Below are 56,757 nucleotides of genomic sequence, written 5' to 3' on the forward strand. Positions count from 1 at the left end.
GCGAGGATCTCGCGGTATGTCACCAGGTCGTTCTCGCGCTTGATGCGCTCGAGGACGGTCGCGACAACAAGCGCCGCTATCGCCGGCAGGAACGCCGCAGCCGCGGCGACGCCGGCGCCCCAGGTGCCCTCCATCCAGTTAAACGCCGGCGACAGTATCAGTGCGAACGCCACCGCCAGCAACGCGAGCATCAGCACGGCCAGCCATAGCATCCGCGTTCCCATGCGCTTGCGATCCCTTTCGACTGCCTCTTCCATAACGGTCACGTCTCCCTTCACGAGCGTGTCTATGGAGGTGCCGAATAGGATGCTCAGCATGAGCAGACTCTGGACGTCCGGATACGTCTTGTCCCGCTCCCAGTTCGAGATCGTCTGACGCGACACGTAGAGTTTCTCGGCGAGCTGTTCTTGGGAGAGCCCCATCGCCTCGCGCCTCGTCTTTGCTCACCGGCACGTCGAGCGTCTCACCGAGGGCGACGAGTATCTCCGCGTCGGGCACCGAGAGCCCGCGTTCCCATTTGGAAACCGTCTGCCTCACCACGTTCAGCTTGAGCGCGAGCTCCTCCTGCGATAGCCCTTTCGATTTCCTGAGGGCCTGGATGTTCTCGTTCAGCATGGCGGATCCTTTCTCTCGCCCGGTTCCTACGTTACCGCAATGCTGCCCGCAGATGGCCCGTTGCCGCAAGCAACGGGTCGTAACATCGGCGGGGACCGTTTGAGTTCACAGGTGATGCAAGCTCCTAATAATTTGACGTCCATTCAATCTACCTGCGGTTTGCAACCATAGGGTGCCTGCAGGTTGCGTAAAATGAAGCCTCAAGTTGGTGGTTTCCGCCATGTGGCTACCGTAGTGTGTAAGTCGCCGGCAGGAAAGCACCGAACGCTGGGATGCCGCGCCCGCGCCGTCGCCGTGAGCCAAGATCACGACGCCCGCGTGCCCGCTTCCAGCCAACGAGAGGACCTACTATGAGCTTCCGTACCAACCTTCAGTATCTGCGCGCCGAGCGCCATATGACCCAGGAGCAGCTCGCCATGCTGCTTGGGGTATCCCGCCAGTCCGTCACCAAGTGGGAGGCCGAGAAGTCCTACCCGGAGATGGATAAGCTCATCAAAATGTGCCAGATTTTCGAGTGCTCGCTCGATGACCTGGTGCAGGGTGACGTGTCGCGCCGCGCGGCCGTGAGCCAGAGCGCCGCGGATGGCGTGCAAAACGATGGGAACGCCGTCGTCCGCGTCGAGGCTCCGCACGGGCGGAACTCGTTGTCCGACATCGGATCCGCCTTTGTGCCCGCGATCCCCGTCGGTCCCAACACGGATGTATGCGGCTATGACGAGCACATGGTCGCATTTGCCCGCAAGGTCGCACTCGGTGTGGCGCTCATCATCCTGGGGGTCGCCGCCGCGGTCTTCACCGATGAGGTCCTGCACTCAGACGGAATCGTCCTCATGGCGTTGTTCGCGCTCGTTGCCGCTGGCTTGGGATTCCTTATTCCATCCGGCATGGAGCACGCGGCTTTTGTGGAAGCCCATCCGTATGTTGCGGACTTTTACACCGCAGAGCAAAAGGCGGCAGAGCGTCGTCGTGCTTCGATCGCGATCGTTTCGGGTATCGCGATCATCCTTCTTGGCATCGCCGTATCGGCGCTGTTTGAGGTGGAGGCGAACGTCCAGGTATATGGCGACACGCTGATGATGGTCCTGGTCGCCGTCGGTGTTGGGGTGATTGTCCACTGGGGCATGCTGTGGGGCCGCATGGATGTCGCGGAGTACAACAAGGAGTGGCTCGAGACGGTCGAATTGAGTGCGGAGGAGCTGTCGCAGCTGGATCCCCAGAGCCGCGAGGCGTATCTGCGCGCGTGCAATCCCAAGTATCGCCGTACAGCGGCGCGCAAGAAGAGGGCTTGCGTCGTGATCATGCTCGCCTCCACCATCATCGCGCTCATCTGGCTGTTCGTCGGTGCTGCCATGGATGCGTCCGAGGGGATCGGCGGCCTGTTCTGGCTCCCGTGGGTCGTCGGTAGCTTGGGCTCCGCTATCGCCCTTATCGTTATCGACGATGACGATGAGAATGATGCGGCTGCATGCGGCGATAGGGAGTAGAGGCGTTCGAAGACATCCGTCTGAATGAAGCGGGCGGCCTCGGGTGTGCCGGGGCCGCCCGCATTTTGCTGGGTGGTGCTGTATTGCCGGCGTGGAGCGGGCCTCAAGCTAGTGCTTGCCGTCAATTTGAAGTCTTCGGCTGCGGGCACCTTTGAGTCCGCATCACGAGCGCAACGCTGGCGCCCAAAGCGCTGATTCTTGACGCGCGTGATGCGGACTTCGGCAGATGCTGCCTCTAGTTCAGCAGCCCCCACACGGCAAAGCCGAGTGCTCCGCCGATGGCGGCTGCGGCGAAGAAGGTCAGCAAGTCGTACGCCAGTCGGTGCTTCGTCGGCCACGCGCGGCGGGGGAGTGCCCGCGGATCGCGCTCGATGTCCGCCTCGCCGTTCATGAAGGCGAGGATCTCGCGGTATGTCACCAGGTCGTTCTCGCGCTTGATGCGCTCGAGGACGGTCGCGACAACAAGCGCCGCTATCGCCGGCAGGAACGCCGCAGCCGCGGCGACGCCGGCGCCCCAGGTGCCCTCCATCCAGTTAAACGCCGGCGACAGTATCAGTGCGAACGCCACCGCCAGCAACGCGAGCATCAGCACGGCCAGCCATAGCATCCGCGTTCCCATGCGCTTGCGATCTCTTTCGACTGCCTCTTCCATAACGGTCACGTCTCCCTTCACGAGCGTGTCTATGGAGGTGCCGAATAGGATGCTCAGCATGAGCAGACTCTGGACGTCCGGATACGTCTTGTCCCGCTCCCAGTTCGAGATCGTCTGACGCGACACGTAGAGTTTCTCGGCGAGCTGTTCTTGGGAGAGCCCCATCGCCTCGCGCCTCGTCTTGATCTGGTTGCTGATGTCCATCGTCACCTCCCGGTCGTGAAGGAGCGTCCCGCGAACACGCCGGGTGCGCTATCGAATCTGTTGTACATCATATGCGGCAAGGCTTGCCGGGCGCTGCAAAAACTGTTTTGCACGGGGTTTACCTGCATGATTGTTGCTGCGATGGCTTAGCGATGTTGTCGAGCAGTCATCCAAGTGTACAGGCCCATGGCGGCGTAGCCGATTGCGGTATAGGCAACCCCATGGAACGCAAGGTCCTGGCTGCCCTCGACCTTGAGGGGAAACAGGACCGCGGGTCCGATTCCGAGCGCCGCGGGTACCCAGAAGAGCGTCCTCGCGGAGTTTGCGGCGAGCAGGCCGAGGGCGATCGCAGTTACGGGGAGCACGAGGTAGATCAGCGCCATCATGGCGATCATACCGGCATCGGATGGGACGAAGCTCACCAGGAGGGCGGGGATTGCCCAGCAGGCGCCAACGATTGCGATCAATGCGATGAGGGACGCGCGTACTGTGACGTTCATGGGGCACCTCCTAACGGGAATCGCCCCCATTCTGGCATACATCTTCAGAATGGGGGCAAAGGGGGATACCATTTCGGGGAACGGGTGCGTACCCGCGCTTTTAACTCAGCATCTTGGCGAGCATGCTGATGCCGACGCCCACCAGTCCGCCGGCGATGGCGCCGATGATGATCTGCACCGCGTTGCGCGTGCCCTTGACCCAAGGGTTCATCTCGCGCTCACGGCGCCCCTCGAGCGTGTCGCGATCGACCTGCTCGCCGCGGCTAAACGCCAACACCTCGCGGTACGTGACGAGGTCGTGCTGCTTCTTCATGCGTTCCATATACACGAACGCCACGAGCATCACGACGAGCGCCACGGCGGCAAACGCCGCGGTGGGCGCGATGTGCATGCCCCAGCCCCATTCGAACTGGAACGCCGCCCACGCGCTCAGCACCAAAAACACGACCGCGCTCACGACCGTGATTGTGGAGAGGGCGTTGTACTTCTTGACCGCTTCGTTCATTACCTGTGCCATGGTTTCCACATCTCCTTTGATGAGGGAGTCCACGGTCACCCCGAACACGTTGGAAAGCAGCAGCAGGCTCTGGACATCCGGATACGTACGGCCGCACTCCCAGTTGCTGATGGTCTGGCGCGACACGTAGATGCGCTCCGCCAGATCGTCTTGGGACAGTTCGAGCTCCGTGCGATGCTCCTTGATGTGCGAGCCCAGCTCCATGCGTTTGCTCCCTAGAGGGTCGGGGTGACCCCTGTCGAGAGCCACCATGTCATTGACGCGAGCATCGTACCATCAAAGGTCTTTATATTTGACCCCCACGGGGCAAAATCGAGCTGTCAAAAGGCTTTATATAAGACATCTAGCTGGGAAAAGAACGGTCCCCAAAGGCGGATGCCTCCGGGGACCGGTTGGTGCGTATAGAGGGGGCGAGCTTGCTTTGGGTTGGTGTTGGCCCCGCCGCTCGGCTCGACTTTGGAGCGGCGGGGCTCAGCTCTGCCTCGGCGCTGGCGAGGCAGAGCGCGGCTTTGCCCCGACGTCGGCAGCGGCCGAGCCCTGTCTTCCCGGCTTAGCCCTCTTCGCCTTTGGGCGTGCCCTTGAACGAGGGCTCTTTCTTTGGCAGCCTTCCCGCGCGTTTGAGGGCGTCTCGCAAGATCCATTCCACCTGACCGTTGGCGCTGCGCATCTCATCGTCCGCCCAGCGTTGGACGGCCTCCCAGATAGCGGGGTCTATACGGAGTGGATACTGCTTGCGTGCCATGACGTGCCTTCTTGTCGAATGTGCAATTTTGCACCCGTCCCCAAATTACTCATTGGTGTTGGGGTTAGTACAGCGAGCCTGCGTTGAGCACCGGGTGCGCCTCGGATTCACCGCAGAGCACCACCATGAGGTTGCTGGCCATCTGCGCCTTGCGCTCGTCGTCGAGCTCGATGGTGCCGCCGGCAGCCATCTCCTTCACGGCCATGTCGACCATGGAGACCGCGCCCTCGACGATCTTCTTGCGTGCGGCGATGACGGCCTCCGCCTGCTGGCGGCGCAGCATCGCCTGGGCGATCTCGGGGGAGTAGGCAAGATGGGTGAGGCGGGCGTCGTCGACCTCCACGCCGGCGGGTGCCAGGCGCATCGCGAGCTCGCGGCGCAGGGCTTCGGAGACCTCTTCCACATTGGCGCGCAGCGTGATGGCGCCGGCGGCATCGGACTCGTCCTCCAGGTGGTCGTAGGCGTACACGCTCGCCACGTGGCGCAGCGCCGTCTCGGCCTGCATGGCGACATAGCTCTGGTAGTCGTCGACGTCGAAGAGCGCCTTGGCGGTATCGGCGACGTGCCACACCACGACGGTTGCGATCTCGATGGGGTTGCCCATTTTGTCGTTGACCTTCAGGCGCTCGCCATTCAGGGTGCGCACGCGGGTGGAGATAGTGGTGGGGTTGCCCTTGGCGGCCTTCTGCGCCGCGGCCTTGGCGGCCTTGGAATCGCTAATCTCGAGCTCGATCATCTCGCCGATCCCGGCCGATCCGCCCATGTTCTTGCTAAAGAACGGGTTGGCCCAGAAGAAGCCCTCGTCGCGGACGGTGCCCACGTACTTGCCGAACAGGATGCACACGCGCGCCTGGCCGGGCTGCAGCGAGAAGAATCCGTTGAGTGGGATGAACCACAGGCAAAACGCGAGGATGCTGAGGCCGAGCCCCCATCCGTAGACTGCGGGCGCGTCGACGCCGTCGGGCGTGCTCGCGAGCCCGATGGTGCTCCAGATAAAGAAGCCGATGATGACGATGAGCGCCACCGCCACGGCGACGAGCATGCCGTAGCCCGACTTGGCCTTGAGTTGCTTTTCCACGCTCATTGTGAGTTCCTTTCATGACTGCGCCGGCGTTTGCGTGACGTCCCCGGCGCCGCGCTCCAGATTGCGATGGGGAGGAGGCGAGTCCCCGAGCAGTCCGTGCGACTGCTGATTGCATTGTGATATCACATTGAAACCATGTCAAGAACGACAATCGCCGTTTGCCGATTGACTCCCATCGCCTCGGGGAACTCCCCACCACTCTGGTAGTTTCTTCCATTCAGTTCACGCGATCTGATGGGAGCCCCCATGAGCGAGCTGCTCGAATCGTTTCTGCGCGTCGGAATGACTGTGTTCGTCTTCGGCCCGCTGGTTGCGTGGGTCGCTCGCCGCGGCGCGCGCGAGCGCCGCGAGGCGACAGACGTCTTCGAGTGCTTCACGGTGCGCATGCCCGCGGGTGGTATGGGCACTGCCTGGGACCGGGCCTGCCTGCCGCTCCTCGCGCCCCTACATCACGCCCGCAGGCCAGCGGTACCGGGTGAGGTCGACTCGGCCGTCGGCGAGAAATTCTACACCCTCGGCTTCGAGCAGCTCACGTTGCGCCTCAGGTCCGCCAAAGGCGAAGCCCGCAGCGAGGCGCCGTCGGCAAACACGATGCGATGGCAGGGGATGACGCCCGGTTGAGGGTTGACGTGCAGGGCATATCCCACGTAACGGGCTCGCCTGGGCTCGCCGACGAGCTTGGCGATCTGCCCGTAGGTGGCGACCATGCCCGCGGGAACCTGTGCGACCATCTCGTAGACGCTCCCGAAGAAGCCCTCGCGGTTCCTATCAGCCATCACAAACCTTTCAGTGCGCGGGTATCGGCGCGCCCGCGAGCAGCGGACGCGCTACGCCTCCAAATACCTCTCGACAAGCTCCTCAAACGCGCCGTCCATGCCCGTGGTCTCGAGCACGCCGTCGCAGTGGGGGCGCACGTCGTCGGTGACGTACTTCTTGAGCGCGCCTGCGCCGCCCATGCCGATCTCCTCGGCGATCTCGACCTCGGAGCGGCCGGTGCAGATGGCGGCGGTGGAGAGCAGGCCGGACACACCGGGACGGGCTTCGGGGTCGAACGTGATCATGCGCTCGGAGTCGGTCTGGCTCTTCTTAATGCGCTTGGCCGTCTCCTCGGCGGTCATCGAAATATTGATGGCGTTGCCGTAGCTCTTGCTCATCTTTCGACCGTCAAGGCCGGGCAGCAGCGGCGGTCGGACAGCAGCGCGTCGACCTCGGGGAACACCTTGCCGTAGCGGTTGTTGAACTTGCGTGCGATGGTGCGGGTGAGCTCGATGTGCGGCAGCTGGTCGCGCCCGACCGGCACCACGTTGCCCTTGCAGAACAAGATGTCGCACGCCTGGTGCACGGGGTAGGTGAGCAAAAGGCCGGTGAGCTCATGGCCGCTGGCCTCCATCTCGGCCTTGACGGTGGGGTTGCGCTGCAGCAGGGCCTCGGAGACGAGCGACAAGAACGGCAGCATGAGCTGGTTTGCCGCGGGCACGGCGGAGTGCGCGTAGATCATGGTCTTGTCGGGGTCGATGCCGCAGGCAAGGTAGTCCATGACCATGTTGTACACGTTGTCCTGGATGTGCTCGGTGGTGTCGCGGTCGGTGATGACCTGGTAGTCGGCGATGAGCACGTTGGTCTTGGCGCCCATGTTCTGCAGCTCAACACGGCCCTTGAGGGTACCGAAGTAGTGGCCCAGGTGCAGACGGCCGGTGGGGCGGTCGCCGGTGAGCATGGTGAACTTCTCGGGGTGCTGCGGCAGGTCGGCGCGGATCTGGTTGCTGCGCTCGAGGCTGACCTCATAGCTGAGCTCGTTGGGCATGCTGTCTCCTTTTGGGTTGAGTGCCTGGCCGGCATTGTCGGTCTTGGTTGAAGATGAAGCTACCAGAGAAACGGCGTCTCTTGCCGGAATCAACGATGGTTTTCGCCGTGTCGTCCCGCAGGGCCGTTTCCCTTCTTGGGAAGGAGCCCCTCGATATGCTCGAGCCGCTCCTCATGGGCCACGTGTGCCGCGCGCTCCTCGGCGGCGAAAGCGGGGTCTTCGGGCGTGACGGTCTCATCTCGCTGTCGACTCCGGTACCACCGCGACGGCGCTCCTGAGCCTGCTCGTCGACAAGCCGGTGACTATCTACACCACCAACGGCTATGCATGTCGGTTTACGGGCGAGCTTGCTGCTAAGGTGGTGGTAATTGGCGGCGACTTCAACCCCGTTACCTGCTCGCTCACCGGTCCTATGGTTGAGAGCGCGCTGCGCGAGCTGTACTTTGACCGGGCGTTTATAGGTGTCAACGCGGTGGACGAGGACCGCGGTATCATGACGCCAGGTTATCCCGAGGCTATCAAAAAACGTATCGTGATGCAGAATTCCCAGGCGAGTTACGTACTCGCCGATAGCTCCAAGTTCCACGTGTTTTCAAATGTAAAGGTGTGCGACCTGGAGGGCTTTACTGTTATTTCCGACAGGCGCGACTCCAAAATCGGCGAACGCGTCAAAATGATCACGGCCTAGGACACTGGGGCATCGCATCTTGTCCTCAAGCCGTTGCCCACGTAACGAAGCGTGGGGCAAACGTGCGCCCCATTCCTGATTTGGGGACTAGCTTAGTTCGTCGGCTATTTGGTGCTCGTAGAAGGCTTCTACTACGGCGTTAAAGTCGCGGGCGAAGTCTTCCATGGTTCCACGCCAGGTGGCTCGGCCGGGCTTTCCTTGGCCCACATAGGCGGTTTGAATGCCGCAGGCGGGGCTGGGGAAATCGCGCTTGGGATCGTTGCCCACCATAAGGACCTCGTGCGGCTCGAGCCCCATGACCTGCAGCTGCTCTAGATAATATGTGGCATCGGGCTTGCAGCGCGTGGCGTTGCCCATGTGCGTTACGAGCTCGAAGGGCGCGTCTGTCAGCTCGCCCCAGCCCATGCGGCACTCGATGGCCCCTTGGGGAAAGCTGGGGTTGGTGAAGAGCGCGCAGCGCAGCCCCGCGTCCTGTACGGCTTGAAGCGCGGCGTGCGCACCCGGCACGGCTTTTGCGTTGATCATGTCATCGTTCTTGTACGGCAGAACTTCGTGATCGTAGTAGGTAAACGCCTCGTAGATAAGTGGGTCCGAGAGGCAAATGCCGCACCGGCGCTCGACCTCGGTCTGGTAAAACTCAAGATTGGTGCGATTGTCCGTGCTGCTGCGGCGATTGGCGTTGAGGTCGACCAGGATGGTGCCGAGGCGCGCCATCGTGCCCCCGCGGCTGCGACGTCCGATATCCGCGAGCATCGACGAGACATCCTTAAAATAGCGAAGGATGAACGCGTTGAGGTTGATGCTAAGAAGCGTCTCGTCCATATCGAAAACGACTGCTTTGAGCACGCGGGCACCTTTCTCGAAAAATCGTTCCAGAATCGTATGTCTGGGATACTTTACCCCAAAGCAGTGTGCCTAGCTGCTCATCGTCAACTCGTGGAGACAGTCGTTCACAAGATTGCGAAAAAGTCTCCATACGAGTAAAAAATCGCAGTTCACGCTTGAAATCGAAGCGATTTCCCCGTAATCTATACGGACGTGATTGCATAAGCGTCACATCAGTATCTGTCGGCTCCCGAGTGTTCCTAAACGTTGTGTGCTTGTCGCACCCATCTGTAGGTCCTAGCAATCGGGGCCCCGTAGTTCGAAAGGGGTCCACCTTTGAGTGAGATTCAGAACTCGTCCATTTTCTCTCTTGACGATGTCAACGAGGAGGAGATGAACAACCTCATCGACGGTACGATTACCGACTTTGATGAGGGCGATCTCGTTAACGGCACTGTCGTTAAGATCGAGCATGACGAGGTGCTCGTTGACATCGGATTCAAGTCCGAGGGCGTTATCCCGGTCCGCGAGCTGTCCATCCGCAAGGACGCTAACCCTGCAGACATCGTTGCACTCGGTGATCCCATCGAGGCTCTGGTTCTCCAGAAGGAGGACAAGGACGGTCGTCTGGTCCTGTCCAAGAAGCGTGCCGAGTACGAGCGTGCTTGGAACCGCATCGAGGAGAAGTTCAACTCCGGCGAGAACGTCGAGGGCGAGGTTATCGAGGTTGTCAAGGGCGGCCTGATCCTCGACATCGGCCTGCGTGGCTTCCTGCCCGCTTCCCTCGTCGACCTCCGTCGCGTCAAGGACCTCACCTCTTACATGGGCACTCGCATCGAGGCTCGCGTCATCGAGATGGACCGCAACCGTAACAACGTCGTCCTCTCCCGTCGCGTCGTGCTCGAGGAGTCCCGTAAGGCCGAGCGCTCCGAGATCCTGTCCAAGCTCAAGTCTGGCATGCGTCTCCAGGGCACCGTTTCCTCCATCGTCGACTTCGGCGCCTTCGTCGACCTCGGCGGTATCGACGGCCTCATCCACATCTCCGAGCTCTCCTGGAACCACGTCAACCATCCTTCCGAGGTTGTCAAGGTCGGCCAGGAGGTCGAGGTCGAGGTTCTCGACGTCGACCTCAACCGCGAGCGCATCTCCCTGGGTCTCAAGCAGACCACCGAGGATCCGTGGCGCGCACTGGTCAAGAAGTACCCCGTCGGCGCTATCGTCGAGGGCACTGTGACCAAGCTTGTCCCGTTCGGCGCTTTCGTCGATCTGGGCGAGGGCATCGAGGGCCTGGTGCACATCTCCGAGATGGCCAACAAGCACGTCGACCAGCCTTCTCAGGTCACCCACGTGGGCGACAAGGTTCAGGTCAAGGTCATGGAGATCGACCTCGACCGTCGTCGTATCTCCCTGTCCATGAAGTCCGCTGCTGAGACTCTGGGCGTCGAGATCGAGGTCACCCCGCTGCCTTCCGAGAAGAAGGACGAGGAGACCGACGCCGAGTAAATCGGTTTGACGATCACTTGTTTTAAGGGATCCGTCCGCAATGGACGGGTCCCTTTTTGCATTTGGCGCCGAAATGCGCATTGCTTTCCGGGCTGTCCATAGGCTATTGGATTGTCGGTGCATGAAAAATGCCGACATCCCGCCTCGGGGAGGAGGCGGGAACGCACCGAGTAGACGGAGGGGTGCGGAGCGCGGTCGCGTCTCGACTGACGACGTTGCCCATCGACGACCCTATTGTACTGTATAGCGTGGTTCTTGGTTTATCGTGTCGAACGCTTGTGTTGTGCCATTGCTTGCGGCAACGGTGTGCTACACTCTTGCACTGCTGAGTGGGCCAGACGGTCGCGCGATGTGCTGCTTGCAGCACGCGTGAGGAAAGTCCGGGCTCCAGAGGGCGGGATGCCGGCTAACGGCCGGGCGGAGTGATCCGACGGAAAGCGCCGCAGAAAAGAAGACTCCCACCTGCGCCGCAAGGCGTAAAGGGAAAAGCTGAAACGGTGGTGTAAGAGACCACCAGCGTCGTGGCAACACGGCGGCTTGGCAAGCCCCATCCGGAGCAAGCGCGAATAGGAACGCTATGGGCCGGCCCGGTCCGCGTTCGGGTAGCGTGCGTGGAGCTGCACGGTAACGTGCAGACAAGATAAATGACCGTTCACGACAGAACCCGGCTTACAGGCCCACTTGGCATTTTTGTTACCCTGACAATCGGTACGGCCTTTGCCGTATTATTGAGGCTGTTTGTTGCCGCGCTTTATTTTGTTGAGGGGCTTTGTTGGACAGCTATTTTACTCTGCAATCGAATATTGAGGCTTCGGGCGAGTTTGTGGACCGCAAGAGCCGGTTTATTGCCCAGCTGGTCCATATTGAGTCCGAGGATGAGGCGAATGCCTTTATCGAGATGGTTTGCAAGCGTCATTACGACGCTCGACACAATGTTCCCGCGTGGATTTTGGTCGATGGGCGCGAGCGCCAGAGCGATGATGGTGAGCCGAGCCGCACGAGTGGTATGCCGACGCTCGAGGTGCTGCGCGGTGCGGGGCTCAAAAATGTTTGCTGCGTGGTGACGCGCTATTTTGGTGGCACGCTGTTGGGTCCTGGTGGCTTGGTGCGCGCCTATACCGCGGCGACGCAGGCGGCGGTGGCCGCGGCTCAGGAGGCCGGGCAGATCGTTGAGATGACGAGCGTCGTGCCGGTTGACGTGCATGTGGCCTATCCGCAGTACGAGCAGGTGCTTCGTTTGGCGCAGGATTCGGGTGCCAAGGTTTCGGATACCGATTACGCGGATGCCGTGACGATTCACTTGGTGTTCAAAGCTGGGGAGCAGGAGCCGTTTTGCGCTAAGATGCGCGAGCTTATGGCGGGGCGTGAGGAGATTGAGGTCGGAGCTCCCAAATTTGCCGAGTTCTAACGGCGACGGCCGGCGTGCTTTTGGATGGATCCTAAGCGCGCCGGCCGTCGTTTTACTGTTGCTGTCGATTACTCGGCGAGCTGCTTTAGCACATCACAGGCGATTTCGACGGCATCGTCGATGCAGCCGGGGCAGCTGCGGAGCGGACCCTTATCCGATCCGATGCCCTTGAGCGTGCCGCAGACGGTCGTCGTGTTCTTCTCGCCAAAACGCTTGGCAATCTCGCGCGACAGCTTGTAGGTCTGGCCTTTGGTCTTGGGGTTCTCCATGCCGTCGCTCATTACAAAGCCCATGATGGCAACAGCGCCCGAGATGGCGCCGCAGGTCTCGGTCATGCCACCCATGCCGGCGCCAAAGCCCTCGGTGAGGGTAAAGGCGGTCTGGGGGTCGAGCCCGACGGCAGGTGCGAGCGTGCAGGCAACGGCCTGTGCGCAGTTAAAGCCACGGGCGTGGTATTCGGCAGCCTGAGCCTGGCAGGCGGCGGTGTCGAGCTGGGTGGTATCGATCTGCTTCATCGTTGTCTCCTTGGTCACGGTGTACCCGCCTATGGTACCCGTGACGGGGCATGTAATCATCGAGAGCTTCATGTATGCCTCATTTTTATCTATCGAGCAAATGCCCAAGGCTTGAGATAAATACCCCTAATCAATTTGTCCCATAACCTACCTTGGGGATGGGTTGAGAGGGGTGCAGGGTAGCGGTATCGTGAACCGAATAAAACTAAAACCCAGGCAAGGGAGCTAGATATGAGCGAGCAGACTATCGGTACTACATGTGTTCAGGGCGGCTATCACCCGGGAGATGCCGAGCCGCGTCAGGTGCCCATCTACCAGTCCACCACGTGGAAGTACGACACGTCCGAGCACATGGGCAAGCTTTTTGACCTGGAGGAGTCGGGCTACTTCTATAGCCGTCTGCAGAACCCCACGTGCGATCTGGTTGCCGCCAAGATCTGCGAGATGGAGGGCGGCACTGCCGCGATGCTCACGAGCTCGGGCATGGCCGCGAATTTCCTTGCGATCTTTAACGTGGCCGGTGCCGGCGATCACGTAGTCGCGAGCTCTGCCATCTATGGCGGCACGTACAACTTGCTCGCCCACACCATGGGCCGTATGGGGCTGACCTGCACGTTCGTTGCCCCCGACTGCACCGATGAGGAGTTGGAGGCAGCCTTCCAACCCAACACTAAGCTCGTCTTTGGCGAGACCATCGCCAACCCCGCCCTTGCCGTGCTCGATATTGAGCGCTTTGCCAGGGCCGCACATGACCACGGTGTGCCGTTGATGGTCGACAACACCTTCCCGACGCCCGTGATGTGCCGTCCCTTTGAGTGGGGCGCCGACATCGTTACGCACTCCACCACCAAGTACATGGATGGACATGCTGCCTACCTGGGCGGCGTGATCGTCGACCACGGCCAGTTTGACTGGATGGCCCATGCGGACAAGTTCCCGGGTCTCACCACGCCTGACGAGAGCTACCATGGCGTGACCTATGCCGAGAAGTTCGGTCGCGAGGGCGCCTTCATTACCAAGGCCACCGCGCAGCTCATGCGCGATCTTGGCCCCATGCAGAACCCGCAGGCGGCGTTCTTCTTGAACAGCTCGCTCGAGAGCCTGCATGTGCGCATGCCGCGTCATTGCGAGAACGGCCTGGCCGTTGCCAAGTTCCTGCAGAGCCATCCCAAGGTGCGCTTCGTGAGCTATCCGGGCCTGGAGGGCGACAAGTACTATGACCTCGCTCAGAAGTACATGCCAAACGGTACCTGCGGCGTTGTGAGCTTTGGCTTTAATGGTGGTCGCGCGGCGGCCGAGACCTTTATGAAGAGCCTCAAGCTCGCCCAGATCGCCACGCATGTGGCCGACGCCCGCACCTGCTGCCTGCATCCCGCTAACGCTACGCACCGCCAGATGAACGATGAGGAGCTCATCGCCTGTGGCATCTCCGCCGACATGGTGCGCCTGTCGTGCGGCCTCGAGGACACGGCCGATCTGATTGCCGACCTTGAGCAGGCACTCGAGCAGTGCTAGGCTAGCTCCGTACAAGGTGCCGATGCTGGCAGAAAGCTTCGGTGGCCTTTCGTTCCGATTCCGTAGGCGGGACCCCAATTGCGACTGTTTACAGGCGATTGGGGCCCCGTTTTTGCGTTGCGCCACTCGAAAGGATGGATATGGAGAAAACTGCAGAGCAGCTGCGCCGCGAGCATATTGCCCTAGAGGGCGACACCCATGGCAAGAACAAATGGGCGATTCTATTTACCGTGCTCATCATGACGTTTATGGTGTGTTTGGATTCGACCGTCGTGACCGTAGCGCTGCCCGTGATGCAAAAGGAGCTGGACGTGGGCCTCGATCGCATTCAGCTGGTGAGCTCGGTGTACCTGCTTGCGACATGCGTGGCTATGTTGCCGTTTGGCCGTCTGGGCGACGTGCGCGGCAAGGTGAATGTGTTCCAGCTGGGCGTCATCGTCTTTTCGGTCGGTTCCCTGCTGTGCGGCCTTTCGGCCTCGCTCGAGGTTCTTATCCTGGCACGCATTGTTCAGGGCGTCGGTTGCGCGGCGGCCATGGCTAACAACATGGGTATCATCACCGAGTCGTTCCCGGCGCGCGAACGAGGCCGTGCTATGGGTATTCTCGCGACCTTTGTGGCCCTCGGCATGATGTGTGGCCCCGTGCTCGGCGGCATGCTGGTGGCAAGCTTTCCTTGGGAGAGCATCTTCCTCATCAACCTGCCCATTGGCGTCATCTCGTTTATCGTGGGGCTCTACACGCTGCCGCATGTTAAGCCGGAGGCCGGCGAGCGCCCCATGTCCCTGATCGAGGCCGCTCGTCGCTGCTTTGCAAATTCGGCCTTCACCATCAACCTTGCCTGCATGCTCATCGTGTTCGTTGGTATTGGCGCATCTGAGTTTATCCTGCCGTTCTATTTTCAGGACGCCCATGGCTTTGGTTCCGACATTTCCGGATTTCTCTTTTTGGCGCTGCCGATGGTGAATGCCTTTATCGGACCGCTTTCGGGTACGGTTTCGGACCGTGTTGGCTGCGAGGGCCCCACGGCGGTCGGCCTGGGCGTGTACGTGTGCGGTCTCTTTGCGGTAAGCACGCTCGACGAGCACTCTTCTATTCCTGTGATCGTGTGCTGCGTTGCGTTTATGTCGTGTGGCACGTCGATTTTCCAGAGCCCCAACAACTCGCTGTATATGGGCTCAGCTCCGCGCGAAGCGCTCGGCTTTGCGGGCAGCCTGGGCAGCCTGGCGCGCTACGCCGGCATGGCACTCGGCATTACGGCGGCGTCGCATATCCTGTATGGGCAGATGAGCGTGGCGATGGGCGAGGCCGTGACCAGTTTTGTTGCAGGCCGTCCGGATGTATTCCTATTCGGCTTTCGCTCGGTGTTCTACGTACTTATGGCTGTGGCCGCTGTGGGCTTTGCGCTTGCCATGGTGCGTTTGGTGACGATGCGCGCCCGCCATTAGCGTGTTGGGAGGCTGTCTGCCACGATTCGCGCCGTCCCAAAAAGACTGGTTTGTGGTGCGATGCGGCTTGTGGGACGGGCGGGGGTCGGTCCGTGGTAGACTATCGAACAACGTTTATTAATCGCGCGGTATCGTTGCCGCGAGAAGGGGTTGCGCCATGCAGGAGCTTGAGGATCGTATTCGCCATGACGGCATCGTAAAGGCCGGTAACGTCCTTAAGGTTGATGCCTTCCTCAACCACCAGTGCGACGTTGAACTGTTCGACCACATGGGCGCCGAGTGGGCCCGTCTGTTCGAGGGTGTCGAGATCAACAAGATCCTGACGATCGAGGCTTCGGGCATTGGCATGGCTTGCATCGCGGCTCAGCATTTTGGCGGCGTGCCGGTGGTCTTTGCCAAGAAGGCGCAGTCCATCAACCTCGACGGCGAGCAGTATGCCACGACCATCTACTCCTTTACCAAGCAGAAGGAGTACCCGGTCATTGTGGGTAAGCGCTTCCTGTCCGAGGGCGACAAGGTCCTGATCATCGACGACTTCCTGGCCAACGGCTGCGCGCTTGAGGGCCTTATTAAGATCTGCGAGGCTGCGGGCGCCGAAGTTGCCGGCATCGGTATTGCCGTGGAGAAGGGCTTCCAGGGCGGCGGCGATAAGCTCCGTAAGCGCGGCTTCCGCGTTGAGAGCCTGGCACGTATCGCCGATATGGACTGCGAGAACGGCGAGATCACCTTCGCCTAAGCGCGCAACACAAGCGATTGGTATGCGATGTGACAAAGGGACTGTCCCTTTGTCACATTTTTTGTATGAGGGGAGGTGTTGATATGGACGAGAACAAGATGGGATGGCGCGAGTATGCGCGCTATGCCGAGATGTCGGCTGAGGAGTTGGCGCGCGATTGCGAGGTGCAGGTGTTTCGCGCGACTGGTCCGGGCGGACAAGGCGTCAACACGACGGACTCGGCGGTGCGCATGAAACATATCCCTTCGGGAATTACCGTGACGGCGCGCGAGAGCCGCAGTCAGTTCCAAAACCGTAGCAGCTGCCTGCGTAAGCTGCGCGCTGAGCTTGAGCGTCGCGGGCGTCCACCGCGCCGACGCGTAAAGACCAAGGTGCCTCAGCGCTCTCGCCAGCGCAGGCTCAATGACAAGCACTTCAACGCCATTAAAAAGGCCAACCGTCGCAAGCCGGGCAGCGACGAATAGCTTCCTCATAAGTTGCGGTGAAATAGGGACTGTTTTGCGGCTTTAACTGCATAAACAGTCCCTATTTCACCGCAACTTATGGGGGGTTAGCGGGTTGGGTGCCAGACTTCGAGAGCGGCGGGAAGGACGTCGACCTCGATGTGCGAGGCGACAACGGGCTCGCCGTCGGCTTGGATGGGGTAGTCGGGCTCCTCAAAGGTGAGTGCGGCATGGCGGCAGCGGCGCATACGAACTGCTGGCAACTTGGTATGGTGGCCGTCCTTGGCCGAAAGGAACATAGGCAGGGCAACCGCGCGAGGGACGGGGCCGCAGGCGTAGCAGACGTCGAGTACGCCGTCGCAGGGGTCGGCATCGGGGCAGATGCGATAGCCCGAGCCATACGTGGGGCCCAGCTGAATCGCCATAACGATCGCCCTCACGCGCTCGGCGGGCGCGCCGTCAAAGCTGACTGTCATGGGGTAGTTGCGATAGCGCAGGCCAAACTGCTCAAGTCCCGAGAGGGTGTAGAGCGGAGCGCCCGTCAGGCCAGTCTTTTTGCGCAGTTCGGTGGTGCCAAGGCCGATGGCGGCATCGATGCCGACCGAAAGCGTCTGGTCGTAGTACTCAACGGTAGCCTCGCCGCTGCCGCATGCGGGGTTCCATGAGCGAATCCGCCCGATGTCCTGACGCTGCAGCTCACAGGTGAGCAGCGCGCCAAAATTCTTGCCGGAGAAATCTTCGATGCCGAGCGTTTGGGCAAAATCGTTGCCGGAGCCCACGGGCAGGACGGCAAGAGCGGGGCGGGCGTCCTCCTTTTGCGTCATAAGCCCGTTGACGACCTCGTGGATCACGCCGTCGCCGCCAAGGGCGATAACGGTGCGATAGCCCTGAGCCTGGGCGGCCAGCTCCTTGGCGTGTCCCATACGTTCGGTTAGCACCAGGTCAAACTGGGATGCGCGTGCGGTCATGTCCAAAAAGCGTTGCAGGCGCTCGGCAACTTCGCGCGCCGCACCCGACTGGGCGGCTGGGTTGGCGATGATGAGCGTGCGACCAAAATCAGTTGCGTGCATGGGGCGACTCCCGGCGTATGACGTTACGGTGCGGTCGCGCTCAGGTCGAATTGCCCCTGATTGTGGCTGCACGGCGATTATTTCATCTACTCTATCAGGTCGTTGTGGCGCTCGATAGCATCCGCTACCGTACCGCCCTCATCCACAATAAGCGAACGGCGCTTGGGCGAGATGATGCGCTGGGCGGGGTACACGCCGCGGTGGCCGCCGGCGAGATAGCTGATAAAGGCCACGATGACAAAGAACCCGGCTGCCGTGCCGTGGAACAGGTCGATGGCCATCATACAGGTGGTGATAGGCACGTTAAGGCCGGCGCAGAACACGCCGAGCATGCCCAGCGCTGCTAGAAAGCTGGGATCGATTCCGACGAGGCAACCGATCCAGCCGCCGAGCGCCGCACCGATACCAAACAGGGGCGTGACCTCGCCGCCTTGGAAGCCGGCGCCCAGGGTGAGCGCTGTGACGACCAACTTGATGACTGCGTCCGCCAGGGTGGTGTTGCCGGCAAATCCGGCGCCGGAAAGCCACGTGGAAAGGCCGGCGTAGTCCCAGGCGTCGAGGAGGACATAGGCGGCCAAAACCACGAGTGCGCCTATGAGTGCGCGAACGAGGTAATTGGTGATAAAACGACCGTAGAGGCTCTTGACGGTTCGAACCGACCAGGCAAAGAGGCGTGCCGTCAGACCGAAGATGATGGCGCTGATAACAACGATGACAACCGTCCGTGGTGTCATGTTGGGAACGCTGGCGATGACATTCGCTTCGTACTCGGTACCCAGGGCGAGTGATGTAAAGTAGCCGGTAAACGAGGCGACCAGGCAGTAGATGCCCGCGGTGTAGTCGATTTTGCCGATAAAGCACATCTCCATGCCAAAGAACGCGCCGGCAAGGGGCGAACCGAATACGGCGCCAAAGGCCGACGAGATGCCGGCGAGCATGAGGTCGTGGTGGTCATGCTTTTTGAGGTGGGCGAGGCTCGAGATGTTGCTGGCGATGGTGCCGCCAATCTGCACCGCGGCTCCCTCGCGACCGGCCGATCCGCCCGTTAGGTGCGTGAGCGTGGAGCAGACGAAGGTGAGGACGGCCATGCGCATATGGATGAGGCGTGTGCCCAGAGCGGAGTCGATGACCAGGTTGTTACCGCGTTTGGCGGCAAGACCGTGGTTTTTGTACATCCATGCGGTGGCAACGCCCACAACGGGAAGCAGCGCGTAAATCCACGCATGGTGCTCGCGATAATCGGTCGCGATATTCAGCGAGGCCAAAAACGCCCAAGCGGCAACGCCCATGGCGAGCGAGACGATGACGACGAGTGCGAGCAACTTGGCGCTCGCGAGTAGGTTGCGAGCGTTGCGGCGCGTGTCGGCAGCCAAGAGATGCTCAGAGCGGGTGAGCTGATGCCTGCCTGCCGTGATGACGTCGTTCAGGGAGAAAAAACCGCCTTCGTCGAGCGGCTGGGAATGATCCTGCGCTTCGTTTGCGCTTTCGGGTTTGTCGTTATGAGCCATACGTTCCTCTTTTAGGTTGCAACGCAAGCATTATAAAACGCGGTAAACGCGACGAGCCGGTGGGTTGGTTTCCATTCTGTTTCGCGGCCTGCAACCGACAGGTGTATTTGCGGGTGCAGGCCGAGTCGCGGTCGTGCGTCGGGGGATTATACTGAGACAAGCATAAAGAATCGGCGCCCCTGTTGTGCGCCGTGGCATTAAGAGGTGCATATGGCAGAGAAACTCATTCCGCTGGAGGACGCGCAGTCGATTGTTCTGTCGCACGTTGCTCCGACCGATCTCGTCGAGATTCCCGTGTGGCAGGCCGCCGGTCTTCCCTTGGCCGAGGACGCGGTGGCCGATATCGACATCTCGCCGTTTGCCAACAGCGCCATGGACGGGTATGCCGTGCGCGCAGCCGATCTTGCTGCGGCCGCCGGTGACACTCCGGTGACGCTCTCCGTCGTAGGACACGAGGCCGCGGGCCATGTCTTTGAGGGCACAATCGGCGCGGGCGAGACCGTCCGCATCATGACGGGCGCGCCGGTGCCCGAAGGTGCCGATGCCGTGGTGAAGTACGAGATCGTCGACGTACTCGATGGCGATGGCAACGAGGGCTCGCACGTTCGCTTCTCGGCGCCTGCCAAGGTAGGGGAGAACGTTCGCTCTGCCGCCGAGGAGGCCCATGCCGGCGATGTTGTGATGCATGCCGGCGAGGTCGTGGCTCCGGCGGGCGCCGGCTTGCTGGCAAGCGCCGGATACGCGAGCGTGAAGGTACACGCTGCCCCACGTGTGGGCATCATCTCGCTGGGCACGGAACTGGTCGCACCGAGTAAGGTACCGGCGCGCGGTCAGATTCGCGATTCCAACTCCTCGGCGCTGATGGCCGAGGCGCTCGATGCCGGCGCCGAGCCCGTGTTCTACGGTATTGCGCCCGACGATGAGCAGGCGATTGGCGAGCTGGTGCATCGCGCCACGCGAGAGTGCGATTTTGTCATTACGAGCGGCGGCGCCTCGGCGGGCGATTACGACTACGTGACGGCGCTCGTCCGGCGCGAGGGCGTGGTGCTGTTCGATCGCATCTCGATGCGTCCGGGCAAGGCCATCACGTTTGGCTTGCTCGGGGGCAAGCCCTACCTAGGGCTTTCAGGCAATCCGGCCGCGGCGTATGTGGGCTTTGAGATGCTCGCCCGTCCGGCGATTCGCAAGATGCGCGGCTTTGCCGAGGGCGTGCGTCCCGTGCAGCAGGCGACGCTCACGCACGGCGTGAAAAAGCGCCAGGACCGACGCTTCTTCGATCGCGCCACGGTTTTGCGCGACCCCGAGACCAGTGAGCTGTTGGTGACCGAGGCCAAGACGCAGAATTCGGCGCTGCTCGGCACGATGCAGCGGTCCAACTGCCTGCTGCGTATTGACGAAGGACCGTGCGAGCTCAAGGCGGGCGACGTCGTGGATGTCGTGCGTGTCGACCTGCCCGAGGGCACGGTGTTGTAGGAGGAAGACTATGGAGTTGAAGATTTCGATCGTGACGTGCTCGGATACGCGCGATCTTGCTCAGGACGAGGCTGGAGCCGCACTCGAGGAACTTATCGAGGCGCAGGGCTGGACGGTCGCCTCGCATGTGGTCGTGCGCGACGACGCCAGCGAGATCGGTGATGCCATTGTGGAAGCCGCCGATGAGTGCCACGCCAATGTCGTGCTCACCTGTGGCGGCACGGGACTTTCGATGCGCGACGTGACGCCCGAGGCGACGCGTGCCGTCTGCGACCGCGATGTGCCGGGTATTGCAGAGGCAATCCGTGCGTACTCCATGACCAAGACGCGCCGCGCTATGCTCTCGCGCGCCGTGTGCATGCAGCGTGGGCATACGCTTGTCATCAACTTTCCGGGATCCACGAAAGCGGCCCGCGAAAGCTGGGAGGCCGTGAGCGATCAGCTGGAGCATGCGGCCCAAATGACGGCGGGCGGCGGACATACCAAATAAGCGGTTTACCTGCGGCGGGGCGACCTGAACGGCTGCTCCGCCTTTGTTTTCCGCCGAAGCGACGCCGAGGTGTACGGCAACTCGAAACTATATTCTCTAGCGAGAATAATTTCTCATTATCTTTATTCGCGCGGAAGTATAATCTAGTAACAGAATAAAGCCTGCGGCGGGGTGCGCGGGCATAGCGTTCGAAAGGGTTGAATATGTTCGATATGGTTTCACGCCGCGGTTTTGTCTCGCTTTCTGCTGCCGCTGCCGCCGGCCTTGGCCTTGCCGGCTGCTCGGGCAACAAGACGTCCGAGCCCGCTGGTTCCGATGCCGGCTCCGTCAAGTCTTCCTCTAAGAAGAAGGCTGTCGAGCTGCAGGTCTTTGCCGCCAACTCGCTCGAGAAGGCCCTGCCCGAGGTTCAGGAGTTCTACACCGAGCAGACCGGCACCACGTTTGCCGACACGCAGTTTAAGGCGTCTGGCGACCTCGTCGAGCAGATGCGCGCCGGTGCCACGGTCGACGTGCTCATCACCGCTTCCAAGGGCACCATGGATGACGCTGAGACCGCCGAGCTCGTCGACGCCGGCACCCGTGAGGACATGTTCGTCAACGACCTCGTGATTATTCGCGCCGAGGGCTCCGACACCAAGGTTGAGGCCATCGCCGACGTCGCGAATCTGGACGGCAAGATCGCCATCGGCGACGCCAAGACTGTCCCCGCCGGCAAGTACGCCAACCAGGCCCTGGCCTCCGTGGGCCTCTACACCGGTACCGAGGGCGACGACGGCGAGTATGTGCCCGAGATCGCCGACAAGGTGGCCCTGGCCGACAAGGTCGGCACCGCTGCGTCTTACGTCTCTACAGGCGACTGCGTGGCCGGTTTTGTCTACAGCTCCGATATCTTCCGCTACGACGGCATCGAGGAAGCCTTCGTGTGCCCCGAGGATTCGCACAAACCCATCGTGTACCCGGGTGCCGTTGCCGAGAGCTCCGAGCACGCCGACGAGGCCAAGGCGTTCATCGACTTCTGTCTGACCAACAAGAAGGCTCAGAAGATTTGGGCTAAGTACGGCTTTGAGCTTTCCGAGTAGTGCGGCTTGGCGCGATAATTCCATCGTTTTGTGTTTCACTCCGTCCTTGTATTCGCTTGGAGCTTTTCGTGCTTAATAGATTCCGCATGCTTGTCGCCTGTGCTTTGACCTTCGCGCTTTGCTGGGTGCCGGGATTTGCGTTTGCCGGGGACGCCGAGGACGGGGCCCAGGTTGCTGCGACCGCTCATGGGCTTTCCTATGGAATCGAGGGTTTTGAGCGGTTGGCGAAGGGGACCGCTCGTGCCATGGAGGGCCAGCCTGAGGGCTACCGGTTTCCCGTTGACGAGGATGTGGACCTTGTAGTGGCGCCTGCTGCCGATCGCGTTGTGGCGTGGATATCGCCCAAGGCGGTCGAGAAGTATGGATTGGATCCGCAGGACAACGAGTGCGTATCGGGTCTCAAGGCCCTCGTCTGTGACCTCGACAGCGCAAACTGCATGGGAGGTGCGCGGCTGGGGGACGTGGATCTTCCTTGGTATGTCACGGCGGAAACAACGTTTGATGCCGGCGGGTATACCTATGGCTTTGATGAGCGCGGTGCGGATGGGGACCGCTATGTGGTGATTGCATCAGCCTCGGGTGATGCCAAGGGCGGCGCGCGTTGGCTTGATAGCGCTCAAATGGTAGAGGCGTCGTCTGTCATGTTGCGGGATGAGCAAGGGCCCTTGACCTCTCTGGTCTCCTTTTTGGGCGACATCGACTATCGCCCGTTTTGGGTGTCCATTAAAACGAGCGGCCTTGCCCTGGTGATCTCCCTTGCGCTGGGCCTGTTCGCCGCGTGGAAGACTATGGGTACCTCGAGTCGCATCAAGGGCCTGCTCGACTCGGTCTTTACCATCCCTATGGTGCTGCCGCCCACGGTTTGCGGCTTTCTGCTCCTCATGCTGTTTGGTCGATCGACCGGGGTCGGTCGGTGGCTTATCGCGCATGGCATCTCGATCGTCTTTACGTGGCCCGCGGCGGTGATATCCGCCGTGGTGGTGTCGTTTCCCCTGGTCTACCGCACGGCGCTCGGAGCCTTCGAGAGCCTCGACACGCAGATGCTCGACGCCGCGCGAACCTTGGGATGGTCCGAACGTCGCATCTTTGCCAAGCTCATGATGCCGCTTGGCTGGCCCTCGATTGCCGCCGGCACGGTGCTCGCCTTCGCGCGTGCCATGGGCGAGTTTGGCTGCACCCTGTTCTTTGCGGGCAACTACGCCGGCATTACCCAGACCATCCCCATCGCCATCTACTTTGAGTGGATGGGCGGCAACACGTCGGTGGCGCTCTTTTGGGTCATCGTCGTAATCGTGTTCAGTTTCCTGGTCATCCTGTTCATCAATATGTACACCGCTCATTCGCAAAAGTATCGCGAGCGGGGCCTTTCCCGTGCGGAGCGCAAGCGGATCAAAGATCTTGCCGGACAGGGCGATTCGCTCGACCCGGCGGGCGGCGATGCCTTGCGTATCGATCGCGAGGCGCTGGCCGAGCTCATGCGCGATGATGCCGCTTTGCAGGGAGGTCGATAGGCCATGTCGCTCGTTCTGGATATCAAAAAGCGCTATCCCGGGTTTATGCTCGACATGCAGCTTGAGGCCGGCGAGGATCGTGTGGCGCTGCTCGGTGCCTCGGGTTGCGGCAAGAGCTGTACGCTGCGCTGCATCGCCGGCGTGGAGACGCCCGACGAGGGCAAGATCGTCGTCAACGGCGTGACCTTTTTTGACTCGGCGACGGGCATCAACCTGTCGCCCCAGGAGCGAAAATGCGCCCTGCTGTTCCAAAACTATCAGCTGTTTCCCAACATGACGGTGGCCGATAACGTATGCGCCGGTGTAAAGGATGCGGGCGACGCCGCCGCGCGCAAAAAGCTCGCCGAGCGCTATCTGGGCATTTTCGGTCTGTCCGATTTTGCCGACCGCTATCCCGCGCGACTCTCGGGCGGTCAGCAACAACGTGTGGCGCTTGCCCGCATGGTGGCGGCGCATCCGGGCATTTTTATGTTCGACGAGCCCATGAGCGCACTCGATTCCTATCTTAAGAGCGCCCTCGAACAGAACATGCTCGACCTGTTCGATGTATGCAACCGCACCGTGCTCTACGTGAGCCACGACATCGACGAAGCGTGCCGCCTGTGCCAGCGCATCTGCGTGATGCACGACGGGCATGTTGAGGAGATCGGCTCCGTCGAGGACGTGGTCCGCCGTCCGCAGACGCTGGCGGCACTGCGCCTGACGGGCTGCAAGAACACAAGCCGGGCGCGCAAGATCGGCGACGAAGAAGTTGAGGCCCTCGACTGGGGCATGACCTTTAATGTGGGTCGCGAGGTTCCCGATAATGCAGCGTACCTGGGCATTCGCGCGAGTTACTTCCATGTTGATAACCGTGCCGAGCGGGGCCGCAACAGTTACGACTTGCATGTGGCCCGTGTGAGCGATTCGCGTTTTGAGCGGCTGGTGCTGTTGGACGTGCCGCGTATTGATGCGCCCACGCGTTTGCAGTGGAAGGTGAATAAGGTGAGTGTACCCGTGGAAGAGCTGCCGCAGGCGGGTGAGACTCTGCGCATGCATTTTGATGCAAGCAGGATTCATCTCGTTTGCCGATAATGCGGGGGCGATGCGGTCGAGGAGGTAGTCCTCGACCGCTTTGTTTTCACTTCGCCGTTCGCCGATTTCTACATGACTAAACCTTATCTGTCTGATAATTAATTATCAGACAGTGAGATGCTCACATCTCGACGCTGTCGTACGCATGTCGGCGGTGTTCGTCTGGACGACAACCGTTGATATAGTTACCTTCGACGAGAAAAGGAGGGCGCGCTGATGCCGCAGAAGACATATTCGCGTCGCGTTGCGGCGCGCGCCCTGTATATGGCTCGGAGCCGCATATGAGCAGGTATGTTCACGGCTCCGGGAGAGACGACGCGCAACTAAATAATCGACCGCAAAGCAGGTTCCCCAAAATTCCGGGTTTAGGCGCGGCTGGGTTTTCGCCACCCACCGTGCAGCAATACCGTAGCTATTCATTTTTGGTTCGAGAGGGGAACCACCATGGCTGAAGAATTCGATTTCCATCCGATGTGGGAGAGCCTCGGCATGAATCTTGCCGACCACGACATGCTGCTGGGCGCCGTGGGCCAGATGTACGGCGATATGTTCCTGACGCAGAACAATCGCCCCAAGTCCACGTCCTACCTGGATTTTGTCGCCACCAACATCCACAGCGGCCGAATTAAGGAGATGCTCGACAAGAAGGAGGCCGGCGAGGCCACCAAGATTGTTGGCAGCTTCTGCGTCTACGTGCCCGAGGAGATTGTGCTCGCCTGCGACGGTATCCCCGTGGGTCTGTGCTCGGGTGCCGATTGGGCAACCGATAAGGTCGAGGAGCACCTGCCGCGCAACACCTGCCCGCTCATCAAGAGCTTTGCCGGCTTTAAGCTGGGCGAGGTCTGCCCCTACATTGAGTCGAGCGACTTGGTGGTGGGCGAGAACACCTGCGACGGCAAGAAGAAAGCCTACGAGTTCTTTGCCACGCAAAAGAACATGTACGTCATGGATATTCCCAACGTACACGACGAGTCGACGCTCGTGACCTGGAAGGCCGAGGTCAAGAAGCTCGCCGCCAAGATCGAGGAAGAGTGTGGCGTCAAGATTACGCCCGAGCGTCTGAAGGCTGCCATCCACGCCGTCAATGAGAAGCGCCGCGCCCTGCAGCGCCTCGCTGCGACCCGCGCTGCCGACCCTGCGCCCATCAGCGGTCTCGACAGCCTGCTGACCGTTCAGGCCGCCTTTATGGACGACACACCGCGTCTGACCGGAGCCATCAACGATATGGCGGCTGAGTGCGAGCAGCGTGTCGAGGCCGGCGAGGGCGTGGCACCCAAGGGGACCAAGCGCATCCTGTACACCGGTACGCCCATGGCCGTGCCCAACTGGAAGCTGTTCAACCTTATCGAGAAGGCCGGCGGCGTTGTGGTAGGCGAGGAGTCCTGCACGGGCTCGCGCTACTACAAGGACCTGGTCGACGAGTCCGGCGAGACGGTCGACGAGATGCTCGACGCCATCGCCGAGCGCTACTTTAAGATCAACTGCGCTGTCTTTACGCCCAACGACCAGCGTATGAAGGACATTGTCCAGATGGCCAAGGACCTGCATGCCGACGGTATCGTCGACGTGGCCTTGCAGTTCTGCACGCTCTACGAGATGGAGTCGTTTGCCGTGGAGAAGGCCGCCGAGGAGGCCGGCATTCCGTTTATGCACATCACGACCGACTACGCCGGCGAGGATGCAGGCCAACTGCAAACCAGGATCGAGGCTTTCTTGGAAACCATTTAGGGCTATCCGTCTCGGCGGCTTCCCCAGGCACCCGATCTTGCCGTTCTAACTGTCGCTTGCGTACCAAAGTACGCGGCGCTCCTCTTTCACGGCAACCTCGAGCACCTGGGAAAGCCGTTTCCTTGGTTGGTTAAAAGGTTTGTTAAGGAGCTATATGTCGGAATATATTGAGCAGCCGTTGCCGTCCACGTTTGAGGAGTTCAACGAGCAGCACAAGGCGGCGTTTATTCGCGTCAAGGATTATAAGCAGGCGGGTAATCGCCTGGTCGGCTTTTTGTGCAGCTACACGCCGCTCGAGATTATCGATGCCGCGGGCGCTGCAAGTGTGGCCTTGTGCGGCACATCCGACGAGGTGATTCCCGAGGCCGAGAAGGTGCTGCCGGCAAACCTCTGCCCGCTCATCAAGTCGACCTACGGTTTTGCCTACTCGCAAAAGTGCCCGTTTACGTACTTTAGCGACATGATCATCGGCGAGACCACCTGCGACGGCAAGAAGAAGATGTACGAGCTACTCAACGAGCTCAAGCGCACGCACATTCTGCATCTTCCGCAGGGTCGCGATCGCGCCTACGAGCGCGAAGGCTGGTACGAGGAGTGCCGCCTGCTCAAGGAGGAGCTCGAGGGCTTCTACGGCATCACGATTACCGACGATGACCTGCGTGCTGCCGTCCGTCGTCGCAACCGCTTGCGTGCGGCTCAGCTCAAGATGTTTGCGCTGCAGGCCAACCAGCCGGCGGCCATGAGCGGCGTCGACTTGATGAGCACTATGTTTGCCGGTACGTTCAGCTTTGATATCGAGGCCTATACGCAGCAGCTGGAGCAAAAGGTCGCCAAGCTGCGCGAGGCCTACGACGCGGGCGAGCGCCCGGTTGCGGCGGACGCCAAGCGCATTCTGATCACCGGTTGCCCGGTGGGCGGTGTGATCAACAAGATCGGCCGCACCATCGAGTCCAACGGCGGCGTGGTCGTGTGCATGGACGACTGCTCGGGCGAGCGCACGGCGGCCATGATGATCGACCCGGAGGCTCCCGACATCTTGCGCGCCATCGCCGACCGCTACCTGGACATTAACTGCTCGGTCATGACGCCCAACGACGGTCGTATGGAAAACACGCTGGCCATGTGCGAGAAGTACCATGTCGATGGCGTGGTAGAGAGCGTGCTGCAGGCCTGCCACACCTTTAACGTTGAGAGCGCACGCATGCAGGAGGCCGTCGAGGGTGCGGATATTCCGTACATGAAGATCGAGACCGACTACAGCAACGGCGACATGGGCCAGATCGAGACGCGCATCGCCGCCTTTATCGAGACGCTCTAGCTTCCCCAGGCATGGGATCTTGCTCCTCAAACCGTCGCTTGCGTACCCAAAGTACGCTGCGCTCCTCTTTTGGGGCAATCTCCGGCACCTGAGAAACCTAGAGCTAAGGCGCCTGAACACGCCGTTACCTTTGATGTTTAGATTGGGAGAGAGCCATGATAGGGATCGGGATCGATATCGGGTCTACGGCGGCTAAGGCTGCTGTGGTCGATGGGGAGGGTTCGGTGGCGTGGACGTGCGTGCAGCCAACCGGGTTCTCCTCGGTCGATGCTTCCGAGCGGCTGCGCGAGGCACTGGCAGCGGCCGGCTATGACGTGACGGGCGACGATGTGCGCGTGATCGCGACCGGCTACGGTCGTGTCGCCGTGCCCTATGCACACAAGGTCGTGACCGAGATCTCCTGCCACGGCACCGGTGCCGTGTGCCTGTTTGGCGACCACGGCACCGTGATCGACGTGGGCGGCCAGGACACCAAGGTCATTCAGCTTAAAAGTGGCCGCGTGTCCAAGTTTGCCATGAACGACAAGTGCGCTGCCGGCACGGGGCGCTTTTTGGAGATCATGGCCGATCGCCTGGGCATTTCCCAGCAGCAGATGGCCGATCTGGCGCGTTCCGGCGAGCCCACCAAGATCAGCAGCATGTGCACGGTGTTTGCCGAAAGCGAGGTCATCAGCCTGATCGGTCGCGGTGAGCCGCGCGAGAACATTGCGCGTGGCGTGATCGACAGCGTGGTCTCGCGCGTGGCGACCATGGCCGGGCAGGCCGCGGGCGCCCCGTACTACCTGACCGGTGGCCTGTGCGAGAACGCCTTCGTGGTGGAGCGGTTGGGCGAGCTGCTGGGGTCGCCGGTGACCACCTCGCCCCAGGCTCGCTTTGCCGGTGCCATCGGCGCGGCGATTCGCGCACAGGCGCTCAATTAATGCATCCGCCGCAGGCTCGCATTCATGCGTATACTGGGAGAAAATGATTGACCGATGAGAGGAGGTATCGATGGCTGACGATCAGATTAAGCTCACGTCTATGACGGCCGCGAGCGGTTGAGCCGCTAAGTTGGCTCCCGGAGCCCTCGCCCAGGTCCTGGGCGACTTGCCCAATGTGCATAACGACAACCTGCTCGTGGGGTTCGATACCTCCGACGATGCGAGCGTCTTTCGCGTAGGGGAGAACCTGGGGCTCGTGCAGTCCATCGACTTCTTTCCGCCGATGGTCGACGACCCGTTTCTGTTTGGCCAGATTGCCGCAGCCAACTCGCTGTCGGACATCTACGCCATGGGCGGGCGGCCGAGCCATGCTATGAACCTGCTCTGCATACCCAGTTGTCTGGGCGTTGAAGTTGCCGGTCAGATTCTGGCGGGCGGCGCCGACAAGTGCGTCGAGGCGGGTTGCTCCATCGCGGGCGGCCACACCATCAACGACGACGAGCCCAAGTACGGGCTGTCCGTGAGCGGTTTTGTCGCGCTCGACCGCATGCTCGCCAACAGCGGCGCACGCGCAGGCGATGTTCTGCTGCTGACCAAGGCGATCGGCTCGGGCATCATCACCACGGCCATTAAGGGCGAGCTCATCGAGCAGGACGAGGCCGCAGCCATGTTTGACTCGATGCGCACCCTCAACGAGGCGCCGATTCGTCTGGCCGAGGGGCTTGAGCTTCACGGCTGCACCGACATTACGGGCTTTGGCCTGATCGGGCACGCGTGCGAGATGGCCGAGGGCTCGGGCGTGCAGGTTGAGCTTGCGTCGGGGGCGGTGCCGCTCTTTGACCAGGTGCTCGACATGGCGCGTCTGGGCATTATCCCCGCGGGCTCCTACCGCAACCAGGACTTCTTTGGCCCGCGCGTGACGGCTGACGATGACCTGGAGCCGGGCATGCTCTACGCGCTGTACGATCCGCAGACGTCTGGCGGCCTGCTTATCGCGGCACCTGCTGCCGATGTGGATGAGCTTGCGCGCCGCCTGGATGCCGAGGGGCGCGTTGCCGCCACAATCGGCCGCGTGTGCGAGCCGGTGCCGGGCGGTCCTGCCGTTCGCGTTGTTCGCTAGCCCGCACGTTTATGTAACTGTTTACCGTTCTCTAGAACGGTTCTTTCGAAAGGATTTTGCTATGTCTACCAAAATTGAAGTCAATGCCATGGGCGATGCCTGCCCGCTGCCCGTCGTCAAGACGCTCAAAGCCCTGAAGCAGCTTGAAGGCGAGGGTGCCGTCGTGACCTCGGTCGACAACGAGACCGCCGTCAAGAACATCTCCAAGATGGCGCAGGAGAAGGGCTGTACGGCCTCGGTCGAGAAGGTTTCTGACGCCGAGTGGCACGTGACCGTGGCGGCCTCTGGCGCCGTTGCCGTGGCCGATCCCGAGCAGGACGGTGCCGCTTTCTGCGACGCCAGCGCCGGCAAGGGTAAACTCGTCATTTCCGTCTACACCGACTGCATGGGCCGCGGCGACGACGAGCTGGGCCACAAGCTCATGAAGGCCTTTATCTTTGCCGTGACGCAGCAGGAGGAGCTGCCCGCGACCATGCTGTTCTACAACGGCGGCGCCAAGCTCACCGTCGAGGGTTCGCCGGTGCTCGATGACCTGAAGGGGCTGGCGGAGCAGGGTGTCGAGATTCTCACCTGCGGTACCTGCCTGGACCACTATGGCATTAAAGACCAGCTTGCGGTGGGCGAGGTCACCAACATGTACGTGATCGTGGAGAAGATGGAGCAGGCCGTGCGCGTCGTGCGCCCGTAGCGTATTGGTTGGAGTTGCCATGAGGGAGAAGCGCCCGGCGCTTGTCATCACGTTTCCCACCACGGCGGCCGCCATGGGCTGCGAATCCCTGTGCATTGAGCGCGGCCTTCCCGGGCGAACGATTCCCGTGCCAGGGGAGGTCGCTGCCGGCTGTGGTCTGGCGTGGAAAGCGTTGCCTGCCGATGAGGAGCTGCTGCGCGGCGAACTCGCCGCGGCGGGCGTTCCCACCGAGGGCTATACCGTGATTGATATGTGGGAGGTCGTGCGATGATCTACCTGGATAACGCGGCGACGACCATGCACAAGCCGCAGACGGTGATCGATGCCGTGACGCAGGCGATGTGCTCGCTCGGCAATGCCGGGCGTGGCGCCACGTCGGGTGCCCTCGATGCCGCTCGTACGATTCATGCTTGCCGTGCCAAGCTTGCGCGCTTGCTGGGCTGCCCGAGGGCGGACCATGTTTGTTTTACGCCCAACTCCACGGCGGCGCTCAACACGGCGATTAACGGCGTGGTGCGTCCCGGCGACCGCGTGGTCACAACGGTGCTTGAGCACAACTCCGTGCTGCGCCCGCTCAACCGCCTGACGGCAGAGCGGGGCGTGACCGTTGAGCATGCGGGCTGCGACGCGAACGGCCTGCTCGACTACGACGAGCTCGAGCGGCTGGTGACGCCTGGCACGCGTGCCGTGGTGGTGACGCACGCCTCCAATGTGACCGGCAACTCCGTTGATGTTGCACGTGTGGCGGCTGTGGCTCATGCGGCCGGCGCGCTCGTGATTGTCGATGCCTCGCAGTCTGCCGGCACGGCGCATATCGATATGCAGGACATGGGGCTCGACGTCGTGTGCTTTACCGGCCACAAGGGGCTCATGGGACCCCAAGGCACCGGCGGCCTTGCCGTTGCGGAGGGCATTGACGTTGCGCCGTGGGCCATGGGTGGCACGGGTGTGCACAGTTTCGATGCGTTGCAGCCGCTTGAGTGGCCCACGCGCCTTGAGGCGGGCACGCTCAACGGTCACGGCATCGCGGGCCTTTCTGCCGGTCTCGACTTTATCGAGGCCCAGGGTGGGGCCGAGGCGATTGCGGCGCGTGAGCGCGCGCTTGCCGAGCGTTTCCTCGCCGGCGTGCGCGAGATTCCGGGGATTAAGCTCTATGGTGCCTTTGACCAGCCGATGCGCTCTGCGATTGCGTCGCTCAACGTGGGCGATATCGACTCTGCCGAGATCTCGGACGCGCTCATGCAAGGGTGGGGGATTGCGACGCGCCCCGGCGCCCATTGCGCTCCGCTCATGCACCGCGCGCTGGGGACCGAGCGCCAGGGTATCGTTCGCTTCTCGTTTGGGTATTTCAACACTACCGAAGAAGTTGACACGGCTATCGATGCTCTATGCGATTTAGCCTGCTAAAGCTGCTAGACCGTTTATACTTGCGGGACGGGTGTTTTTGCCCGTCCCGTTTTTGTTTCGACCCGAAAGGTGTGCATATGGCCTCATCCGCCCCGCGTGGTCTACGCTCCGATCATGTCGTTACCGTTGGCATCGCCCTGTTCTCGATGCTCTTCGGCGCCGGCAACCTCATTATTCCGCCGCTGCTGGCGCTCCAGGCAGGTTCTGCCACGCCGGTCGCCATGCTCGGCTTTCTGATTGCCGCCATCGGTCTGCCCGTCATGGGATTTATTGCCGTCGCGCTCGCCGGCACGGCCCGCGAGCTGGCCGGGCGCGTGCATCCTAAGTTTGGTGAATTCTTCGTTGCGGCGGTCTACCTGGCCATCGGTCCGTGCCTGGCCATTCCGCGCACAAGCTCTACGGCGTTCGAGATGCTAGTGCCGCTGCTGCCCGAGGGCGTCTCGCTCGGCACGGCTCGCCTGGTGTTTGCCGTCGGCTTCTTTGTCGTCGCGTTTGTGCTTACGCTGCGCCCGGGGGTCATCACACGCGTACTCGGTCGCATTACGGGCCCCGCGCTCATCGCGCTCATCGTGCTGGTCGTGGGTGCTGCCGTGATCTCGCCGCTGGGACCGGCTGCTGCCCCGCAAGCTCCCTATGATGCCGGCGCTGCGGTTCAAGGCTTCTTGACCGGCTACCAGACCATGGACCTGCTTGCGTCGCTCGCCTTCGGCATCATCATCGCCGAGACCATCCACGAGTTGGGTGTTACCGATGACAAACGCGTGGCCTTCGAGATTTCGCGTTCCGGTGTGATCGCCGGCGTGCTCATGGCCATCATCTATTGCGGCCTGGCGCTTGCCGGCATGCAGCTCGGCACGGTTATGCCCGATGCCACCAATGGCGCCGCCATCCTTGCCCGCTCTGCCTCCATGCACTTTGGCCTTGCCGGCACGGTTGTGGTATTTGCGATTTTCTTTCTCGCCTGCATGAACGTGTGCATCGGCCTCATCAGCTGCTGCTCGCGTTACTTCTGCGAGACGTATGTGGTCGAAGGGGGAGCGGAGGCCTCCGAGGAGGCCATACGCCGTCCCTTTGCGATTCTCGCCTTTGTGTTCGCAGCGTTTTCGTGCGTGCTCTCCAATGTGGGCCTCGACGTGATTCTTATGTTCTCGGTGCCCATGCTCAACGCCTTGTATCCCGTTGCCATCGTGCTGGTACTGATGGGCCTGGTGCACGGCTTTTGCGACGCTCATCCGCAGGTGTGGGTATGGGTCGGCGGCGCGGTTGCCGTGCAGAGCGTGATCACCTCGGTCCGCGATGCGTTCTTTGGGGGCACGTGGCTGCCCTTTGATGCGCTTCCCCTGGCAGATATCGGCGCCGCGTGGGCGCCGGTCGCCGTGGTGGCGTTTGTGATCGGTCTGCTCCACAGCCGGTTTGTCGCACATTCGAGGAGCTAGGGTTTCTGCGCTTGCACAGGCGGGGAGTCTCCCCTATAATTTCCTTCGCTTTGGGACACGCAAGGTTTAGACCTTAGCTGCTCAACACCTTCGGGACGTGGCGCAGTTTGGTAGCGCGCCTGCTTTGGGAGCAGGATGTCGCAGGTTCAAATCCTGTCGTCCCGACCATATCTTGCGGGCGTAGTTCAATGGTAGAACCCCAGCCTTCCAAGCTGATGACGCGGGTTCGATTCCCGTCGCCCGCTCCATAGGATAGTTTTAACGGCTTTGGCTCCATTTGGTGCCAGAGCCGTTTTCATAAGCGTGCCGGGCGACGGGAATCGAACCCGGCAGGGTGCGAAGCTGAGAAAATGCGTGAGCATTTTCCAGCGCAGCACGCAAGGGCCAATGGCCCGCAGCGAAACAAGGGTTTGCGAAGCAAACCCTTGGACTTCCCGTCGCCCGCTCCATAAGATAGACGAATGGCTCTGGTTCCTTTTGGGACCAGAGCCATTTTCGTAAGTGTACGGGGTGACGGGAATCGATGCCGCCTCGCACCCCACCTAAGTTGCGGTTAAATACGGACTGTCTTTTGGCCTTTGCGAACCCATTGAAGGCCTGGGTAGCTAATTTGGGACGGGGCTTTTTTGGCTACTCTAGCGATCGGCTGGCAAGTGTGGTCAAAAGCCCTGTTCCAAAATGACTGGTCTGGTGCTGAGCCACGAAAGCGGCCCATCTACTACGTTTGGCCCGCAGGGGTCGACCATAGCGGCATTTTCGGAAAATCAGCAAGCCGTCTACCAGCGGTTTTGATTTTTCGGATTTCGGTATGGTCGAGGGCAATCGGTTAAACGTAGTAGATAGGCCCGTTTCGTGGCGAACAGTAGGATTCGCGGTCTAAGGCTGCCGGTATCGGATGGCCTACCTGGAAGTTGTGGTGGAATAGCTCCTAAAATGCCCGTGGAAGCTTGAAAACAGGAACTATTTCACCGCAACTTAGGGCGGGATGGGGCTAGTGGCGGGATTGATGGCGGAGCTTGTCGATGGCGGCGTCGGTGCTGCGGTCGCGGGCGTCGGCAGCGGTTTGACGCTTGCGGCGGTAATCGATCATGCCTTGGATGATGGGCTTGCCAAAGCTCACGACATCATCGTTGTAGATGGCGGTTCGGGCTGCGAGGAGGCAGTCGGTAAAGTCCATATGGGTCTTGCCAAAGAGTTTGACGGCAAGGGCGACAACGGTGGGCTCGTCGACCATGACGTCATCGAGCAGCCTTTTCAAGGCCGCAGCAATCTCAACGCGGGGAACCTTATAGACGTCGCGCAGCGTGACCACGACGCGTGTGATGATTTCGGGGTAGACGCGAGCGGTGCGCGTGGCGATGACCTTGGCAGCGCGCGGTGACAGAACTTCGTCGTCGTCAAGCAGGTAGCGCAGGATGACGGTCTCGTCGATGATGGTGCTACTCATGGATATCTACTTCCTCGGGACCCAAAATTGAATCGTCGCTTTCTGTAGCAAGGTACTCAATCCAGGCATTGCGCTCCTCGGAGCGGCGATTGGGATCTCCATATGCTTTGAGCGATCCATAGGCGGCGGTGCCGTCCTTTGAGCGCACGGCGACCGGCTGAAAGGGAAGCTTGCGCATCAAAATACTCTGCGCGACAAAAAGGCGAACGGCCTCGGCAAGCGATGTGCCCATGGCGTCGTAGAGGCGCTCGGCATGCTGTTTGTCCTCTTCGCGAATGCGCACCTGCAGGATGGCTCGTTTTTGCGTCGATGACATCACTGGCCGCCCTTAATGAGCGTGCAATATGAATGGTCAAATACAGTATTGGCTATAATAGCCAATCTTATAACCACTACTTTATTGCACTAGAGTAATCGAGTGTGAACAACATTACAAACGTACTACATTCACCAGAAACGAGCGTGAAATCTTTCTTGGGCGTACGCATGTAATACACTCACCTTTATAGCTTCTAGAGAATAATTCCAACCTGCCAAAACCCCTGCAATACACCCGTAATGCAGGGCCTATGCTCAAGTTTGCCAGCTGCAACTGCGTATATTTAGCCTGTATATCGTTGGAGGAACTCTATCGAAGTGCCTGTTTCGCCGCATGCACTCGATACGCCGATGCCGGACCACGGGCGGTCCGGCGCAACGTCGACAGGGTCTCTCCGGCATGGGATTCAGGAGGGAGTGAACAACATGGGCAATAAACGAGTCGTGGCTGATTCTTCACGCTGCATTGGGTGCCAAACCTGTATGGCGGCGTGCATCGAGGCGCACGATATTCCCGGCAACATCGCCGCACCTCGCTTGCGCGTAACGCGCACCTACGAGATTTCCGCGCCGGTGGCATGTCACCACTGCGAGGACGCTCCGTGCGCCAAGGCCTGCCCCACGGGCGCCTTGTTCTTTGATCCAAAGAACCATCGCATCGGCGTCAACGAGGACAACTGCATCGGCTGCAAGAGCTGCGTCATGGCATGCCCCTTTGGCGCCGTGAGCGTGGCGACCACGCAGGTCCCCGTCTTGATGGGTGACGTTCGCGTGGGTTCGCAGACTAAGAGCTTCGTGCTCAAGTGCGACCTGTGCGTGGACCGTCCCGGCGGTCCGGCGTGTGCCGAGGCGTGTCCGACCAAGGGCCTCACCCTGGTGGACGAGGAGCGTCTGGCAGAACTGACTGCCGAGCGTGCCCGCGCCACCATCGAAAACGAGGCGTAAGCGTCGGGCGACAGGCCCAATGATTGTCAAATAAGTACCGAGTATTCGGTAGCAGAGAAAGGAAGGAGGGTGTCATGGAGAAGCATAAAGTGATCTGCCCGTATTGCGGCGCCGGTTGCCAGTTTAACCTCTTGGTCCAAAACGGCCAGGTCGTGGGTACCGAACCGCTCAACGGCATCACCAACCAGAGCGAGCTGTGCCTTAAGGGCATGAGCGGCTACGACTTCATCAACGACACCAAGATCTTGACTCCTCGCGTACTGCACCCGATGATCCGCCGCACTAAGGGCGCGGATCTTGAGCGCGTAAGCTGGGACGAGGCACTGGATTTCACCGCATCTAAGATGCAGGCCATAATTGACGAATATGGTCCTAACGCTGTCATGACCACCGGCTCTTCGCGAGGCGGCGGCAATGAGGCGAACTACGTCATGCAGAAGTTTACGCGTGCGTGCATCGGCACCCACAGCGTGGACAACTGCGCCCGTACTTGACACGGCCCTACTGTCCTCGGTCTGATGGACACGGTTGGTTCAGGTTGCATGTCATGCTCCATCCCCGGTATGGAGGATGCGGGCTGCATTTTCCTCTTCGGCTATAACCCTGCCGATTCGCACCCCATCGTCGCAAGGCGTATCGTGCGAGCCAAAGAAAAGGGTTGCAAGATCATCGTCGCCGACCCGCGCCATATCGAAACCGCGCGTATCGCCGATCTCTACCTTCCGATCAAGAACGGTTGCAATGTCGCGTTCCTCAACGCCTTTGCCAACTGCTTGGTCAACGATGGCCTCTACGACAAGGAATTCGTCGCCGAGCATACGAACGGCTTTGACGAGTGGTGGGAGACCATCAAGAACTACACTCCCGAATCCGTACAGGACATCACGGGTGTCGAGCCCGCGTTGATCCACCAAGCTGCCGAGATGTACGCCACGGCGAAGCCCTCTGCCATCATTGGCTGGGGCATGGGCGTATGCCAGCAGAAGCAGAACCTGAAGACGGTGCACACCATCGCCTCCATCGCCTGCGTTGCCGGCCAGATCGGCAAACCCAATTCCGGCCTCGCGCCCGTGCGTGGCCAGAATAACGTCCAGGGCTCCTGCGATATGGGCATGCTGCCCAACCTGTACCCTGGCTACCAGAAGGTCACCGACCCGGCTGTGCGTGCCAAGTTTGCCAAGGCTTGGGGCGTGCCCGAGGAAAAGCTCCCGCTCGAGGAGGGCTACAAACTCACCGACCTGGGCCACCTGGTCGACGAGGGCAAGGTGCACTGCTTCTACAACTACGGCGAGGACCCGGTGCAGACCGAGCCCGATTCGGCCGGTATGCGCAAGACGCTCTCCGAGCTGGATCTGTTCATTTGCCAGGACATCTTTATGACGCAGACGACCATGCTCGCCGACGTCATACTGCCCGCTACCTCTTGGGGCGAGCACGAGGGTGTCTTTACCGCATCCGACCGTAGCTTCCAGCACTTTGACGCGGCTGTTCCGCCCAAGGGCGAGTGCCGCCACGACTGGGAGATCTTCGCGGACCTGTCCACGCGTATGGGCTATCCCATGCACTACGACAACACCGAGCAGATCTGGAACGAGTGCATTAGCCTGTGCCCCAACTTTGTGGGCGCGACCTACGAGAAGATGGCTCCCGAGGGCGGTTACGCCCAGTGGCCGGTCAAGAGCACCGATGTGAACGACCACGGTACGCCCGACATGTTCGCTGGTGGCAAGTTCACCACCAAGGACGGCCGCGCCAACCTGATGGCGCACGACTGGGAGGCGCCCTCCGAGCTTCCCGACGATGAGTACCCGCTCATTCTGTGCACCGTCCGCGAGGTCGGTCACTACAGCTGCCGCTCGATGACCGGCAACTGCAAGACGCTGGCGCTGCTCGCCGACGAGCCCGGCTTTGTCCGCATGAATCCCGCGGACGCCCAGGCGCGCGGCATCAAGAACGGCGACATCGTCTCGATTCATAGCCGCCGCGGCCAGGTATACAGCCGCGCCGACGTGAGCGATCGCATCAATAAGGGCACGGTCTACATGACCTACCAGTGGTGGATCGGCAAGTGCAACGAGCTGACCATTCACAAGGTCGACCCGGTCTCGCATACGCCCGAGGACAAGTTCTCCGCCTGCCAGGTCGACGCCATTGCCGACCAGGTTTGGGCAGAGGGCGAGGTAGAGCGTCAGTACACCGAGCTCAAGCAGGCTCTGGTGGACGCCGCTGCTCCCCAGGACGTTGAGCCTGGCGCCGCCAAGTTCGACGACGAGACGCACGTGAACCAAATCGTGTAGTCCCGTTCTCGTTGGCTTTTTGGGCCGGGCGTCCCGTACGTTCGGGAGCCCGGCCCGTTATTTTGAAAGGAAGTGGGGATGAACCGCTTCATCGACATCAACCCGGAGAGGTGCATCGGCTGCGGAACATGCCAGTCCGCCTGTGCCGACGCCCACCGGATGCAGGGTCTTCAGGATACGCCGCGCCTGGCGCTCGTGAAGACCGGCGGTATTTCGGCCGCCCTTGCCTGCCACCATTGCGAGGGTGCTCCCTGCGCCGAGGTTTGCCCGGTGAATGCCATCGAGCACGATGGCGATCGCATCCACGTCAAGGAGCAGGAGTGCATCGGGTGCAGGCTGTGCGCCATCGCGTGCCCCTTCGGAGCCATCCATCCCGATGGCACGTCTATCGCCGGTGTCGCAGGCATGTGCGACCCGACGCCTTCGTATCCTAAGTCCCTGAGCAGCCTGCTTACGTGGGCTCCTGGCCAGTACACCTGCGCCGTCAAGTGCGACCTGTGTGCCTTCGATCCGGACGGCCCGCATTGTGTGGCGGCGTGCCCCACCAAGGCGCTGACCGTCATGGGCGGCGCGGCCGATCGCGAGCTCGACGAGGCCAAGCGCCTGCGCTCGATCGAAAACGGTCCAGTCGTCGACGTTACCGCTGTGGCCCAGGGCCTGTCCGAGAAAGCAGAAGGGAGCGTAAACAATGGATAGCATGACGCTGTTTATCGCATCGCTTGCCGTCTCGTGCATCGGTGCGCTCGCCTCGGTTCTGCTGATCAAGGCCGATAACGCCGCCAAGACCGCCGGCTGCCTGATCGGCGCCGTCGCGGCCGTGCTGTCGTTCATCGCGGGCCTCGAGGCCGTGCTTGGCGACGTTTCGTCCCTCAACACGGTCTTCTTCTTCCCGTTCGCCCGTCTCGAGCTCTTGCTCAACGGCCTTGCGGGCCTGATCGTGGTCCTCATCTCGATTCTCGCCTTTGCGGGCTTCATCTACGGCCTGTCCTACTTCGACGAGTACCCGGGCAAGGTCGGGCGCGCCGGCTTCTTTATGAACACCTTCGTCGCCTCGATGATGCTCGTCATCACCGCCGACAACGTGTTCTGGTTCCTGGTCGCCTTTGAGCTCATGTCCCTTACGAGCTACTTCCTTGTCGTTATCGAGGAGAACAAGAACTCCATTAGGGGCGGTTGGCTCTACTTCGTCATCGCGCACGTGGGCTTCGTTCTCATCATGGCGAGCTTCCTGCTCATGACCAACGGCGTGGGCGGTTCCTTCAGCTTCAGTGATTTCCGTACGCATGACTTTGGACCCGCCGTCTCCTCCGCGTGCTTCGTCCTTGCGTTCTTCGGATTTGGCGCGAAGGCCGGTATCATTCCGCTGCACTCCTGGCTGCCCCAGGCGCATCCCGAGGCGCCGTCCAACGTGTCCGCCCTCATGTCCGGCGGCATGATCAAGATCGGCATCCTGGGAATCCTCAAGGTCGGTCTCGACCTGCTCGCGGGTTCGGGCGTCCAGCTCTGGTGGGGCCTCATGGTCCTGGTCTTCGGATCCATCTCGTCGGTCCTGGGTGTCGTCTACGCCCTCCACGAGCACGACATCAAGCGCCTGCTTGCCTATCACTCCGTCGAGAACATCGGCATCATCTTGCTCGGTGTCGGCGCGTCCATGACGGCGCACGCCCTGGGCAACGACGTCATCGCGACGATCGCGCTCATGGCCGCCCTCTACCACACGCTCAACCACGCCATGTTCAAGGGCGAGCTGTTCCTCGGCGCGGGCTCCCTGCTCTATGCCACGGGTACGCGCAACATGGAGAAGATGGGCGGTCTGTTCCGCCGCATGCCGGTCACGGCCGTCTGCTTCCTCATCGGTGCCCTTGCCATCTCGGCCATCCCGCCGCTCAACGGCTTCGTTTCCGAGTGGTTCACCTACCAGTCCCTGTTCAACATCTCGACGCTCTCCGACCCGGTCGTCATGGTGTTCGCCGTCGCCTCCGCGGCCGCCCTCGCCATCACCGGTGCCCTGGCCGTCACGTGCTTCGTGAAGGCCTACGGCGTCTCGTTCGCGAGCAGCCCTCGTTCCCAGGAGGCCGCGAACGCCAAGGAGTCCCCGGCTCCGATGTTGTTCTCGCAGATGCTCCTCGCGGCCATCTGCGTGGTACTGGGAATCGGCTCCCCGGTCATCGCCCCGGTTCTGGGCGACGTCGCCCAGAGCGTGCTTGCCGGCTCCGCCGTCACAGCCACCTCGGGCGTGTCTCTCGTGAACGAGATTTCCGGTGCCGCCACCTCCACCCCCGCGATCGCCATCGGGCTCGTGGTCCTCACCGGCCTCGCGTTCGCGTTGAGGTCCTGCCTCGGCGCCAAGGCCCCCGCTAAGAAGACCGACCCTTGGGCGTGCGGCTACGAGCCCAACGAGCACATGCCCGTCGTCGCCACGAGCTTCGCGTCCGACGTCGAACTCTTCATGGGCCCGCTCTACACCCTGCGCGAGGTATGCACCAAGATCTGCTGGTCCATCGCGCACGTGTTCCAGAAGCTCACCGGTGTCGCCCAGGGCGTCGAGCCCCTGCCCGACCGTTTCCTGGTCGATGCACCGAGCGAGGGTGCCGACAAGCTGGCCGGCCTCGCCTCCAAGATCGAGGGCGGCAACTACTCCGTATACATCTGCTACATCGTCGCGGCGCTCGTGGTCTTCCTCGTGCTCGCCGTGGTCATGGTCTAGAGAGGGGGGAGGATATTATGAACATCGTTCTTGCGATGGCGCAGGGCCTCGTGGTCATGCTGGTCGCGCCCTTCTTCTCCGGCCTCGCCCGTGTGATTCGCGCGAAGATGCACAATCGCCGCGGTCCGTCCATCCTTCAGGATTACCGGGACCTCGCGAAGCTCATGGCGCGTCCCGAGTCCGTGAGTTCCGACTCGAGCTTCGTGCTGCGCATCATGCCGCCGCTGTTCCTCGCGGTGTCGTTTATGCTCGCCATGGGCCTGCCCATGTTCACGCTCCAGAGCCCCATGCCCGTCTTTGGTGACGCCATCACCATCATGTACGCGCTCGCGCTGTCCCGCTTCTTCTTCGCGCTGTCCGGCGTGGATTCCTCCAACGCCTACGCGGGCTTCGGCGGTATCCGCGAGCTCCTCATGAGCGTGCTCATCGAGCCGTCCATGCTCATCGCGCTGTTCACCGTCGCCATCGTGTGCGGCTCCACGGACATTGCGACCATGGGTCAGCACATCGTTACGGGCAACGTCTCGAGCGTCGTCGCCGTTATCCTCGCCGGCGTCGCCTTCGCGGCCGCCTGTTACATGGAGCTCGGCAAGCTTCCGTTCGATCAGGCCGAAGCCGAGCAGGAGCTCCAGGAGGGCCCGCTCGCCGAGCTCTCCGGCCCGTCCCTGGCCATGATGAAGCTCGCCATGGGCATGAAGCAGGTCGTGGTCGTCGCTTGGTTCACCTCCATCTTCATCCCCTGGGGAGAGCCCGCGACCATCGGCGTCACCGCTCTCGTGGGCGCCGTCGTCTTCCTCGTCAAGTGCCTGGTCGATTTCGTCGTCTGCGGCGTGCTCGAGAACTCCGTTTCCCGTTCGCGCTTCAAGGTGCTCGGTAACCAGACCTGGGCCGTCGTCGGCATCGCGGTCCTCGCGTTCGTCTTCGTCGTCGTAGGCGTGTAGGGAGAAGGGAGAAACTATGTCAATCGAATCGAGCTTGTCCCTCTTTGCCATGGTGGCGATCGCCGTCCCCATGCTGGGCTCCCTGCTCATCGTCATGCTGCCGCGTCCCTACGCTAAATGGATCTGCGCCTTTGCCGGCGGCATCGCCACGGTCGCTTCCGTTGGCTTGGCCGCGACGTTTGCCGGAAACGGCATGAACGCGGTCGATGTAACCTGGGCGAGTATGGGCCAGACCTTGGTCATGGGCTTCATATTCGACCGGATGAGCACGCTGCTCGCACCCGCGTTCGTCGCTATCGGCCTGCTCGTCGTCATCTATTCGTTCCCGTACATGAGCGATAAGAATAAGGAGCATCCCGACGCGCCCCGTCGTCGCTTCTACGTGTACTTCTCCACGTTCATCGGCGCCATGGCCGGTCTCGCCTACAGCTCCACCATCGTCGGCCAGCTCGTTTTCTTCGAGATCACCGGTGTGTGCTCCTGGGGCCTCATCAGCTACTACATGACGCCCACGGCCAAGAAGGCCGGTATGAAGGCGCTCATCATCACCCATATCGGCGCTCTGGGACTCTACATCGGCGCGGCCTTCCTGTTCGCCGGAACCGGCACGTTCGCGCTGAGCGCGATCTCCCAGCTCGATTCCGGTATGAAGACCGTCGTGCTGCTGCTCATCCTGTTCGCTGCTTGGGCCAAGTCCGCCCAGTTCCCGCTCTACATGTGGCTGCCCTCCGCAATGGAGGCCCCCACGCCCGTTTCCGCCTACCTTCATGGCGCGTCCATGGTTAAGGTCGGCGTGTGCGTGTTCGCCCGCGCTCTTGCGAGCGCCGGCGATATCCCCGAGATCGTCGGTTGGGTCGCCATCATCGACGCCGTCGTGACCATGCTCTTCGGCTTCCTCATGTACCTGCCCCAGAAGGATATGAAGCGCCTGCTCGCCTTCTCGACGATCGCGCAGCTCGCCTACGTGTTCTTTGGCCTGGGCCTCTCCGTGTTCGGAAGCCAGATGGCGTTTAACGGCGCCGTCGAGCACATCTTCAACCACGCGTTCACCAAGACCCTGTTCTTCCTCATCGCTGGCTCTCTCAGCTTCACGCTGGGAACCCGTATGCTGCCCAAGATCCAGGGCCTCATGAAGAAGTACCCGGTCACGGGCGTGGGCTTTGCGGTCGCCGCGACCGCTATCGCCGGCGTGCCCCCCATGAGCACGTTCTTTTCCAAGTTCCAGATCATTTCCGGTGGCTTCGCGGTTGGTGCTACCAACACGGTCATCTTTGTCCTCGTGTGCGTCATGGTCGTCGAGACCGTCGCCACCTTCGCATGGTTCCTGCGTTGGATGGGTGAGGTCCTGCCCGGTGAGCCGAGCGAGACCGTGGCCGCCGGCCAGCCCCTTCCGCGCGCCATGGCGTTCGTGTTCGTCGTCCTCATGATCATGGTCGTCGTCGCCGGTCCTCTGTCCTCTAGTTGGATGGGTTAGGAGGTAGGACATGGGTTATTCGTTAGTCAATATCCTGGGCGGTCTTCTGATCGTGACCTCCACCATGGTGGTCGTGTCGAAGACCATCCCGTCCGCCATCAAGTGGTACGCGATCCAGTCGGTTGTCTTGGTGGGCGTGCTGCTCACCCTGGGCCTCACCACCGGTGCCACCGAGCTTCTCATGTGGGCCGCGTCGGCCTTCTTCACCAAGGTGATCCTCGTTCCGTTCATTCTCAACCGTGCCTACAAAAAGATGGGTTCGCCTGCCGATAGCACGCTGACCTCCTCCATCAAGCCGGCCTGGACCATCATCCTCACCGGTCTGGAGGTGGCCGTCTGCTTCGCGGTGGTCACGCGCCTGACGCTGCCCACCGCCGAGGTGGCTACTCCGGCCCTCGCCATCAGCTTCGCGCACTTCTTCGTCGGCCTCACGTGCATCATCTCCCAGCGCAACATCCTCAAGCAGATCTTCGGGTACTGCCTTATGGAGAACGGTAGCCACGTGACGCTCGCCCTGCTCGCGCCCACGGCCCCCGAGATCATCGAGATCGGCATCGCCACCGACGCCATTTTCGCCGTCATCATCATGTCCGCCGTCGTCGTGAGGATCTGGAACGACACCAAGTCGCTCGACTCCCACGACCTTACCGAATTGAAGGGGTAGGCCATGGATGTTTCAATGCTGACGGTCGCCCTGCTCGCTTGTCCCCTTGTGTTCTCCCTGATTATGGCTGCGCTCCCCAAGACGACGTCCTACAGCGTCTTCGCGGGGCTCAACACCATCTCCGTCGCGGCGACCCTCGTCCTTTCGGTCGTCACCGCGGGAACCATGCTCTCGAGCGGGCAGAATATCGACGCCTTGGGCCTGTGGCTCCATCTCGATTCGCTCTCGTCGATCTTCGTCCTTCTGGTAGGCATCATTGGGTTCATCACCGGCGTGTACTCCATCTCCTATATCAAGATCGATATCGAGGAGAAGACCATGCCGGCCGAGCGCACCAAGCAGTACTACGCGCTGTTTAGCCTGTTCGTCTTCACGATGCTGCTCGCCTGCCTGTCCAACAACATCATCCTCACCTGGGCGGCGGTCGAGGCCACCACGCTGTCGACCGTGTTCCTCGTGGGTATCTACAAGAACAAACAGGCGCTCGAGGCGTCTTGGAAGTACGCGATGGTCTGCACCGCCGGCGTGGCCTTCGGCCTGTTCGGCACGCTGCTCATCTACGCGAACGCCGCCGATATCATGCCCAACGCGCATGAGGCTGCCTTCCTTACCTCCATCATGCCCTACGCCGACCAGTTCGACCCGATGCTCGTGCGCCTCGCGTTCGCGTTCATCGTCATCGGCTTCGGCACCAAGGCGGGCCTGTTCCCCATGCACACCTGGCTGCCCGACGCGCACTCCCAGGCTCCGAGCCCGGTTTCCGCGCTGCTCTCGGGCGTGCTGCTCAAGTGCGCCATGCTGGTGATTATCCGCTTCTACTCCCTGTCCATCATCACGGTGGGCGACACCTATCCGCGAACGCTCCTGCTCATCCTGGGCACGCTGTCCATCCTGGTGGCCGCCCTGTGCATCTTCAAGCAGGACGATATCAAGCGTCGCTTCGCGTACTCCTCCGTCGACAACGTCGGTGTGGTCGCGCTGTGCCTGGGTATCGGTGGTCCGCTCGGTATCGCCGCCTGCCTGCTGCACTGCACCTTCCATGGCTTCACGAAGGCGCTCGCCTTCTGCATGGCCGGTAACATCCAGCACATCTACCACACCCGCGACCTGAACAAGATCAAGGGCGTCGTCGAGATTGCTCCTGTCACGGCAGCGCTCACCATCATCGCCCTGCTCGCGCTCGCCGCCTTCCCGCCGTTCGCCCTGTTCATCTCCGAGTTCCTCACCTTCGTGGCCGGCATACAGTCCGGTCCCATCTGGGTGGTCGTGCTCGTGGCCATCGGCCTCACCGGCGTGTACTTTGCCCTTACCGGCATTGCGCTCAAGTCCATCTTCGGCAAGGCGCCCGAGGGCATGAAGCGCCACGAGGTGCCCGCCCTCATGATCATCCCCGAGATCGCCCTCGCGATCGTGGTCATGTGGTTCGGTATCGCCACCCCGGTCGCCATTACGAGCGGCGTCGAGGATGCAACGTCCGTCGTTTTGAACCAGAGCGTCGAAGAGCTCCACGAGGCCCCTCTCTACCGCATGGTGTTCAGCTCCCAGACCAAGACAAGCGAGGTGAATTAGCACCATGGCAGAACCTGAAAAGAAGGACTACGCTCGTCGCTGCGAAAGCCACGTCGAGGCCCTGCGCGCCGCAGTGCCGGGCGCTATCGAGAAGGTCGAATGGCAGTGCGAGGACCAGCTGACGATCACCGTCAAGCTGGACCGTCTGCCCGAGGCCGTCCACTACCTGTACTACGAGCGCTACGGCTGGATTCCCGTGATTGTCGGCAACGACGAGCGCAGCCTGTGCGGTCGCTACGCCGTGTACTACGTCATTTCCATGGAGGGCGAGGACCCCGGCTGGGTGACCGTCCGCGCCGAGGTCGACCCCGCCAAGATGACGTTCCCGAGCGTGACGCCGTTCGTCCCCGCCTGCGTGTGGGGCGAGCGCGAGCTGCGCGATATGTTCGGCCTGATCCCCGAGGGCCTGCCCGATCGTCGTCGCCTGGTGCTGCCCGACGATTGGCCCAGCGGCCTGTACCCGCTGCGCAAGGACTCCATGGACTACCGCTTCCGTCCCGCTCCCGCGAGCGACATGGAAAACTACGAGTTCTTGGCCGACACCAAGGGCAAGGAGACCACGCTCGTCCCCATGGGCCCGCTGCACATTACCTCCGACGAGCCCGGCCACTTCCGCCTGTTCGTCGAGGGCGAGACGATCGTGGACGCTGACTACCGTCTGTTCTACGTGCACCGCGGTATGGAGAAGGTCGCCGAGACGCGCCTGAACTATGACGCCGTGACGTTCCTCGCCGACCGCATCTGCGGCATCTGCGGCTGCGCCCACTCGGTGGCCTACGCCGAGGCCGTCGAGCGCGCTCAGGGCATCCATGTCCCGCCGCGCGCCCAGTACATCCGCGCTATCATGCTCGAGGTCGAGCGCCTGCACTCGCATCTGCTCAACATTGGCCTTGCATCGCACTACACCGGCTTCGACTCCGGCTTCCAGCAGTTCTTCCGCGTCCGCGAGAAGTCCATGGACCTGGCCGAGAAACTCTCCGGTCACCGCAAGACCTACGGCCTCAACGTGATCGGCGGCGTGCGTCGCGACATTTTGGCCGAGCAGAAGCTCTCCACGCTCACGACCATTCACCAGCTGCGCTCCGAGGTTCAGGAACTCGTCGACGTCTTGCTCTCCACGCCCAACTTTATCGAGCGTACGAGCGGTATCGGCATTCTAGACCGCAAGATCGCACGCGACTTCTCGCCGGTCGGCCCGCTCATGCGTGGCTCGGGCTATGCCCGCGACGTCCGCTTTGACCATCCCTTCGACGGCTACGCCGATCCGGACGTCCAAAAGATGCATGCTGCCACGGCAGACACCTGCGATGCCTTCGGCCGTACCGCCGTTCGCATCCAGGAGGTCTACGATTCGATCGACATGATCGAGACCATGCTCGAGAACTGCCCGTCGGGCCCCATCCTCACCACGGATTGGGAGTACACCCCGCACAAGTACGCCATCGGCGCCACCGAGGCGCCGCGCGGCGAGGACGTGCACTGGGCCATGCTCGGCAATAACCAGAAGTGCTACCGCTGGCGCGCCAAGGCCGCCACGTACAGCAACTGGCCGGTCCTGCGCTACATGTTCCGCGGCAACACCGTGGGCGACGCTGCGCTGATCGTCGGTTCGCTCGACCCGTGCTACTCCTGCACCGACCGCGTGACGGTGACCGATGTCGCCGCCAAGCGCGACCACGTGCTCGACAAGGAGCAGTTTGAAAACGTCTGGCGCGACAAGTCGCCGCTTGCGGGCGAGGGCACCATGGCCGCCCCGCTCGATGAGGAGGCGCTCTAATATGCTGAAGCTTTGGAAGGTTAACGCCAAGGCCGGCGACGCGACGGTCAAGTACCCGTTTGCGCAGTTCCCCACCAACAAGGACATGCGCGGCAAGCCCGAGCACAATGCCGAGCTCTGCATCGCCTGCGGTGCCTGCGGCGTGGCGTGCCCGGCCGATGCCATTCGCATGGACACCGACCTTGCGGCCGACACCATCACCTGGTCGATCGACTACGGCCGCTGCATCTTCTGCGGCCGCTGCGAGGAAGCCTGCCCCATGGAGGCCATCAAGCTCACCGAGGAGTTTGAGCTGGCCGTCATGAGTAAGGACGACCTCACCAGCAAGAGCGTCTATACGCTCGAGCACTGCTCGCGTTGCGGCAAGCCGTTTGCCCCGCACAAGGAGATCGACTACGCCAAGCGCCTGCTGCAAAAGGCCGGCGGCATGGAGGCCGAGCAGGCCGCCCGTACCGTCGGTATGTGCCAGGAGTGCAAGCGCGAGCTCGACGCCCTGCGCGCCGCGTCGGCCGTAAAGACCGGCAACGCTGCCGGCATGGCTGCCAACGAGACGCTTGCATCCGGCGAGCCCCAGGGCCCCGGCATGGAGTATCTGGGCGGCCACGGCGTGAACCCGGAGTATATCGACCGCGAGCTCAACCCCGATGCGCCCGAGATTCCCGCCGGTCCTGCACCGGTCGAGGGCATCATCATGGATTTTGATACGAAGGAGGAGTAACCATGGCCGAACCCACGCTTTTGCCCGAGCGGCTTCAGTACCGCCCGACCAAGATCGAGCTCGACGAGAGCATCGAGAAGGCCAAGGCGACCCTTCTTAAGAAGATCAAGCGCTCGGTGTACGTCTACCGCGTTGACTGCGGCGGCTGCAACGGCTGCGAGATCGAGATCTTCGGTTCCATCACGCCCGTCTTCGATGTCGAGCGCTTTGGCATCAAGGTCGTGCCCTCGCCCCGTCACGCCGATGTGCTGCTGTACACCGGCGCCGTGACGCGTGCCATGCGCATGCCGGCCCTGCGCGCCTTTGAGGCCGCACCCGATCCCAAGATCGTAGTGTCCTATGGCGCGTGCGGCTGCACCGGCGGCATCTTCTACGACAACTACTGCGTCTGGGGCGGCACGGACAAGATTCTGCCGGTCGATGTCTACATCCCCGGCTGCCCGCCCAGCCCCGCGCAGACCGTCTACGGCTTTGCCATGGCACTTGGTCTGCTGGACCAAAAACTCCATGCCGAGACCACGGTGGAGGCCGCCGGCGAGCAGGCCGATATCCTGCACCCCGGCGTGCCGTACAAGCTGCGCGTTGCCATTGAGCGCGAAGCTCGCGCCATGAGCGGCTACCGTTACGGCCGCGACTTGGCCAACGAGTTTATGGATACGCTCGAGGGCGCGCCCAAGGGCGATATCCGCGGTGCCATGGCGCTGCTCATCGACAAGCAGGATGATCCGCGCCGCGTCGAGGTGTACTCGGCGCTGCAGGATCTGGTGCTGGCCGGAGGTCGCTAGATGGAGCTCACGGACCGCTCTGGTTACTTTGCGGGCCCCGGCATGCTCGGCGGCTCCTTTGGCGATGCCTCGCGCGCAAGCGACGAGGCTGCCGAGGGCGTCGCCGACCCCTGCCTGGGCCACGCGCCCGACCAGGTGGTCTTTTACGAGCTCACGCGTAAGTTTGTGGAGACCGAGGAAGACGTTCCCCAGGAGGCCTGCGACGTGCTGTACTACACGCTCGCCGTGGGCCACCACACCGGCGTGCTCGACTGCTTTGAACCGCGCCTGTCGGTGCCGGTGAACGTGTTCTATTCGCTCGTCGACGCGCTGCCGGAGGGGGAGGCCAAAACCAAGTTCGAGGCCATCCGCTCCTTTGGTGAGTGCCAGCTCGACAAGGCGGCGGTGCCGTCGCTGCTCGAGGCCTGCGACACGCTGCTCGACGAGCGCGGTTTTCGCGGGTCGGTCAAGGCCGGCATCTCGGTGTTCGACGACGACTTTGGCCTGCATGCCCAGCAGGTCGCGTTCTTAATGAAGTTTCGCGATCTGGTTGAGCGCGTGCGCGATGTGTCGGGCGTGTATCTGACGGGAAGGTTGCAGTAATGGGTCGCGTTGTGGATGGTCGTGTGAACGGCGCCCCGTTTGCGGGTATCGTGCTCACGGCGGGAAGCGTGCTGCGTGCCGACGATGCCGCCGGCCCCGTACTCTCCAAAAAGATGGAGGACGCGCCCATCGCCGGTTGGTACACCATCGACGGAGGCCAAACGCCCGAGGACGACATCATCGAGGTCAAGCGCGAGCGTCCGCCGCGTTTGGTTTTGGTTGATGCCGCCGATATGGCGCTGCCCGTCGGCGCCATTCGCTTGCTCGACAAACGTGATGTGGCCCGCAAGTCGATGTTCACCACGCATTCGCTTCCCCTGTCGATTCTGATCGAAGAGATTGAGCAATCGTGCGATGATATCGTCTTCATAGGGATTCAGCCGGGCGATACGGAGTTCTATAACCCCATGTCCCCGGAGGTCTTTGAGGCCGTCGACGCCGTGTACGACGCCGTGGCCGCCAACGACTTTTCCCACTTTGTCCGCTTGGGGCAAGAGCAATAGGAGCGCTTGTTCCTGCTGAATAGGAAAGAAGTGATTGACATGGCAGATTCCAAGGTGGAGTACCCCGCTCCCGATTGCCTGGCGCCCGCCGCGATCGAGGCCAAGACCGAGACCGCCGGCGTGACCAAGGCTAACCTGCCGGTCGCTAAGGCCTTTCTGTTGGCAATGTTCGCCGGCGCGTTTATCGCCTTCGGCGGCCTGTTCTTTACGGTGTTCTTGAGCGACAGCACGCTGGGCTGGGGTGCCCAGCGTGTCGTGGGCGGCCTGTGCTTTTGCCTGGGCCTGGTGCTCGTGCTGGTGTGTGGCGCCGAGCTGTTTACCGGCAATTCGCTTATGGTCTGCGCGCTCAAGAGCAAAAAGATCACTCTGGCCCAGATGCTCAAGGCCTGGGTCGTCGTGTGGGTCGGCAATTATGTCGGTGCCCTGTTCATCGTCTTTTTGGTGTACATGGCCGGCATCTATAAGCTCAACGGCGAGGCGGTCGCCAACTCCATGGTGAGCGTCGCCGCCGGCAAGGTGACGATCGACTGGGTGACGATCTTCTTCCGCGGCATCCTGTGCAACATCTTTGTGTGCCTGGCCGTGTGGATCGGTACCGCCGGCAAGACCGTGGTCGATAAGGTCGTGGGCATTCTGCTGCCCATCGCAGCCTTTGTGGCCTGCGGTTTTGAGCACTGCGTTGCCAACATGTACTTTTTGCCCATGGGCGCCGTGATGCATGCATGCGGTTATGGTGCCAAGGTTGCCGGGGCCGATGCACTCAACGTCGCGGGCATTGCGTTTAACCTATCCGCCGCCACGCTGGGCAACATCGTGGGCGGTGCGGTTCTGATCGCGCTCGGCTACTGGTTTATCTACGCCAAGAAGTCCGAGGCGTAAGGTACCGTCTGTTTGACGTTGGGCCTCCCGCGGGGCGTTGCCGTGCGGGAGGCTTTTTGGGTCTGGGGCTCGTTGCCGGTCTGTTGGCGCGTTGTGTTTGACTTGTGAAAGGGGTAATCGAGATGACATCTGCTGTGGAGCGTGACGGTCGCGCCGTGGTGACCACATGCGGGGGATGCTATGCCGATTGCGCCTTTGCGGCACGCGTTGAGGACGGTCGCGTGGTGGCCGAGTTGCCGGTGCCGGGGCACCCGTGCGCGGCGCGAGCCCTGTGCGCCCGCGGACGGCATCGTCTGGCAATGCCGTTTGACGAGCGCGACTGCATTTTGCACCCCATGCGCCGCCGCCAGGATGGCTCGGGTTTCGATGCCGTGAGCTGGGACGAGGCGTTCTCGGATATTGCGGAGCGCCTCGCGGAGATTATTGACGAGCATAGTGCCCGTGCGCTGGGCATGACGCTCGGCGTGCCCTCGTTCGACCGCTACTGGGCGTATCGTTTTATGCATGCGCTGGGTTCGCCCAACGTATACGGTGCCGATGGTGCCTGCGAGGTTAGCCGACTTACCGGTTGGGAGCACAGCCTGGGCTATAGTCCCGCCTCAGACCTGGCGCATACCGACTGCATCATGTACCTGGGGCGTTCCATTGTCGATTCGTCGACGATGGGGGCCGTTGATGCACTCAACGATGCGCGCCGGCGCGGGGCGAAGATCATCGTGGTCGACCCCCGGCGCAGCGGCTCGGCTGCGCTTGCCGACCGCTGGCTGCGCGTACGCCCGGGCTGCGACTTGGCGCTGCTGTTGGGTATTGCCCACGTGTTGATTGCCGAGGATCTGTACGACCACGAGTTCGTGGACCGCTATACCACGGGTTTTGACGAGCTAGCGCAGGCGGCCCGTCCTTGGACGCCCGAGTGGGCCGAGTCGATGTGCGACGTGCCGGCCGCAGAGATTGTCGCCACGGCGCGCGATCTCGCTGCCGCCGCGCCTGCCGCTGTGGTGGATGCGGGCTTTCATGGTGGCATCGGTATCGCGTATGCCAATAGCACCCAGACCGCGCGCGCTATCTGCTTGGTCGATGTGCTGCTGGGCTGCATCGGGCATGCGGGCGGCGCGCTCAATCCGCCCACGCCGCTTGTGTTGGGCGACCTCGATCCCACGCGCTTTGCGACGCCGCCGGTGCCGCGTGGGCCCAAGCTGGGGTCCGGGCGCTATCCGCTCGTCGATCCCGAGCGCGGCCTGTGCACGACCATCGGTCAGTCGATTCTTGCCGGCGATTTGCGTGGGCTCATCGTCTATGCCAGTAACCCTGGTGCGGGCTATGGCAATGCACAGGCTTGGTTGAGTATTTTGCAGCGGCTCGACTTGCTTGTGACGATTGATATTCGCTGGTCCGAGACGGCACGTGCTTCTGACTTCGTGCTGCCCGACGTGACGTATCTGGAGGCCGACCGCGGCGTGGGCACGGTCGTGGGCCGCAACGACGCGCGCGTGTTCTACCGCAACGCCGTGCTGACCGTTCAGCATGACGACACACGTCCCGGTCGGGAGATTTTTGCCGGTCTGGCGCAGGCGTGTGGCGTGGGCGAGTACTTCCGGTTTACGTCTGACGATCTGGCGGCTGCCCAGGTGGCGCCTTTTGGGATCGATCTGGACGAGCTCAAGGAGCGCGGCTGGGCCGACACGGGTGTTGCGCTGCCGACGCGCACGGGTGAGCCGATGATTCCGCTTGCCGGCGGTAAGATTGCTCTGGCAAGTGACGTATGGGAGCGTGCTGGCCTGGGTCGTGTACTCGACTGGATCGCTCCCATGGTGGAGCCTGGCCCGGGGATGTTTCGCCTTATTAGCGGCAACCGTCCCTTTGAGTCGCACACCTAGCGAAGGCTTGCAGTCCAAGGTGCCGCCGAGGCTGGGTCGGACCTGGATGCCGTGCAGATGAATGCCGATGCTGCTGCGCATATGGGCATCGCCGACGGCGAGATCGTCGAACTCGTGAGCGATATGGGCCGCGACCGCGTGCGCGTGGAGACGACGCCGTATCTGCATCCGGCGTGCATCTTCACCTCGGCCGCCCCCGGTGGGCGTTCGTTTGGCGCCGATGCCGGTGACGCTCAGGCCCTGGGCGTCGGGCCGCTCGACCACACACCGCTGCGCTGGGACCCGTTGACGGGCGCCGCCCTTACTCAGGAAAACGCCGTTCGCGTGGAAAAGATCGCAGAGCACGAGGATAATAACGAGTAATTGACTCAGCTGATGTATTCGACTGATCCACGTTTCTTTTGAAAGGCCGCACATGAGCGATTGCCAGAACATGTCCGATGAGGTACGCGCCCGCCTGCGCGCCATTCCTTCCGTCAACGAGCTGCTTGCCGAGTGGCCGGTTGTGAAGGCGGCGGGGGAGACCTGCGACGCGGTGGCGCATGCCGCCGTCACGGCCGAGCTCGACGAGGAGCGCGCCGCCATTCGCGCCGGTGCCGCCCCGCGCTCTAAGCGCGACCTGGCCTCGGCCATCGAGTGGCGTGCGCACCGCTCCGCGTTGCCGAGCCTGCGCCCCGCCGTCAACGCTACGGGCGTGGTCATCCATACCAACTTGGGCCGCGCCCCGCTCGCGGAGTCGGCGGCAAAGGCCGTGGCCGAGGTCGCGCGCGGGTACAGCACACTCGAGTACAGCGTGGACACCTGCTCGCGTGGGTCGCGCAAGGAACATGCCGCGCAGCTGATCCGCTCGCTTACCGGTGCCGAGGACGCGCTGGTCGTTAATAACAACGCCGCCGCTGTGCTGCTGGTGCTGGCGACCCATGCCGCAGGCAAAGAGGTCATCGTCAGTCGCGGCGAGCTTGTCGAGATTGGCGGCAGCTTCCGCATCCCCGATGTTATGGAGGCCTCGGGTGCCAAGCTCGTTGAGGTCGGCGCCACCAACCGCACGCACCTGGCAGATTATGAGCAAGCCATCACACCCGATACGGCCATGATCCTCAAGGTCCATCCTTCCAACTATCGCATCGAGGGCTTTCACGAGGAGGTGGGCTCTCGGGAGCTTGCCGCCCTGGCCCACAAGCATGGCCTGCTGTTCTACGAGGACCAGGGGTCGGGCGCGCTGTTGCCCGACGACATCTTGGTGCGCGGAGGCGAAGAAACCACGCCGGCTTCGGTCTCGGCGGGGCTCGATATCGTGTCGTGCTCGGGTGATAAACTGCTCGGTGCCGCACAGGCGGGCATTATCATGGGCCGTCGCGATCTGGTCCAGGCCTGCGGGTCGCATCCGCTTATGCGTGCCCTGCGCCCGGGCAAGCTCGCACTGACGGCGCTCGAGGCTACACTGCGCATTTACATGGATGGAGCGGATGTGGCCCATCGCGAGGTGCCGGTGCTCAACATGCTGACGCTTCCGCAGGCTCATCTGGAGCGTCGCGCACGCAAGCTGCGCGAGCTGATGGTGGCAGGCCTCGATAAGGCTGGCTGCCCGTGTGCCGTGCAGGTGGAGATCGTCGAGGAGTCGTCGACTCCCGGCGGCGGCTCGCTGCCTACCGTCGAGCTGCCTACGATGTGTGTGGCCGTCTGCCCTGTCGACGGGCGTCTGTCCGTCGACGCGCTCAAGCGCTCGCTCGTCCAAGATTTCGACACGCCGGTCGTCACGCGTGCCTCGCACGATCGCGTCCTGTTTGACGTGCGCACGCTCGTGGGTGACCGCGATATCGAGACGGCGGCATCGACGTTCGTAGCGTGCGTTGAGAAGGCGATTGCTCGATGAGTGAGGTTAAAGCGCTGGTGGAGTGTCCCGTTATCGTTGGCACGGCGGGCCACGTTGACCATGGTAAGTCGGCACTGATCGAGGCGTTGACCGGCAAGAATCCCGACCGTCTGGAGGTTGAGCGCCGTCGCGGTATGACCGTGGAGCTGGGCTTTGGCGAGCTGGCACTGCCAAGTGGCAAGATCGTTGGCCTGGTCGACGTGCCGGGCCACGCGCATTACTTGCGCGCCATGGTGCAGGGCGCCACGGGCATCGACGTGGCGGTGCTGGTGGTTTCGGCTGTCGAGGGCGTGATGCCGCAGACCCGCGAGCACGTGCATGTGCTGGAGCTGCTGGGCGTTACGCATATGGTGGTCGCGCTGACGATGTGCGACCTGGCCGATAGCGAGATGGTTGATCTGGCCGAGCTCGATGTCGATGACTTTTTGTCGGGTACTGTGTTTGCGGGCGCGCCAATTGTGCCCGTGTCGTCTAAGACGGGCGAGGGGATTGACACGCTGTTGGCCGCGCTTGACGATCAGGTCGGTGCCTGCTGGGATTCCTGCCGCGACCGTGCCGAGCGCACCGATGCTGCGCCGCGCTTGCCGATTGACCGCTGCTTTACGATCAAGGGCGCCGGCACCGTCGTGACAGGGACACTGCACGATGCGCCGGTTGCGGTGGGCGATGAGCTCGTCGCGCTGCCGTCGCGCACGGCCTGCCGCGTACGCGGGATCCAAGTGCATGGCGACACGCAGCAGGCGCTTCCCGGTCAGCGTGTGGCGCTCAACCTAGTTGGTGACGGTGTCGCAGCGCTTGACCGTGGCGAGATGCTGGGCGTGGCGGACCGCTTTGGCCAGACGTTGCGCTTTATGATGACGTTCACCTACCTGGGCCGCGAGGGCACCAAGCCGCGCGTGCTCGAGTCGGGCGCGCGTGTGCATGTGATGGCCGGCACGGCCGAGGTCGTCGGCCGCATCATGCTTTTGGAGGGCGAGGCCCCCATGGCGGTGGGCGAGACCCGTACCGTGCAGGTGCGCCTGGAGGACCCGCTGCCGCTGTGTGCCGGAGACCATGCCGTGGTGCTGTCGTATTCGCCCGTTATGCTTATTGGCGGCGGGCGTGTGCTGCTTTCGCGTTGCCGTCGTTCGCGCGAGCTTGCCGAAGGAGAGCGTGCGCTGTATGTGGCGCTTGAGGCCGGCGATATCGCGGGCGGTGTGGGCGCTTGGCTGGCGCTGCAGACGCTGCCGGTTACGACGGTTGATGTTGCCGAGGCTTTGGATCTTCGTGTTGGCGAGGCCGATGCCGCACTGCGCGGATTGGTGGCGCAGGGCTCCGTTCGCAAGCTTGCCGCGGGCGATGCGGGCCTCTTGGCGGACGCCGTGGTGCTCGACGCCGCGATGGATGCACTGGCGGCGACCCTGTCAGCCATGCACGCGGCGGCTCCCAAGGAGACGGGCTTTACGCCCGGCGCCGTTGCCCATGCTGCGTGGCCTGCCGCTGATGAAGGCGTTGCCGCGGCTCTGATTGCCGAGGGCTGCTCGCGTGGCGTGTGCGCCGCCGAGGGCGCCGAGGTGTTCGACCCGCACTCCGCTGCCGCCGCGGCGCGTGTGGTGCGCGAGGCCTGCGAACGTATCGTTGCCTTGCTGGACGAAGCCGGCCTGGATGCACCGACGTTGCCCGAGGTGGGCGAACAGCTGCAGCTCGGCCGCGACACCATGACGCGTGCCCTGCGCGAGCTTTCGCTTAAACGCGCGATCGTTAAGGTCGAGCGCGACGTTGCCCTGTCCGCTGCCGCCGAGGCCCATGCGCGTGAGCTCGTCGCCGCCGCCGTTGAGGCAGCCGGCGGCGCTGCCACCACGAGCGTGCTGCGCGAGGCCCTGGGCGTGTCGCGTAAACGTGCCATCAGTATCTTGGAGC

Annotated in this window: 51 protein-coding genes, 2 tRNA genes, 1 other RNA gene and 3 pseudogenes (1 of these 57 running past the window's edge); 42 read left to right on the plus strand and 15 right to left on the minus strand. The window is 62.1% G+C overall.

The genetic code is table 11. The features are described 5' to 3' along the window. Both I2D57_RS02360 and I2D57_RS02365 read right to left on the minus strand, forming a co-directional pair. A partial coding sequence (locus tag I2D57_RS02360) for a helix-turn-helix domain-containing protein (protein ID WP_195361378.1) occupies positions 1–422 on the minus strand: 422 nt, incomplete at its 3' end. Positions 423–456: 34 nt separating this feature from the next. Further along, a pseudogene (locus I2D57_RS02365) lies at positions 457–615 on the minus strand (helix-turn-helix domain-containing protein); the annotation flags it as partial. A 350-nt stretch (positions 616–965) separates the two neighbouring features. Between I2D57_RS02365 and I2D57_RS09835 the strand changes: the two are divergent. Beyond that, positions 966–2,099, plus strand: coding sequence for a helix-turn-helix transcriptional regulator (locus I2D57_RS09835; protein WP_229055578.1), 1,134 nt, complete (start codon positions 966–968; stop codon positions 2,097–2,099). A 235-nt stretch (positions 2,100–2,334) separates the two neighbouring features. On the opposite strand, the gene I2D57_RS02375 is transcribed toward I2D57_RS09835, so the two are convergent. The 7 genes and pseudogenes from I2D57_RS02375 to trpS all read right to left on the minus strand — a co-directional run bounded on the left by I2D57_RS02375 (position 2,335) and on the right by trpS (position 7,602). Beyond that, entirely contained in the window at positions 2,335–2,955 is a 621-nt protein-coding gene (locus tag I2D57_RS02375; RefSeq protein ID WP_195361333.1) for a helix-turn-helix transcriptional regulator, read from the minus strand. A 146-nt stretch (positions 2,956–3,101) separates the two neighbouring features. Then, positions 3,102–3,455, minus strand: a complete 354-nt coding sequence (locus I2D57_RS02380; protein WP_195361334.1) for a hypothetical protein — start codon at positions 3,453–3,455, stop codon at positions 3,102–3,104. Between the two features lie 100 nt (positions 3,456–3,555). After that, positions 3,556–4,176: a helix-turn-helix domain-containing protein gene (locus I2D57_RS02385; RefSeq protein WP_195361335.1), complete on the minus strand. Its 621-nt coding sequence runs from the start codon at positions 4,174–4,176 to the stop codon at positions 3,556–3,558. Between the two features lie 346 nt (positions 4,177–4,522). Continuing rightward, positions 4,523–4,714: a type II toxin-antitoxin system antitoxin gene (locus tag I2D57_RS02390; protein ID WP_117734980.1), complete on the minus strand. Its 192-nt coding sequence runs from the start codon at positions 4,712–4,714 to the stop codon at positions 4,523–4,525. Positions 4,715–4,778: 64 nt separating this feature from the next. After that, positions 4,779–5,798 (minus strand): SPFH domain-containing protein, encoded by a 1,020-nt coding sequence (locus tag I2D57_RS02395; protein WP_195361336.1) that lies wholly within the window; start codon positions 5,796–5,798, stop codon positions 4,779–4,781. A 444-nt stretch (positions 5,799–6,242) separates the two neighbouring features. After that, positions 6,243–6,574: pseudogene (locus tag I2D57_RS02400) on the minus strand (MGMT family protein). Positions 6,575–6,625: 51 nt separating this feature from the next. Continuing rightward, a pseudogene (trpS, locus tag I2D57_RS02405) lies at positions 6,626–7,602 on the minus strand (tryptophan--tRNA ligase). Between the two features lie 298 nt (positions 7,603–7,900). On the opposite strand from trpS, the gene I2D57_RS02410 reads away from it, so the two are divergent. Beyond that, on the plus strand, positions 7,901–8,290 hold the full coding sequence (locus I2D57_RS02410) for a DeoR/GlpR family DNA-binding transcription regulator (RefSeq protein WP_233543837.1): 390 nt from the start codon (positions 7,901–7,903) through the stop codon (positions 8,288–8,290). Between the two features lie 87 nt (positions 8,291–8,377). Here the strand turns inward: I2D57_RS02410 and I2D57_RS02415 are convergent, their stop codons facing one another. Beyond that, entirely contained in the window at positions 8,378–9,136 is a 759-nt protein-coding gene (locus I2D57_RS02415) for an HAD family hydrolase (protein WP_195361337.1), read from the minus strand. A 315-nt stretch (positions 9,137–9,451) separates the two neighbouring features. Between I2D57_RS02415 and rpsA the strand changes: the two genes are divergently transcribed. The 3 genes from rpsA (at position 9,452) to I2D57_RS02430 (ending at position 12,026) form a co-directional block, all read left to right on the plus strand. Beyond that, positions 9,452–10,618: a 30S ribosomal protein S1 gene (gene rpsA, locus I2D57_RS02420; protein ID WP_022095232.1), complete on the plus strand. Its 1,167-nt coding sequence runs from the start codon at positions 9,452–9,454 to the stop codon at positions 10,616–10,618. Positions 10,619–10,944: 326 nt separating this feature from the next. Continuing rightward, positions 10,945–11,306: RNase P RNA component class A (rnpB, locus tag I2D57_RS02425), an RNA gene on the plus strand. An 81-nt stretch (positions 11,307–11,387) separates the two neighbouring features. Further along, entirely contained in the window at positions 11,388–12,026 is a 639-nt protein-coding gene (locus tag I2D57_RS02430) for an IMPACT family protein (protein WP_195361338.1), read from the plus strand. 68 nt (positions 12,027–12,094) lie between these two features. Here I2D57_RS02430 and I2D57_RS02435 read toward each other — a convergent pair whose 3' ends face one another. Further along, on the minus strand, positions 12,095–12,541 hold the full coding sequence (locus I2D57_RS02435) for a C-GCAxxG-C-C family protein (RefSeq protein WP_229055579.1): 447 nt from the start codon (positions 12,539–12,541) through the stop codon (positions 12,095–12,097). Positions 12,542–12,772: 231 nt separating this feature from the next. Here I2D57_RS02435 and I2D57_RS02440 point away from each other — a divergent pair, with 231 nt between their 5' ends. From I2D57_RS02440 to I2D57_RS02455, 4 genes are all read left to right on the plus strand, one after another. Beyond that, positions 12,773–14,056: an O-acetylhomoserine aminocarboxypropyltransferase/cysteine synthase family protein gene (locus I2D57_RS02440; protein WP_195361339.1), complete on the plus strand. Its 1,284-nt coding sequence runs from the start codon at positions 12,773–12,775 to the stop codon at positions 14,054–14,056. Between the two features lie 140 nt (positions 14,057–14,196). Next, positions 14,197–15,501: an MFS transporter gene (locus I2D57_RS02445; protein WP_195361340.1), complete on the plus strand. Its 1,305-nt coding sequence runs from the start codon at positions 14,197–14,199 to the stop codon at positions 15,499–15,501. A 157-nt stretch (positions 15,502–15,658) separates the two neighbouring features. Beyond that, positions 15,659–16,237 (plus strand): xanthine phosphoribosyltransferase, encoded by a 579-nt coding sequence (locus I2D57_RS02450; protein ID WP_055286127.1) that lies wholly within the window; start codon positions 15,659–15,661, stop codon positions 16,235–16,237. Positions 16,238–16,320: 83 nt separating this feature from the next. After that, complete coding sequence (locus tag I2D57_RS02455; protein ID WP_192919550.1) at positions 16,321–16,701, plus strand: peptide chain release factor family protein; 381 nt, start codon at positions 16,321–16,323, stop codon at positions 16,699–16,701. An 86-nt stretch (positions 16,702–16,787) separates the two neighbouring features. Here the strand turns inward: I2D57_RS02455 and I2D57_RS02460 are convergent, their stop codons facing one another. Both I2D57_RS02460 and I2D57_RS02465 read right to left on the minus strand, forming a co-directional pair. Continuing rightward, positions 16,788–17,750 carry a diacylglycerol/lipid kinase family protein gene (locus I2D57_RS02460; protein ID WP_195361341.1) on the minus strand — a complete coding sequence of 321 codons (963 nt, stop codon included), beginning with the start codon at positions 17,748–17,750 and terminating at the stop codon, positions 16,788–16,790. 86 nt (positions 17,751–17,836) lie between these two features. Continuing rightward, positions 17,837–19,258: a chloride channel protein gene (locus I2D57_RS02465; RefSeq protein WP_195361342.1), complete on the minus strand. Its 1,422-nt coding sequence runs from the start codon at positions 19,256–19,258 to the stop codon at positions 17,837–17,839. A gap of 210 nt (positions 19,259–19,468) precedes the next feature. Between I2D57_RS02465 and I2D57_RS02470 the strand changes: the two genes are divergently transcribed. The 15 genes from I2D57_RS02470 to I2D57_RS02540 all read left to right on the plus strand — a co-directional run bounded on the left by I2D57_RS02470 (position 19,469) and on the right by I2D57_RS02540 (position 33,750). Beyond that, positions 19,469–20,731, plus strand: coding sequence for a molybdopterin molybdotransferase MoeA (locus I2D57_RS02470; protein WP_195361343.1), 1,263 nt, complete (start codon positions 19,469–19,471; stop codon positions 20,729–20,731). Between the two features lie 10 nt (positions 20,732–20,741). Further along, positions 20,742–21,221 (plus strand): MogA/MoaB family molybdenum cofactor biosynthesis protein, encoded by a 480-nt coding sequence (locus I2D57_RS02475; protein WP_195361344.1) that lies wholly within the window; start codon positions 20,742–20,744, stop codon positions 21,219–21,221. Between the two features lie 203 nt (positions 21,222–21,424). Further along, positions 21,425–22,300, plus strand: a complete 876-nt coding sequence (modA, locus tag I2D57_RS02480; protein WP_195361345.1) for a molybdate ABC transporter substrate-binding protein — start codon at positions 21,425–21,427, stop codon at positions 22,298–22,300. Between the two features lie 68 nt (positions 22,301–22,368). Next, positions 22,369–23,811: a molybdate ABC transporter permease subunit gene (modB, locus tag I2D57_RS02485; RefSeq protein ID WP_271748342.1), complete on the plus strand. Its 1,443-nt coding sequence runs from the start codon at positions 22,369–22,371 to the stop codon at positions 23,809–23,811. A gap of 3 nt (positions 23,812–23,814) precedes the next feature. Next, positions 23,815–24,885 (plus strand): sulfate/molybdate ABC transporter ATP-binding protein, encoded by a 1,071-nt coding sequence (locus tag I2D57_RS02490; RefSeq protein ID WP_195361346.1) that lies wholly within the window; start codon positions 23,815–23,817, stop codon positions 24,883–24,885. Between the two features lie 444 nt (positions 24,886–25,329). After that, positions 25,330–26,613: a double-cubane-cluster-containing anaerobic reductase gene (locus I2D57_RS02495; RefSeq protein WP_117637556.1), complete on the plus strand. Its 1,284-nt coding sequence runs from the start codon at positions 25,330–25,332 to the stop codon at positions 26,611–26,613. Positions 26,614–26,767: 154 nt separating this feature from the next. Beyond that, positions 26,768–27,931: a double-cubane-cluster-containing anaerobic reductase gene (locus tag I2D57_RS02500; RefSeq protein ID WP_195361347.1), complete on the plus strand. Its 1,164-nt coding sequence runs from the start codon at positions 26,768–26,770 to the stop codon at positions 27,929–27,931. 155 nt (positions 27,932–28,086) lie between these two features. After that, a complete protein-coding gene (locus tag I2D57_RS02505) occupies positions 28,087–28,851 on the plus strand; it encodes an acyl-CoA dehydratase activase (RefSeq protein ID WP_195361348.1) in 765 nt (254 codons plus the stop codon). 70 nt (positions 28,852–28,921) lie between these two features. Beyond that, positions 28,922–29,971: a selenide, water dikinase SelD gene (gene selD, locus I2D57_RS02510; protein WP_195361349.1), complete on the plus strand. Its 1,050-nt coding sequence runs from the start codon at positions 28,922–28,924 to the stop codon at positions 29,969–29,971. Between the two features lie 61 nt (positions 29,972–30,032). Continuing rightward, positions 30,033–30,659, plus strand: a complete 627-nt coding sequence (gene yedF / locus I2D57_RS02515) for a sulfurtransferase-like selenium metabolism protein YedF (protein WP_195361350.1) — start codon at positions 30,033–30,035, stop codon at positions 30,657–30,659. Positions 30,660–30,678: 19 nt separating this feature from the next. Continuing rightward, positions 30,679–30,930, plus strand: coding sequence for a DUF3343 domain-containing protein (locus tag I2D57_RS02520; RefSeq protein ID WP_022095212.1), 252 nt, complete (start codon positions 30,679–30,681; stop codon positions 30,928–30,930). Further along, positions 30,927–32,066, plus strand: coding sequence for an aminotransferase class V-fold PLP-dependent enzyme (locus I2D57_RS02525; RefSeq protein WP_195361351.1), 1,140 nt, complete (start codon positions 30,927–30,929; stop codon positions 32,064–32,066). Before I2D57_RS02520 ends, I2D57_RS02525 begins: the two co-directional genes overlap by 4 nt. Before the next feature lie 77 nt (positions 32,067–32,143). Beyond that, positions 32,144–33,502: a branched-chain amino acid transport system II carrier protein gene (gene brnQ, locus I2D57_RS02530; protein WP_195361352.1), complete on the plus strand. Its 1,359-nt coding sequence runs from the start codon at positions 32,144–32,146 to the stop codon at positions 33,500–33,502. Positions 33,503–33,593: 91 nt separating this feature from the next. Beyond that, positions 33,594–33,670, plus strand: a tRNA-Pro gene (locus I2D57_RS02535). Between the two features lie 6 nt (positions 33,671–33,676). Next, positions 33,677–33,750: transfer RNA gene (locus I2D57_RS02540), tRNA-Gly, on the plus strand. A 743-nt stretch (positions 33,751–34,493) separates the two neighbouring features. On the opposite strand, the gene I2D57_RS02545 is transcribed toward I2D57_RS02540, so the two are convergent. Both I2D57_RS02545 and I2D57_RS02550 read right to left on the minus strand, forming a co-directional pair. Next, positions 34,494–34,949 (minus strand): PIN domain-containing protein, encoded by a 456-nt coding sequence (locus tag I2D57_RS02545; protein ID WP_195361353.1) that lies wholly within the window; start codon positions 34,947–34,949, stop codon positions 34,494–34,496. Beyond that, on the minus strand, positions 34,942–35,265 hold the full coding sequence (locus I2D57_RS02550; RefSeq protein WP_117765829.1) for a type II toxin-antitoxin system RelB/DinJ family antitoxin: 324 nt from the start codon (positions 35,263–35,265) through the stop codon (positions 34,942–34,944). Before I2D57_RS02550 ends, I2D57_RS02545 begins: the two co-directional genes overlap by 8 nt. Positions 35,266–35,693: 428 nt before the next feature. On the opposite strand from I2D57_RS02550, the gene I2D57_RS02555 reads away from it, so the two are divergent. The 18 genes from I2D57_RS02555 to selB all read left to right on the plus strand — a co-directional run. Then, a complete protein-coding gene (locus tag I2D57_RS02555) occupies positions 35,694–36,212 on the plus strand; it encodes a 4Fe-4S dicluster domain-containing protein (RefSeq protein WP_022095206.1) in 519 nt (172 codons plus the stop codon). A 74-nt stretch (positions 36,213–36,286) separates the two neighbouring features. Then, positions 36,287–38,509, plus strand: coding sequence for a formate dehydrogenase subunit alpha (gene fdhF / locus I2D57_RS09980; protein WP_082421866.1), 2,223 nt, complete (start codon positions 36,287–36,289; stop codon positions 38,507–38,509). A 78-nt stretch (positions 38,510–38,587) separates the two neighbouring features. Next, a complete protein-coding gene (locus tag I2D57_RS02565) occupies positions 38,588–39,205 on the plus strand; it encodes a 4Fe-4S dicluster domain-containing protein (protein ID WP_022095203.1) in 618 nt (205 codons plus the stop codon). Continuing rightward, positions 39,198–41,216, plus strand: coding sequence for a hydrogenase 4 subunit B (gene hyfB / locus I2D57_RS02570; protein WP_195361354.1), 2,019 nt, complete (start codon positions 39,198–39,200; stop codon positions 41,214–41,216). The genes I2D57_RS02565 and hyfB overlap by 8 nt, the downstream gene beginning before the upstream one ends. A gap of 17 nt (positions 41,217–41,233) precedes the next feature. Further along, complete coding sequence (locus I2D57_RS02575) at positions 41,234–42,157, plus strand: respiratory chain complex I subunit 1 family protein (protein ID WP_006234113.1); 924 nt, start codon at positions 41,234–41,236, stop codon at positions 42,155–42,157. A 16-nt stretch (positions 42,158–42,173) separates the two neighbouring features. After that, complete coding sequence (locus I2D57_RS02580; RefSeq protein ID WP_195361355.1) at positions 42,174–43,631, plus strand: hydrogenase 4 subunit D; 1,458 nt, start codon at positions 42,174–42,176, stop codon at positions 43,629–43,631. A gap of 10 nt (positions 43,632–43,641) precedes the next feature. Beyond that, entirely contained in the window at positions 43,642–44,295 is a 654-nt protein-coding gene (gene hyfE, locus I2D57_RS02585) for a hydrogenase 4 membrane subunit (protein ID WP_195361356.1), read from the plus strand. A 3-nt stretch (positions 44,296–44,298) separates the two neighbouring features. Beyond that, positions 44,299–45,864: a hydrogenase 4 subunit F gene (locus I2D57_RS02590; RefSeq protein WP_195361357.1), complete on the plus strand. Its 1,566-nt coding sequence runs from the start codon at positions 44,299–44,301 to the stop codon at positions 45,862–45,864. 4 nt (positions 45,865–45,868) lie between these two features. Continuing rightward, complete coding sequence (locus tag I2D57_RS02595; protein ID WP_118206179.1) at positions 45,869–47,641, plus strand: hydrogenase large subunit; 1,773 nt, start codon at positions 45,869–45,871, stop codon at positions 47,639–47,641. Position 47,642: 1 nt separating this feature from the next. Beyond that, positions 47,643–48,359 carry a formate hydrogenlyase complex iron-sulfur subunit gene (locus I2D57_RS02600; RefSeq protein WP_195361358.1) on the plus strand — a complete coding sequence of 239 codons (717 nt, stop codon included), beginning with the start codon at positions 47,643–47,645 and terminating at the stop codon, positions 48,357–48,359. Positions 48,360–48,361: 2 nt separating this feature from the next. Further along, a complete protein-coding gene (locus I2D57_RS02605) occupies positions 48,362–49,144 on the plus strand; it encodes an NADH-quinone oxidoreductase subunit B family protein (protein WP_006234107.1) in 783 nt (260 codons plus the stop codon). Beyond that, a complete protein-coding gene (locus tag I2D57_RS02610) occupies positions 49,145–49,726 on the plus strand; it encodes a formate hydrogenlyase maturation HycH family protein (protein WP_195361359.1) in 582 nt (193 codons plus the stop codon). After that, the gene (gene hycI, locus I2D57_RS02615; RefSeq protein WP_195361360.1) at positions 49,726–50,229 is read left to right on the plus strand and encodes a hydrogenase maturation peptidase HycI; all 504 of its coding nucleotides are present in this window, start codon (positions 49,726–49,728) and stop codon (positions 50,227–50,229) included. The genes I2D57_RS02610 and hycI overlap by 1 nt, the downstream gene beginning before the upstream one ends. Positions 50,230–50,268: 39 nt before the next feature. Beyond that, the gene (locus tag I2D57_RS02620) at positions 50,269–51,108 is read left to right on the plus strand and encodes a formate/nitrite transporter family protein (protein WP_195361361.1); all 840 of its coding nucleotides are present in this window, start codon (positions 50,269–50,271) and stop codon (positions 51,106–51,108) included. A 122-nt stretch (positions 51,109–51,230) separates the two neighbouring features. Continuing rightward, positions 51,231–52,985 carry a molybdopterin-containing oxidoreductase family protein gene (locus I2D57_RS02625; RefSeq protein WP_195361362.1) on the plus strand — a complete coding sequence of 585 codons (1,755 nt, stop codon included), beginning with the start codon at positions 51,231–51,233 and terminating at the stop codon, positions 52,983–52,985. A 51-nt stretch (positions 52,986–53,036) separates the two neighbouring features. Continuing rightward, on the plus strand, positions 53,037–53,348 hold the full coding sequence (locus I2D57_RS02630; RefSeq protein ID WP_195361363.1) for a molybdopterin dinucleotide binding domain-containing protein: 312 nt from the start codon (positions 53,037–53,039) through the stop codon (positions 53,346–53,348). Positions 53,349–53,400: 52 nt separating this feature from the next. Next, the gene (gene selA / locus I2D57_RS02635) at positions 53,401–54,858 is read left to right on the plus strand and encodes an L-seryl-tRNA(Sec) selenium transferase (RefSeq protein ID WP_229055582.1); all 1,458 of its coding nucleotides are present in this window, start codon (positions 53,401–53,403) and stop codon (positions 54,856–54,858) included. Further along, positions 54,855–56,757, plus strand: the 5' portion of a protein-coding gene (gene selB, locus I2D57_RS02640; RefSeq protein ID WP_195361364.1) for a selenocysteine-specific translation elongation factor. 65 nt of this gene lie beyond the right edge of the window; 1,903 of the gene's 1,968 nt are visible here — the first part of the coding sequence; the start codon lies at positions 54,855–54,857; the stop codon falls past the right edge of the window. Before selA ends, selB begins: the two co-directional genes overlap by 4 nt.

Origin of the sequence: Collinsella aerofaciens, assembly GCF_015553355.1 — a bacterium.
GTDB lineage: Bacteria > Actinomycetota > Coriobacteriia > Coriobacteriales > Coriobacteriaceae > Collinsella > Collinsella aerofaciens_V.

What these genes read in the sequence shown, in the direction of transcription:
- I2D57_RS02550 (WP_117765829.1), bottom strand. Translation starts at nt 35,265, where the DNA reads ATGTCATCGACGCAAAAACGAGCCATCCTGCAGGTGCGCATTCGCGAA.
- selA (WP_229055582.1), top strand. Translation starts at nt 53,401, where the DNA reads ATGAGCGATTGCCAGAACATGTCCGATGAGGTACGCGCCCGCCTGCGC.
- I2D57_RS02575 (WP_006234113.1), top strand. Translation starts at nt 41,234, where the DNA reads ATGAACATCGTTCTTGCGATGGCGCAGGGCCTCGTGGTCATGCTGGTC.
- I2D57_RS02475 (WP_195361344.1), top strand. Translation starts at nt 20,742, where the DNA reads ATGGAGTTGAAGATTTCGATCGTGACGTGCTCGGATACGCGCGATCTT.
- I2D57_RS02525 (WP_195361351.1), top strand. Translation starts at nt 30,927, where the DNA reads ATGATCTACCTGGATAACGCGGCGACGACCATGCACAAGCCGCAGACG.
- I2D57_RS02590 (WP_195361357.1), top strand. Translation starts at nt 44,299, where the DNA reads ATGGATGTTTCAATGCTGACGGTCGCCCTGCTCGCTTGTCCCCTTGTG.
- I2D57_RS02490 (WP_195361346.1), top strand. Translation starts at nt 23,815, where the DNA reads ATGTCGCTCGTTCTGGATATCAAAAAGCGCTATCCCGGGTTTATGCTC.
- modA (WP_195361345.1), top strand. Translation starts at nt 21,425, where the DNA reads ATGTTCGATATGGTTTCACGCCGCGGTTTTGTCTCGCTTTCTGCTGCC.
- I2D57_RS02380 (WP_195361334.1), bottom strand. Translation starts at nt 3,455, where the DNA reads ATGAACGTCACAGTACGCGCGTCCCTCATCGCATTGATCGCAATCGTT.
- I2D57_RS02470 (WP_195361343.1), top strand. Translation starts at nt 19,469, where the DNA reads ATGGCAGAGAAACTCATTCCGCTGGAGGACGCGCAGTCGATTGTTCTG.
- I2D57_RS02565 (WP_022095203.1), top strand. Translation starts at nt 38,588, where the DNA reads ATGAACCGCTTCATCGACATCAACCCGGAGAGGTGCATCGGCTGCGGA.
- I2D57_RS02625 (WP_195361362.1), top strand. Translation starts at nt 51,231, where the DNA reads ATGACATCTGCTGTGGAGCGTGACGGTCGCGCCGTGGTGACCACATGC.
- I2D57_RS09835 (WP_229055578.1), top strand. Translation starts at nt 966, where the DNA reads ATGAGCTTCCGTACCAACCTTCAGTATCTGCGCGCCGAGCGCCATATG.
- I2D57_RS02390 (WP_117734980.1), bottom strand. Translation starts at nt 4,714, where the DNA reads ATGGCACGCAAGCAGTATCCACTCCGTATAGACCCCGCTATCTGGGAG.
- I2D57_RS02605 (WP_006234107.1), top strand. Translation starts at nt 48,362, where the DNA reads ATGGCCGAACCCACGCTTTTGCCCGAGCGGCTTCAGTACCGCCCGACC.
- I2D57_RS02555 (WP_022095206.1), top strand. Translation starts at nt 35,694, where the DNA reads ATGGGCAATAAACGAGTCGTGGCTGATTCTTCACGCTGCATTGGGTGC.
- I2D57_RS02500 (WP_195361347.1), top strand. Translation starts at nt 26,768, where the DNA reads ATGTCGGAATATATTGAGCAGCCGTTGCCGTCCACGTTTGAGGAGTTC.
- I2D57_RS02395 (WP_195361336.1), bottom strand. Translation starts at nt 5,798, where the DNA reads ATGAGCGTGGAAAAGCAACTCAAGGCCAAGTCGGGCTACGGCATGCTC.
- I2D57_RS02495 (WP_117637556.1), top strand. Translation starts at nt 25,330, where the DNA reads ATGGCTGAAGAATTCGATTTCCATCCGATGTGGGAGAGCCTCGGCATG.
- I2D57_RS02610 (WP_195361359.1), top strand. Translation starts at nt 49,145, where the DNA reads ATGGAGCTCACGGACCGCTCTGGTTACTTTGCGGGCCCCGGCATGCTC.
- I2D57_RS02505 (WP_195361348.1), top strand. Translation starts at nt 28,087, where the DNA reads ATGATAGGGATCGGGATCGATATCGGGTCTACGGCGGCTAAGGCTGCT.
- I2D57_RS02385 (WP_195361335.1), bottom strand. Translation starts at nt 4,176, where the DNA reads ATGGAGCTGGGCTCGCACATCAAGGAGCATCGCACGGAGCTCGAACTG.
- yedF (WP_195361350.1), top strand. Translation starts at nt 30,033, where the DNA reads ATGTCTACCAAAATTGAAGTCAATGCCATGGGCGATGCCTGCCCGCTG.
- hyfE (WP_195361356.1), top strand. Translation starts at nt 43,642, where the DNA reads ATGGGTTATTCGTTAGTCAATATCCTGGGCGGTCTTCTGATCGTGACC.
- I2D57_RS02455 (WP_192919550.1), top strand. Translation starts at nt 16,321, where the DNA reads ATGGACGAGAACAAGATGGGATGGCGCGAGTATGCGCGCTATGCCGAG.
- brnQ (WP_195361352.1), top strand. Translation starts at nt 32,144, where the DNA reads ATGGCCTCATCCGCCCCGCGTGGTCTACGCTCCGATCATGTCGTTACC.
- I2D57_RS02545 (WP_195361353.1), bottom strand. Translation starts at nt 34,949, where the DNA reads ATGAGTAGCACCATCATCGACGAGACCGTCATCCTGCGCTACCTGCTT.
- I2D57_RS02580 (WP_195361355.1), top strand. Translation starts at nt 42,174, where the DNA reads ATGTCAATCGAATCGAGCTTGTCCCTCTTTGCCATGGTGGCGATCGCC.
- hycI (WP_195361360.1), top strand. Translation starts at nt 49,726, where the DNA reads ATGGGTCGCGTTGTGGATGGTCGTGTGAACGGCGCCCCGTTTGCGGGT.
- I2D57_RS02445 (WP_195361340.1), top strand. Translation starts at nt 14,197, where the DNA reads ATGGAGAAAACTGCAGAGCAGCTGCGCCGCGAGCATATTGCCCTAGAG.
- I2D57_RS02460 (WP_195361341.1), bottom strand. Translation starts at nt 17,750, where the DNA reads ATGCACGCAACTGATTTTGGTCGCACGCTCATCATCGCCAACCCAGCC.
- I2D57_RS02600 (WP_195361358.1), top strand. Translation starts at nt 47,643, where the DNA reads ATGCTGAAGCTTTGGAAGGTTAACGCCAAGGCCGGCGACGCGACGGTC.
- I2D57_RS02595 (WP_118206179.1), top strand. Translation starts at nt 45,869, where the DNA reads ATGGCAGAACCTGAAAAGAAGGACTACGCTCGTCGCTGCGAAAGCCAC.
- I2D57_RS02520 (WP_022095212.1), top strand. Translation starts at nt 30,679, where the DNA reads ATGAGGGAGAAGCGCCCGGCGCTTGTCATCACGTTTCCCACCACGGCG.
- I2D57_RS02450 (WP_055286127.1), top strand. Translation starts at nt 15,659, where the DNA reads ATGCAGGAGCTTGAGGATCGTATTCGCCATGACGGCATCGTAAAGGCC.
- I2D57_RS02620 (WP_195361361.1), top strand. Translation starts at nt 50,269, where the DNA reads ATGGCAGATTCCAAGGTGGAGTACCCCGCTCCCGATTGCCTGGCGCCC.
- I2D57_RS02465 (WP_195361342.1), bottom strand. Translation starts at nt 19,258, where the DNA reads ATGGCTCATAACGACAAACCCGAAAGCGCAAACGAAGCGCAGGATCAT.
- I2D57_RS02440 (WP_195361339.1), top strand. Translation starts at nt 12,773, where the DNA reads ATGAGCGAGCAGACTATCGGTACTACATGTGTTCAGGGCGGCTATCAC.
- I2D57_RS02375 (WP_195361333.1), bottom strand. Translation starts at nt 2,955, where the DNA reads ATGGACATCAGCAACCAGATCAAGACGAGGCGCGAGGCGATGGGGCTC.
- hyfB (WP_195361354.1), top strand. Translation starts at nt 39,198, where the DNA reads ATGGATAGCATGACGCTGTTTATCGCATCGCTTGCCGTCTCGTGCATC.
- I2D57_RS02435 (WP_229055579.1), bottom strand. Translation starts at nt 12,541, where the DNA reads ATGAAGCAGATCGATACCACCCAGCTCGACACCGCCGCCTGCCAGGCT.